The organism is Actinomyces sp. ZJ308, from assembly GCF_011752065.1.
Taxonomy (GTDB): domain Bacteria; phylum Actinomycetota; class Actinomycetes; order Actinomycetales; family Actinomycetaceae; genus Actinomyces.
Genome location: NZ_JAAIJY010000021.1, coordinates 1 through 56,903 on the forward strand (window position 1 = coordinate 1; position 56,903 = coordinate 56,903).

At 68.7% G+C, this 56,903-nt stretch carries 52 protein-coding genes, 3 tRNA genes, 1 rRNA gene and 2 pseudogenes (1 of these 58 running past the window's edge); 39 read left to right on the forward strand and 19 right to left on the reverse strand.

Annotation, left to right across the window (positions count from 1 at the left end; translation table 11 throughout):
• Window positions 1–3 precede the first annotated feature (3 nt).
• The 20 genes from rrf (at window position 4) to HCR68_RS09630 (ending at window position 21,233) form a co-directional block, all read left to right on the forward strand.
• Window positions 4–121, forward strand: a 5S ribosomal RNA gene (gene rrf / locus HCR68_RS09535).
• Window positions 122–886: 765 nt separating this feature from the next.
• Complete coding sequence (locus HCR68_RS09540) at window positions 887–1,780, forward strand: hypothetical protein (protein ID WP_167148924.1); 894 nt, start codon at window positions 887–889, stop codon at window positions 1,778–1,780.
• The gene (locus HCR68_RS09545) at window positions 1,777–2,877 is read left to right on the forward strand and encodes an HAD hydrolase-like protein (protein ID WP_167148926.1); all 1,101 of its coding nucleotides are present in this window, start codon (window positions 1,777–1,779) and stop codon (window positions 2,875–2,877) included. Before HCR68_RS09540 ends, HCR68_RS09545 begins: the two co-directional genes overlap by 4 nt.
• 84 nt (window positions 2,878–2,961) lie before the next feature.
• Window positions 2,962–3,216, forward strand: a complete 255-nt coding sequence (locus HCR68_RS09550) for a hypothetical protein (protein ID WP_167148928.1) — start codon at window positions 2,962–2,964, stop codon at window positions 3,214–3,216.
• 1 nt (window position 3,217) lies between these two features.
• A complete protein-coding gene (locus HCR68_RS09555) occupies window positions 3,218–4,090 on the forward strand; it encodes a TlyA family RNA methyltransferase (protein ID WP_167148930.1) in 873 nt (290 codons plus the stop codon).
• A 110-nt stretch (window positions 4,091–4,200) separates the two neighbouring features.
• Window positions 4,201–5,151: an NAD kinase gene (locus tag HCR68_RS09560; protein WP_243859036.1), complete on the forward strand. Its 951-nt coding sequence runs from the start codon at window positions 4,201–4,203 to the stop codon at window positions 5,149–5,151.
• Window positions 5,148–7,004 (forward strand): DNA repair protein RecN, encoded by a 1,857-nt coding sequence (recN, locus tag HCR68_RS09565; protein WP_167148934.1) that lies wholly within the window; start codon window positions 5,148–5,150, stop codon window positions 7,002–7,004. The genes HCR68_RS09560 and recN overlap by 4 nt, the downstream gene beginning before the upstream one ends.
• Window positions 7,001–8,206, forward strand: coding sequence for a putative cytokinetic ring protein SteA (steA, locus tag HCR68_RS09570; protein WP_167148937.1), 1,206 nt, complete (start codon window positions 7,001–7,003; stop codon window positions 8,204–8,206). The genes recN and steA overlap by 4 nt, the downstream gene beginning before the upstream one ends.
• 57 nt (window positions 8,207–8,263) lie before the next feature.
• Window positions 8,264–9,193 (forward strand): copper transporter, encoded by a 930-nt coding sequence (locus tag HCR68_RS09575; RefSeq protein WP_167148939.1) that lies wholly within the window; start codon window positions 8,264–8,266, stop codon window positions 9,191–9,193.
• A gap of 96 nt (window positions 9,194–9,289) precedes the next feature.
• Entirely contained in the window at window positions 9,290–10,228 is a 939-nt protein-coding gene (locus HCR68_RS09580) for a hypothetical protein (protein ID WP_167148941.1), read from the forward strand.
• Window positions 10,228–11,886, forward strand: coding sequence for a lipid II flippase MurJ (locus HCR68_RS09585; RefSeq protein WP_167148943.1), 1,659 nt, complete (start codon window positions 10,228–10,230; stop codon window positions 11,884–11,886). Before HCR68_RS09580 ends, HCR68_RS09585 begins: the two co-directional genes overlap by 1 nt.
• Window positions 11,883–13,046: a glycosyltransferase family 4 protein gene (locus tag HCR68_RS09590; protein ID WP_167148945.1), complete on the forward strand. Its 1,164-nt coding sequence runs from the start codon at window positions 11,883–11,885 to the stop codon at window positions 13,044–13,046. The genes HCR68_RS09585 and HCR68_RS09590 overlap by 4 nt, the downstream gene beginning before the upstream one ends.
• A gap of 82 nt (window positions 13,047–13,128) precedes the next feature.
• Window positions 13,129–13,842 carry an NUDIX hydrolase gene (locus tag HCR68_RS09595; protein WP_208320570.1) on the forward strand — a complete coding sequence of 238 codons (714 nt, stop codon included), beginning with the start codon at window positions 13,129–13,131 and terminating at the stop codon, window positions 13,840–13,842.
• Window positions 13,843–14,357: 515 nt separating this feature from the next.
• Entirely contained in the window at window positions 14,358–15,092 is a 735-nt protein-coding gene (locus HCR68_RS09600; protein WP_167148947.1) for a helix-turn-helix domain-containing protein, read from the forward strand.
• Window positions 15,089–16,528, forward strand: coding sequence for a Fe-S cluster assembly protein SufB (sufB, locus tag HCR68_RS09605; protein ID WP_126413675.1), 1,440 nt, complete (start codon window positions 15,089–15,091; stop codon window positions 16,526–16,528). Before HCR68_RS09600 ends, sufB begins: the two co-directional genes overlap by 4 nt.
• Window positions 16,529–16,629: 101 nt before the next feature.
• Entirely contained in the window at window positions 16,630–17,901 is a 1,272-nt protein-coding gene (gene sufD / locus HCR68_RS09610) for a Fe-S cluster assembly protein SufD (RefSeq protein ID WP_167148949.1), read from the forward strand.
• A 68-nt stretch (window positions 17,902–17,969) separates the two neighbouring features.
• On the forward strand, window positions 17,970–18,719 hold the full coding sequence (gene sufC, locus HCR68_RS09615) for a Fe-S cluster assembly ATPase SufC (protein ID WP_167148951.1): 750 nt from the start codon (window positions 17,970–17,972) through the stop codon (window positions 18,717–18,719).
• Between the two features lie 161 nt (window positions 18,720–18,880).
• Entirely contained in the window at window positions 18,881–20,233 is a 1,353-nt protein-coding gene (locus tag HCR68_RS09620; protein ID WP_167148953.1) for a SufS family cysteine desulfurase, read from the forward strand.
• 2 nt (window positions 20,234–20,235) lie between these two features.
• Window positions 20,236–20,712: a Fe-S cluster assembly sulfur transfer protein SufU gene (sufU, locus tag HCR68_RS09625; RefSeq protein WP_167148955.1), complete on the forward strand. Its 477-nt coding sequence runs from the start codon at window positions 20,236–20,238 to the stop codon at window positions 20,710–20,712.
• A gap of 128 nt (window positions 20,713–20,840) precedes the next feature.
• Window positions 20,841–21,233 (forward strand): metal-sulfur cluster assembly factor, encoded by a 393-nt coding sequence (locus HCR68_RS09630; RefSeq protein ID WP_167148957.1) that lies wholly within the window; start codon window positions 20,841–20,843, stop codon window positions 21,231–21,233.
• Between the two features lie 146 nt (window positions 21,234–21,379).
• Here HCR68_RS09630 and HCR68_RS09635 read toward each other — a convergent pair whose 3' ends face one another.
• The 3 genes and pseudogenes from HCR68_RS09635 to HCR68_RS14530 form a co-directional block, all read right to left on the reverse strand.
• On the reverse strand, window positions 21,380–21,742 hold the full coding sequence (locus tag HCR68_RS09635) for a DUF4267 domain-containing protein (RefSeq protein WP_167148959.1): 363 nt from the start codon (window positions 21,740–21,742) through the stop codon (window positions 21,380–21,382).
• 71 nt (window positions 21,743–21,813) lie between these two features.
• Complete coding sequence (locus HCR68_RS14265; RefSeq protein WP_243859037.1) at window positions 21,814–22,209, reverse strand: DUF488 family protein; 396 nt, start codon at window positions 22,207–22,209, stop codon at window positions 21,814–21,816.
• A 63-nt stretch (window positions 22,210–22,272) separates the two neighbouring features.
• Window positions 22,273–22,854, reverse strand: a pseudogene (locus tag HCR68_RS14530) (TetR/AcrR family transcriptional regulator); the annotation flags it as partial.
• Between the two features lie 72 nt (window positions 22,855–22,926).
• Between HCR68_RS14530 and HCR68_RS09645 the strand changes: the two are divergent.
• Window positions 22,927–23,361, forward strand: a complete 435-nt coding sequence (locus HCR68_RS09645) for a VOC family protein (RefSeq protein WP_167148961.1) — start codon at window positions 22,927–22,929, stop codon at window positions 23,359–23,361.
• A 205-nt stretch (window positions 23,362–23,566) separates the two neighbouring features.
• On the opposite strand, the gene HCR68_RS09650 is transcribed toward HCR68_RS09645, so the two are convergent.
• Complete coding sequence (locus HCR68_RS09650; RefSeq protein WP_167148963.1) at window positions 23,567–24,340, reverse strand: MerR family transcriptional regulator; 774 nt, start codon at window positions 24,338–24,340, stop codon at window positions 23,567–23,569.
• A 238-nt stretch (window positions 24,341–24,578) separates the two neighbouring features.
• Between HCR68_RS09650 and HCR68_RS09655 the strand changes: the two genes are divergently transcribed.
• The 5 genes from HCR68_RS09655 to HCR68_RS09675 all read left to right on the forward strand — a co-directional run bounded on the left by HCR68_RS09655 (window position 24,579) and on the right by HCR68_RS09675 (window position 28,383).
• Window positions 24,579–25,328, forward strand: a complete 750-nt coding sequence (locus HCR68_RS09655; protein WP_167148965.1) for a hypothetical protein — start codon at window positions 24,579–24,581, stop codon at window positions 25,326–25,328.
• A 129-nt stretch (window positions 25,329–25,457) separates the two neighbouring features.
• On the forward strand, window positions 25,458–25,796 hold the full coding sequence (locus HCR68_RS09660; protein WP_208320572.1) for an S-adenosylmethionine decarboxylase: 339 nt from the start codon (window positions 25,458–25,460) through the stop codon (window positions 25,794–25,796).
• The gene (locus HCR68_RS09665; protein ID WP_167148969.1) at window positions 25,793–26,548 is read left to right on the forward strand and encodes a hypothetical protein; all 756 of its coding nucleotides are present in this window, start codon (window positions 25,793–25,795) and stop codon (window positions 26,546–26,548) included. Before HCR68_RS09660 ends, HCR68_RS09665 begins: the two co-directional genes overlap by 4 nt.
• A 52-nt stretch (window positions 26,549–26,600) precedes the next feature.
• The gene (locus HCR68_RS09670; RefSeq protein WP_167148971.1) at window positions 26,601–26,846 is read left to right on the forward strand and encodes a DUF350 domain-containing protein; all 246 of its coding nucleotides are present in this window, start codon (window positions 26,601–26,603) and stop codon (window positions 26,844–26,846) included.
• Between the two features lie 10 nt (window positions 26,847–26,856).
• Entirely contained in the window at window positions 26,857–28,383 is a 1,527-nt protein-coding gene (locus tag HCR68_RS09675) for a polyamine aminopropyltransferase (RefSeq protein WP_167148973.1), read from the forward strand.
• A 19-nt stretch (window positions 28,384–28,402) separates the two neighbouring features.
• Here the strand turns inward: HCR68_RS09675 and HCR68_RS09680 are convergent, their stop codons facing one another.
• Together HCR68_RS09680 and HCR68_RS09685 are read right to left on the reverse strand one after the other, a co-directional pair.
• A complete protein-coding gene (locus tag HCR68_RS09680; RefSeq protein WP_167148975.1) occupies window positions 28,403–28,912 on the reverse strand; it encodes a flavodoxin family protein in 510 nt (169 codons plus the stop codon).
• Window positions 28,913–29,106: 194 nt separating this feature from the next.
• Window positions 29,107–30,015, reverse strand: a complete 909-nt coding sequence (locus HCR68_RS09685; protein WP_167148977.1) for a neutral zinc metallopeptidase — start codon at window positions 30,013–30,015, stop codon at window positions 29,107–29,109.
• A 171-nt stretch (window positions 30,016–30,186) separates the two neighbouring features.
• Between HCR68_RS09685 and HCR68_RS09690 the strand changes: the two genes are divergently transcribed.
• On the forward strand, window positions 30,187–31,251 hold the full coding sequence (locus tag HCR68_RS09690; RefSeq protein WP_167148979.1) for a quinone-dependent dihydroorotate dehydrogenase: 1,065 nt from the start codon (window positions 30,187–30,189) through the stop codon (window positions 31,249–31,251).
• Window positions 31,252–31,261: 10 nt separating this feature from the next.
• On the opposite strand, the gene HCR68_RS09695 is transcribed toward HCR68_RS09690, so the two are convergent.
• Window positions 31,262–32,278 (reverse strand): aldo/keto reductase family protein, encoded by a 1,017-nt coding sequence (locus HCR68_RS09695; RefSeq protein WP_167148981.1) that lies wholly within the window; start codon window positions 32,276–32,278, stop codon window positions 31,262–31,264.
• A gap of 88 nt (window positions 32,279–32,366) precedes the next feature.
• A complete protein-coding gene (locus HCR68_RS09700; RefSeq protein ID WP_167148983.1) occupies window positions 32,367–32,975 on the reverse strand; it encodes a DUF3043 domain-containing protein in 609 nt (202 codons plus the stop codon).
• Between the two features lie 41 nt (window positions 32,976–33,016).
• On the opposite strand from HCR68_RS09700, the gene HCR68_RS09705 reads away from it, so the two are divergent.
• Together HCR68_RS09705 and HCR68_RS09710 are read left to right on the forward strand one after the other, a co-directional pair.
• Window positions 33,017–34,405: a dipeptidase gene (locus HCR68_RS09705; protein WP_167148985.1), complete on the forward strand. Its 1,389-nt coding sequence runs from the start codon at window positions 33,017–33,019 to the stop codon at window positions 34,403–34,405.
• A 40-nt stretch (window positions 34,406–34,445) separates the two neighbouring features.
• Complete coding sequence (locus HCR68_RS09710) at window positions 34,446–35,696, forward strand: glycerate kinase (RefSeq protein WP_167148987.1); 1,251 nt, start codon at window positions 34,446–34,448, stop codon at window positions 35,694–35,696.
• A 30-nt stretch (window positions 35,697–35,726) separates the two neighbouring features.
• Here the strand turns inward: HCR68_RS09710 and HCR68_RS09715 are convergent, their stop codons facing one another.
• Both HCR68_RS09715 and HCR68_RS09720 read right to left on the reverse strand, forming a co-directional pair.
• On the reverse strand, window positions 35,727–36,740 hold the full coding sequence (locus HCR68_RS09715) for a LacI family DNA-binding transcriptional regulator (protein WP_167148989.1): 1,014 nt from the start codon (window positions 36,738–36,740) through the stop codon (window positions 35,727–35,729).
• Between the two features lie 129 nt (window positions 36,741–36,869).
• The gene (locus tag HCR68_RS09720) at window positions 36,870–38,096 is read right to left on the reverse strand and encodes a glycosidase (protein WP_167148991.1); all 1,227 of its coding nucleotides are present in this window, start codon (window positions 38,094–38,096) and stop codon (window positions 36,870–36,872) included.
• A gap of 221 nt (window positions 38,097–38,317) precedes the next feature.
• On the opposite strand from HCR68_RS09720, the gene HCR68_RS09725 reads away from it, so the two are divergent.
• From HCR68_RS09725 to def, 5 genes are all read left to right on the forward strand, one after another.
• Entirely contained in the window at window positions 38,318–39,607 is a 1,290-nt protein-coding gene (locus HCR68_RS09725; RefSeq protein WP_208320573.1) for a deoxyguanosinetriphosphate triphosphohydrolase, read from the forward strand.
• Between the two features lie 83 nt (window positions 39,608–39,690).
• The gene (gene dnaG, locus HCR68_RS09730) at window positions 39,691–41,706 is read left to right on the forward strand and encodes a DNA primase (RefSeq protein ID WP_167148994.1); all 2,016 of its coding nucleotides are present in this window, start codon (window positions 39,691–39,693) and stop codon (window positions 41,704–41,706) included.
• 49 nt (window positions 41,707–41,755) lie between these two features.
• Window positions 41,756–42,322, forward strand: coding sequence for a hypothetical protein (locus HCR68_RS09735; RefSeq protein ID WP_167148996.1), 567 nt, complete (start codon window positions 41,756–41,758; stop codon window positions 42,320–42,322).
• A 90-nt stretch (window positions 42,323–42,412) separates the two neighbouring features.
• Window positions 42,413–42,484 (forward strand) — tRNA-Asn (locus tag HCR68_RS09740).
• A gap of 269 nt (window positions 42,485–42,753) precedes the next feature.
• Window positions 42,754–43,245, forward strand: coding sequence for a peptide deformylase (gene def, locus HCR68_RS09745; protein WP_167148998.1), 492 nt, complete (start codon window positions 42,754–42,756; stop codon window positions 43,243–43,245).
• 102 nt (window positions 43,246–43,347) lie between these two features.
• Here the strand turns inward: def and HCR68_RS09750 are convergent, their stop codons facing one another.
• The 4 genes from HCR68_RS09750 to HCR68_RS09765 form a co-directional block, all read right to left on the reverse strand.
• Window positions 43,348–43,848, reverse strand: coding sequence for a DUF3145 domain-containing protein (locus HCR68_RS09750; protein WP_167149000.1), 501 nt, complete (start codon window positions 43,846–43,848; stop codon window positions 43,348–43,350).
• A 186-nt stretch (window positions 43,849–44,034) separates the two neighbouring features.
• Window positions 44,035–45,285, reverse strand: coding sequence for a beta-ketoacyl-[acyl-carrier-protein] synthase family protein (locus HCR68_RS09755; RefSeq protein ID WP_167149002.1), 1,251 nt, complete (start codon window positions 45,283–45,285; stop codon window positions 44,035–44,037).
• A gap of 6 nt (window positions 45,286–45,291) precedes the next feature.
• Window positions 45,292–45,543, reverse strand: a complete 252-nt coding sequence (locus HCR68_RS09760; RefSeq protein ID WP_167149004.1) for a phosphopantetheine-binding protein — start codon at window positions 45,541–45,543, stop codon at window positions 45,292–45,294.
• 260 nt (window positions 45,544–45,803) lie between these two features.
• On the reverse strand, window positions 45,804–47,012 hold the full coding sequence (locus HCR68_RS09765; protein ID WP_208320574.1) for a helix-turn-helix domain-containing protein: 1,209 nt from the start codon (window positions 47,010–47,012) through the stop codon (window positions 45,804–45,806).
• Between the two features lie 264 nt (window positions 47,013–47,276).
• On the opposite strand from HCR68_RS09765, the gene aspA reads away from it, so the two are divergent.
• Window positions 47,277–48,755, forward strand: a complete 1,479-nt coding sequence (gene aspA, locus HCR68_RS09770; RefSeq protein WP_167149008.1) for an aspartate ammonia-lyase — start codon at window positions 47,277–47,279, stop codon at window positions 48,753–48,755.
• A gap of 92 nt (window positions 48,756–48,847) precedes the next feature.
• Here aspA and HCR68_RS09775 read toward each other — a convergent pair whose 3' ends face one another.
• Together HCR68_RS09775 and aceE are read right to left on the reverse strand one after the other, a co-directional pair.
• Complete coding sequence (locus tag HCR68_RS09775) at window positions 48,848–49,498, reverse strand: DUF3060 domain-containing protein (RefSeq protein ID WP_167149010.1); 651 nt, start codon at window positions 49,496–49,498, stop codon at window positions 48,848–48,850.
• A gap of 106 nt (window positions 49,499–49,604) precedes the next feature.
• Window positions 49,605–52,358: a pyruvate dehydrogenase (acetyl-transferring), homodimeric type gene (gene aceE, locus HCR68_RS09780; protein WP_167149012.1), complete on the reverse strand. Its 2,754-nt coding sequence runs from the start codon at window positions 52,356–52,358 to the stop codon at window positions 49,605–49,607.
• Between the two features lie 397 nt (window positions 52,359–52,755).
• Between aceE and HCR68_RS09785 the strand changes: the two genes are divergently transcribed.
• The 3 genes from HCR68_RS09785 to HCR68_RS09795 all read left to right on the forward strand — a co-directional run bounded on the left by HCR68_RS09785 (window position 52,756) and on the right by HCR68_RS09795 (window position 53,682).
• A complete protein-coding gene (locus HCR68_RS09785) occupies window positions 52,756–53,160 on the forward strand; it encodes a DUF3052 family protein (RefSeq protein WP_167149014.1) in 405 nt (134 codons plus the stop codon).
• Window positions 53,161–53,345: 185 nt separating this feature from the next.
• A tRNA-Val gene (locus tag HCR68_RS09790) sits at window positions 53,346–53,421 on the forward strand.
• A gap of 60 nt (window positions 53,422–53,481) precedes the next feature.
• Entirely contained in the window at window positions 53,482–53,682 is a 201-nt protein-coding gene (locus tag HCR68_RS09795; protein WP_167149016.1) for a YdeI/OmpD-associated family protein, read from the forward strand.
• Between the two features lie 77 nt (window positions 53,683–53,759).
• Here HCR68_RS09795 and HCR68_RS09800 read toward each other — a convergent pair whose 3' ends face one another.
• Both HCR68_RS09800 and HCR68_RS09805 read right to left on the reverse strand, forming a co-directional pair.
• On the reverse strand, window positions 53,760–54,797 hold the full coding sequence (locus HCR68_RS09800) for a DUF1266 domain-containing protein (RefSeq protein WP_167149018.1): 1,038 nt from the start codon (window positions 54,795–54,797) through the stop codon (window positions 53,760–53,762).
• A 725-nt stretch (window positions 54,798–55,522) separates the two neighbouring features.
• A tRNA-Leu gene (locus tag HCR68_RS09805) sits at window positions 55,523–55,607 on the reverse strand.
• A 117-nt stretch (window positions 55,608–55,724) separates the two neighbouring features.
• On the opposite strand from HCR68_RS09805, the gene HCR68_RS14460 reads away from it, so the two are divergent.
• The gene (locus HCR68_RS14460; protein ID WP_279586988.1) at window positions 55,725–56,249 is read left to right on the forward strand and encodes a helix-turn-helix domain-containing protein; all 525 of its coding nucleotides are present in this window, start codon (window positions 55,725–55,727) and stop codon (window positions 56,247–56,249) included.
• A 273-nt stretch (window positions 56,250–56,522) separates the two neighbouring features.
• Here HCR68_RS14460 and HCR68_RS09815 read toward each other — a convergent pair.
• Window positions 56,523–56,903, reverse strand: a pseudogene (locus HCR68_RS09815) (AAA family ATPase) (its annotated part continues 450 nt past the right edge of the window); the annotation flags it as partial.

The window sequence follows — 56,903 nt, forward strand, 5'->3', positions numbered from 1 at the left end:
CGTCTCGGTGGTCACAGCGACAGGGACACGCCCGGCACCCATCCCGAACCCGGAAGCTAAGCCTGACAGCGCCGATGGTACTGCACCCGCCAGGGTGCGGGAGAGTAGGACACCACCGAGCACACACATAAGACGTCGGGTCGGTTCCCACAACAGATGCGGAAACCGGCCCGACGTCTCTGTTCGTTGACTTTTCTCCAGAATGGGGAAGATATGTCTCTTCGGTGATGCGGATGCCGAAGCAACGTGATGCCGAGCGCCGCGCGCCACACTCACGTTGCCGGGTCTCGGTACGCCACTGGGCTGCAGTCCAGGTAGGCTCCTCCCAGGCAATCACGGACAGCGAGGGAACTGACGGCAGTCCCGGAGCGAAAGAAGGACCATGGCGTATCAGGACCGTCGGCACCACTCGGACCACGGTGACTCAGGTAAACGTCGTCGGGACGATGATCGTCACGGCTTCGGTCGACGTAAGCGCTTCGATGGGAGCGACGACTGCCCTCGCGGCGGCCATGACTCAAGGAGAGACGACGAGTCGCACCACGCGCAAGGGCGTTCTCAGCGCCCGCCCCATGACGAGCACGGTTCTCGCGGCGAGCGTCGTCACCGCGACGACTGGCGCCGCGAACGGCGTCATGACGGGGACTCCACTGAGAGGCGGCCCGGCCGCGGTAGCGGGAGACCAGGCCGATTCAATGACCACTCGGGGCGGAGAGACTCTCGGGACAGGCGGGATGATCGTCGAGGTCGCCCGTCACAGCGCCAACGCATTCCTGAACCCAGTGTTCCCGACGACGTCGAGCCCGGAGACCTCGAGCGGGGCGCCAGGAGCGAGTTAAGGGCCCTGGGACGCAGCAACGCCGAGAACGTCGCCCGTCACTTGGTGATGGCCCAGCGGTTGCTGAACGAAGATCCTCAGGCAGCCTATGAGCACGCTCGTTACGCAGCCTCCCATGCCGGGCGCGTCGCCGTCGTGCGGGAGACCGCAGGTATCTCCGCGTACCTCGCCGGACACTACAACGAGGCGCTTCGAGAGATCCGCGCCGCCAGGCGACTGTCCGGCCTCGATCTGCACCGGGCCATCGAGGTCGACTGCGAGCGTGCTCTGGGCCACGCCGACAAGGCCCTCCAAGCCGCCAAGGCGGCCGACCCTCGCCAACTCGACGAGATCGAGCGTGCCGAGCTGGCCATGGTCGTCTCCGGCATCCGCCATGAGATGGGACAGACCGATCTCGGTCTCATCGTCATTGAGGACGCCATCAGGGCGCGCCCCTCCGACAGCGACACCCTCAGGCGCCTGCACTCGGTACGCGCCGACCGCCTGGACGAGCTCGGGCGCCACCAGGAGGCCGCAGCCATCCGGGACCGTATCGGCCCCGAGCCGACCGAGGAGGACGAGGTCGAGGTCTTCGACATCGAGGACGACTACGACTCCGAGGTCCCCGAGCCGCACGAGCAGGACGCCATGGAGGAGCCCGACGCCGAGGCTGACGACGGGGCGGCGGTGACGGCGTCCCCTGACGCATCGGGTGAGTCCGATGCGGATGGCGCTGCAGACCTCGACCCCGTTGACCAGGACGATGACGCAGACTGGTCGTCGTCCTTCGCCGAGCGCGTTGAGGCCGAGATGGCCGAGCTGCTCCAGGAGGCGGCCGAGGCTCCCGCGATCCCTTCAACGCATGGGGAGGCCGGGTTGTCACCGGCATCTGCCGATGACGCCGCCGACAGCGCAACCACCACGACGACCTCTACCGACGACACCCCCGAGGAGTCCCGATGACCCAGTCCGCGCAGGCTCCCTCCGATGCTCCCGCCACCCTCCTGGGCAGCGATGAGCCCTTGTGCACCGCCTACGACGTCGCACTGCTGGACCTCGACGGCGTCTGCTTCGCCGGCGAGGCGCGGGTGCCCTACGCCGCGGACAACGTCAACGCTGCCCGCGCTGCCGGAATGCACCTGTCCTTCGTCACCAACAACGCCTCGCGTGCGCCTCAGACGGTTGTGGACAAGCTCGCTGCCAACGACATCGCCGCCGATCCCTCCGAGGTCTTCAGCGCCGCCATGGATGCGGCCGCCATGCTCACCGAGTACGTCGAGCCCGGCTCCACGGTTCTCGTCGTCGGCGGCGACGGCGTGCGTCAGGCCCTCCTCGACGAGGGCTTCCAGGTGACCGGCAGCGCGCAGGACGAGCCGGCGGCCGTCGTCCAGGGATGGGACCCGGCAGTCGACTGGGCCCTGCTGTCCGAGGGCGTCTACGCCATCAACGCCGGTGCCCTCCACGTGGCCACCAACCTCGACGCGACCCTGCCGACAGAGCGGGGCTTCGCCCTGGGCAACGGCAGCCTCGTGGCCGCCGTCGTCAACGCCTCCGGCAAGGAGCCCCTGGCCGGGGGCAAGCCCTTCCCCGGGATCTACACACGAGCCCTCAAGCGTGCCGGCGGTACCCGGCCACTGGCCGTCGGGGACCGACTCAACACCGATCACGTCGGGGCCCGGGCCGCCGGGATCCCCGGACTCCACGTTCTCACCGGGGTCTCAGACGCGCGTGATGTCATCACCGCCCCTGCAACCGAGCGCCCCAGCTTCCTTCACACCGACCTGCGCGGCCTGACCGAGGCGCATCCCACGCCCGAGCGAGTCGTGCAGGAGGGCCAGGAGTGGTGGCGGGTCGGCGGCCGGCGCGCCCGCGTCGTCGACTCCGTGCTCGAGCTCCAGGACGGGGAATCCCTGACCTCTCAGGACGGCGTCCCGGTGCGCATCGATCTGGACTCCTACCGCGCTCTGGCCGTGGCCGCCTGGGACTGGGCCGACGCACAGGAGGCTCGGGGCGAGGCCGCTGCGCTGGACCTTCCCGAGATCGAGGTCGTCGCTTCCTGAGACCGACCGAGGTCGGGAATACTCTCCAGAAGGGAAAGAGGACGCAGCAGCCGCACACGCGAACGATGTCGAGGTGAGACAGGAATGAGCCGCAAGGACCCGGAAACGGGTACACAGGAGAAGACGCCGTCGACGGTGGATCCTGAGCGTCAGCCGGCTCCCAGGCCGCCGGTGCCCGCGCCCCCGCGGGCCGACGCGGCCCTGACGGCGGCCGACGGGCTCACCGATCACGCCGACGAGCTCACCGAGATCGAGCGGATGCCCCTGGAGGAGCGGGCCGCTGCACTGTCCACCATTCATGAGGAGCTCGCCTCCGTCCTGCACGAGGCGGAAGGCTGACATGGCCCGACTCATCCGCATCGACTCCGAGCTCGTGCGCCGCGGCCTGGCCCGCTCCCGCACCCACGCCGCCACCCTCATCGCCGACGGCCACGTCACCCTCGACGGCGAGGTGGTCGCCAAGCCCGCCCGTCAGGTCAACCCGGCTCAGGCCATCGAGATCCTCACCCCCGCAGGAGACGACTACGTCTCACGCGGCGCCCACAAGCTCGCCGGTGCGCTGGACGCACTGGGCGAGCGCGGCCTGGCGCCTCGTATCGAGGGCCGCCGCTGCCTGGACGCCGGCGCCTCCACGGGAGGGTTCACCGACGTCCTCCTTCGCCGCGGCGCCGAGCACGTCGTGGCCGTCGACGTCGGCTACGGCCAGCTGGCCTGGTCCCTGCGCTCCGACCCCCGCGTCACCACCCTGGACCGCACCAACATCCGCACGCTGCAGCCCGACGCCGTCGCCCCCGCCCCCGAGTTGGTGGTGGGTGACCTGTCCTTCATCTCCCTGACCCTGGTACTCGAGCCGCTGCTGCGCGCCGCGGCCGACGACGCCGACCTTCTCCTCATGGTCAAGCCCCAGTTCGAGGTGGGCAAGGACCGGATCGGGCACGGGGGAGTGGTACGCGACCCCGAGCTCCACGTGGAGACGGTGATGACCGTGGCCGAGCGGGCCCACGCCCTGGGGGTGGGAGTCGATGCCGTGACCGCCTCCCCGTTGCCCGGACCCGCCGGTAACGTCGAGTACTTCCTGAACATGCACGCCTCCGGCGCCGGGAGCCCCGAGGACCTGCGCGGCGACGATCTGCGCACCCAGGTCGAGGACGCCGTCGCCGCCGGCCCCGCCGCAGGCGGCTTCCGACGAAGCAGAACAAGGACCCGTTCATGAGCAAGCTGACCCCTTCACCCACCACCGCCGAGACAGTCGAATCCGCCTGCTGCCGCTACGAGGCGGATCAGGAGGGAACGGATTCGCCCCACCAGCGGATCTCACGCGTCATGCTGCTGCAGCGTGACCTCAACGACAAGCCGGTCCCCGTTCCCAGGCCCAGCGCCGCCCCCACGGCCAGCGCCGTGGCCAGGGCCTCCGCGGCGCTGCGCGCCCACGGCGTCGAACCCGTCGGACCGGAGTGCACCGACCACGTCGACCTCGTCCTCGTGCTCGGCGGCGACGGTACGATCCTGCGCGCCTTCGAGGCCGCCCGTGAACGCGACATCCCCCTGGTGGGCATCAACACCGGGCACGTCGGCTTCCTGGCCGAGGCCGACCCCGACGGCATCGAGCAGGTCGTCGCCGACCTCGTCGCGGGCCGCTACACCGTCGAGACCCGCACCACCTTGAACGTGGAGGTCGTCTGCCCCGATGGGACGGTCACCCGCGAGTGGGCCCTCAACGAGGCGGCTCTGGAGAAGCGCGACCGCGCCCGCATGCTCGAGGTCGCCATCGGCGTCGACGGCCAGGCCGTCTCCTCGTTCGGCTGCGACGGCCTCATCATGTCCACACCCACCGGCTCGACCGCCTACGCCTTCTCCTGCGGCGGCCCCGTCATCTGGCCGGAGGTCGAGGCGCTCCTCCTGGTGCCGGTGGCCGCGCACGCCCTGTTCACCCGCCCCCTGGTGCTGGGGCCCGACTCGTGCATGGAGGTCGTGGTCCAGCGGGCGGGCTTCGGCGGAGCCGAGATCTGGTGCGACGGCAGGCGCAGCCTGGACGTACCCGTCGGAGCCCGGATTCGTGTCAGCAGGGCGGATCGTCCGGTGCGACTGGCCCGTTTCAACGAGGCCCCCTTCGCCAGCCGACTGGTGCGCAAGTTCGACCTCCCCGTGGAGGGCTGGAGGGCCTCCGCCTCCGCCGATGAGAGCTCCTCGGCCTCGGACGACACCGCGGATGAGCCCACGGGCGATCCGGCCGACGCAGTGGCCCCGCGGGGCTCCTCGGGAGGGGCGGCGTGATCGAGTCCCTGCACATCGAGGACCTCGGTGTCATCGAGGAGGCCGATCTGCCCCTCAGTCGCGGCCTGACCGCCCTGACCGGTGAGACCGGTGCCGGCAAGACGATGGTGCTGACCTCGCTGGGACTGCTGCTGGGCCAACGCGCTGAGACCACCATCGTGCGCACGGGCGCCGAGCGCAGCCTGGTTGAGGGCGCCTTCCTCGTCGACCCCGACTCGCGCGCCGCCTCCCGTGCCATCGAGGCCGGGGCGGATCTCGATGATGACCTCCTCCTGGCCTCGCGCACGGTTCCATCCACCGGCCGGTCCCGCGCCTACCTGGGAGGGCGATCGGTTCCGGCGTCGGTGCTCAGCGAGGTGGGAGGTCGGCTGGTCTCCGTCCACGGCCAGGCCGACCAGCTACGGCTGCGTTCCGCCGCGGCCCAGCGCGCCGCCCTGGACTCACTGGGCGGTCCCGACCACGCCGCCCTGTGCCGCCGCTACTCCCAGGCCTACCAGGCCCGTCGGCAGGCCGCCCAGGAGCTCCAGGACTGGCAGTCCTCGGCTCAGGTCCGGGCCGCCGAGGTGGCGCAGCTGCGCACCTGGCTCGAGGCACTGGAGGAGGTCGATCCCCGAAGCGGTGAGGACCGGGACCTGACGGCGGAGGCCGAACGGCTCGACCACGCCGAGGACCTGCGCAGAGCCGCCACGGGGGCCCGCACCGCCCTGAGCGGGGAGGAGTCCGCCGCCGGCCAGGAGCCCGACGTCGTCTCACTCATTGCCCACGCGCACCGCAGTCTGGCTGCCGAGTCCGACCGAGACCCCGCCCTGGCCGAGCTGGCTGCGCGTACCCAGCGCCTGGGCATCGATGCGGCTGACATCGCCGCAGAGCTGGGCGACTACCTGTCCTCCCTCAGCGCCGACCCGGCCCGTCTCGCCCGGGTCCAGGACCGCCGCGGTGAGCTCGCTCGTGCCTGCCGGGAGATCGGTGGGCCCCAGGAACAGCTCGACGACGTCGATGCCCTCCTGGCCTGGGGTGAGCGCGCCGCCGCGCGCCTGGCCGAGCTCGACGGCCCCCAGGACACTGCTACCGTCCTGGCAGAGCGCCTGACTGCGGCCGATGAGGAGCTGGCCGACGTCGGCAACGAGCTGAGCCGGGCGCGCCACCTGCTCGCCGAGCACCTGGAGCAGGCCGTCACCGCCGAGCTGGAGGGCCTGGAGATGAGGGGGGCGCGACTCGTCGTCGCGCTGGACCGACTCGATGAGCCCGGACCCACCGGCGTTGAGAGCGTTGCCCTCGAGCTCGTCTCCCATCCCGGTGCGCCCGCCCTCCCCCTGGGCAGGGGCGCGTCGGGAGGAGAGCTCTCCCGCATCATGCTGGCCCTGGAGGTGGTGCTCGCCGACGCCGCCGCCTCCGCGCGCCCCTCCACCCACACCCGCACCCTCGTCTTCGACGAGATCGACGCCGGTGTGGGAGGACGCGCCGCCAGGGAGATCGGCCGGCGCCTGGCACGCCTGGCTCGCCACCACCAGGTCATCGTGGTCACTCACCTGGCCCAGGTGGCGGCCTGGGCCGACACCCACCTCGTGGTGCGCAAGGAGACGGTGAGTCTCCCGCTGACCGACCCGGCGACCGGGCTGGAGCCACCGGCCGGCACGCCCGAGCCCGCGCTGCGGGAGTCCTCGGAGGAGCGTCAGGAGAATGTGAGAAAGTTCGGGCCGGGGCGCACCCGCACGCAGGTCTTCGTCGTCGAAGGCCAGGAGAGAGAACGCGAGCTGGCCCGAATGCTCTCAGGCCACGAGGACTCCCAGGCCGCGGTCCGGCACGCCGCTGAGCTTCTCCAGGAAGCAGTCGTGGGACAATCCGAGCCGTGAGGAATCCCTTCCGCAGAAACTCTGCGTCCGTCTCCGAGCAACCCAGCGGGGTCGTACGTGTCGATGCACGTACCAAGAAGCTCACCAAGCGTCTCCAGCCCGGTGAGATCGCCATCATCGACCATACCGACATCGACCGGGTGGCTGCTGAGGCTCTGGTCGAGTGCGGCCCCTCCGCGGTCCTCAACGCCTCTCCATCGGTCTCCGGGCGTTACCCCAACCTCGGTCCGGGAATCCTCCTCGATGCCGGCATCCCGCTCGTGGACGATCTGGGCCCCGACGTCATGCGCCTGCACGACGGTCAGCGCATCGCCGTCGAGGACGGCACCGTGCGCATCGAGGGCAAGGAACAGGTCATCGCCGAGGGCTCGGTCCAGACCAAGCAGACCGTCGCCGACGCCATGGAGGAGGCCCAGAAGGGACTGGCCGTCCAGCTGGAGGCCTTCGCCGCCAACACCATGGAGTACATGCGCGGCGAGTGGGACCTGCTTCTCAACGGCGTCGGCATGCCCACACTGTCCACGCAGATGAGCGGCAAGCACGTCCTGGTCGTCGTGCGCGGCTACTCCTACAAGGAGGACCTGCAGGCGCTCAAGCCCTACATCAGGGAGTACAAGCCCGTCATCATCGGCGTCGACGGAGGAGCCGACGCCGTCCTGGAGGCCGGCTTCAAGCCGGCCATGATCGTGGGTGACATGGACTCCGTGTCCGACAAGGCCCTCACCTGCGGCGCTGAGATCGTTGTCCACGCCTACCGCGACGGCCGGGCCCCGGGCCTGGCGCACGTCGAGGAGCTCGGGGTCGATCATCACGTGTTCGCCGCCACCGGTACCAGCGAGGACATCGCCATGCTCATGGCCGACGAGGCCGGCGCCGAGATCATCGTGGCCCTGGGCACGCACGCCACCCTGCTGGAGTTCCTCGACAAGGGACGTGCCGGTATGTCCTCGACCTTCCTGACCCGGCTCAAGGTCGGCGGCCGCCTCATTGACGCCAAGGGCGTCTCCCAGCTCTACCGCACCCGCATCTCGGGATGGTGGCTGCTGCTCCTCGCCCTGTCGGGCACCTTCGCCCTGACCATCGCCCTCATGGCTACCCCGGGCGGACAGACCTTCCTGGGACTGTCCGGCGCCGTGTGGGACGACATCGTCAACTTCTTCCGCTCACTGGTGGGCCTGGCCCCGAACACACCCACCGTCTAACGACTCCCGCCCATCTGAGAGGCAGCGCCTCTCACGGTCATCTCCAAGGTCTCAACCATGATCGACTTCCGCTATCACCTGGTATCGCTCATCTCCGTGTTCCTGGCCCTCGCCGTCGGCGTTGTGCTGGGCGCCGGCCCGCTGCAGAACTCACTGGGTACCGCGCTCAACGACCAGGTCACCGCCCTGCGCGAGAACCGCAACGCCACCCAGACCAAGCTTGAGCAGACCGAGGCGGCCGTCAACGAGCGCGACTCCTACATCACCCAGGCCGCCAGCAGCCTCCTGCCCGGAACCCTGGACTCCAAGAACGTCGCCCTGGTGCTCCTGCCCGAGGCCACGTCCGAGGACGCCGACGCCGTCACCACCCAGCTCAGGACCGCGGGCGCCACCGTCACCGGCCGAGTCAGCCTGACCACCACCTGGGTGGACCTGTCCCGCGAGAGCTACCGCTCCACCTTCTCCGGCCAGATTCAGGGCAACCTGGGCGGTGCCGGCTCCAAGGACGCCAACGGCATCCTGGGGGAGGGGCTCGCCAAGGCCCTCACCGGCAATGACGACTCCTCCCGAGCCCTCATGGACCTGCTGTCCGTGGATACCTCCGGCACGCCCTTCGTCACCGTGGACTCCACGCCCACCGCTCCGGCCGAGATGATCGTCGTCGTCGGGCCTCGGCCCCAGGCGGCCTCCGCCAAGGGAGCCACGGTCGAGGCCTCACCGGGCCAGGACCCCAAGGCCTGGGCCAAGGCCCTGGCCGGCACGGCCTCACGGGCGACCACGGTCGTGGTCGGGTCCGCCGACGGTGATGACAATGTCGTCGCCGTCATCCGTTCCGAGGACGCGAAGGTCACCACGGTCGACTCCGTCGGTCAGGTCGCCGCGTCCGTCTCCACGCCCCTGGCCCTGGCCTCCACCCAGGCGGGCACCGTCGGCCACTACGGCTTCGACAAGGGCGCGGACGCCGTTATGCCGCCAGTGACCAAGTAGCCCTCGTGGCCCCGTGTCATCGTTGGTCCCGGCCGCCCGGTCCCGTTGTGGGCCGCCATCGCCACGATTCATCCGACCCTGCCTTAGGCTGAGACCATGGCTGGCACGATCACGCGAGTAGGCACCTGCGTCCGACACCTAGCACAGGTGGGGCTCAAGGCAGCGGGCGTCACCCTGTCCTGGTCCACCTCCCTGGCGCCCATCGCCCGGGGACTGGAGCGCACCAACTTCCACGGGTGCACCGTGAGCCTGCGCGGGGGCGTGGGGGCCGCCGCCGGTTCAGCCATGGCCGCGATCGAGGTCGGCCGGCTCATACGGGACGCGCCCGCTTCAGCCTCCTACGCCTCGCGCAGCGGCTCCCGGGTAGGACTTGCCGCCACCGTCGCAACGGTGGCCGGAGGCTGCGCCGGTCTGGTCGATGACCTCGACGCCGGGGCCCACGACGGCGACGCCCCCGCCAAGGGGCTCAAGGGCCACCTGACGGCTCTCGCTCACGGACGCGTCACCACCGGTGCCCTCAAGATCGCCGTCATCGGATCGGGGGCCCTCGTCGGCGGCGTCCTGCTGGCCCGTCATCGCAGCGTGGGCGCCGGCGGGCGCCCGCCGGTGGTGACCGCCGTCGACGCTGCGTCAAGCGCCATTGTCATCGCCTCCTGGGCCAATCTCCTCAACCTCCTCGACCTGCGCCCCGGCCGGGCGCTCAAGACCGCCTCCATCGTGAGCGCCCCGCTTCTGGCCACCCCCGGGCGTGAGGGCGAGCCCGCCCGACTGCTGGCCGCAGGGACGCTGGGCGTCAGCCTCATGGCCCTGCCCGAGGACCTGATGGAGGACACGATGCTCGGCGACACCGGGGCCAACGCCGTCGGCGCCCTGCTGGGAACCGCCCTGGCCTGCCACCCCTGCCGGGCCGTGCGTGCCGGAGCCGCCTTCACCGGCGTGGGCCTCGTCCTGGCCAGCGAGAAGGTCTCCTTCTCCCGGGTCATCGCCGATACCCCGGCCCTGGCCGCGCTCGACGCACTGGGCCGCCGGCCCTGATGGCAGCCCAGCAACGCCGCGGCGGCCTGCTCCCAGCGGCCGGGTCGGTCGCGGGCCTGACCCTCGTCTCCCGTGTCCTGGGATTTCTCCGCTGGCTCGTCCAGGCCGCCACCGTCGGCACCGGTACGGTGGCGGGCGCCTACACGACGGCCAACCAGCTTCCGAACACCCTCTACGAGGTCGTCGTCGGCGGCGTCCTGGCGGCCACCGTCGTCCCGCTGCTGGCCGCACCGATCGCGGCGGGCAGGCGCGAGGAGGTCACCGAAACCGCATCCGGGCTGCTCGGCCTGGTCCTGGTGGTCCTCGTCCCGCTGTCCGTGGCTCTCATCGTCTTCGCCACCCCGATCGCAGCCCTGTTCCCCACCTCTCAGGGCGTCGATGCGGCGCTTCAGCACGAGCTCGTCGCCTCCTTCCTGCGCATGTTCGCCCTCCAGGTGCCCATGTACGGGGTGGCGGTCGTCCTCACCGGCGTCCTCCAGGCCCACAACCGCTTCACCTGGCCCGCCCTGACACCGATGCTCTCCAGCCTTGTGGTCATGGCGACCTACGGCCTCTACGGGACGCTGGCCGACGGCGAGGACACGGCGTCCGGCCTCGCCCTGAATGTCCTGGGCTGGGGAACGACCCTCGGGGTGGCGGCGCTCAGCCTTCCGCTGCTGTGGCCGGTCCACCGGCTGGGGCTGGGGCTGCGCCCCACCCTGAGGCTGGGGGGCTCCCAGGCCCGGCGGGCGCTGCGTCTGGGCGGGGCCGGAGTGTGGACGATCCTGGCCCAGCAGCTGAGCGTGCTGGCGGTCCTGGCGCTGGCCCGCTGGGGCGGGAACACCGGTACGGCGGCCGTCTACCAGTACACGCAGGCCGTCTACGTCCTTCCCTACGCGGTGCTGGCGGTTCCGGTGGCCACGGTCCTCTACCCCCGCCTGACCGCCGCCTTCGAGGCCTCCGGACAGGGCCGGGCCGTTGCCGACAGCCAGGACACCCGTGAGGACGTCAGCGCTCTGGTCGCCACCTCCACGGCCCTGGTCACCGCCGTGGCCGTCGCCGGGACGGCCATGCTCCTGGCCGCCAGTGACGCCGCCGAGCGCTTCTTCTCCTTCAAGCAGGTCGACGGGATGGGACAGGCCCTGGCCGTCCTGGCACCGGGACTGATCGGATACGCACTCATCTACCAGGTCACCCGGGTCCTCTTCGCCGCCGACCGCTCCCGGCCGGCGGCTCACGCCACCGCGGCCGGGTGGCTGACCGTGGCACTCGCCTCCGCCCTCATCGTGCGTCTCATGGCGCCGTCGGGCGGGGACGGCAGAGCCACCCTCGTCGCCCTCGGCCTGGGCACGACCGTGGGGATGACAGTGGCCGGGGTGGGCCTGCTGGCCGTCCTGGCCCGTGTCATGGGTACTCGGGTCCTGCGCCCGGTCCTGACCACGCTTGCCTCGGGTCTCCCCGTGGCCCTTGCCGCCGGCGCAGTCGTGCGGGTGGCAACCACTCACGTGGTCTCATTGACCCTGGCGGTCCTGGCGGCCGTGGTCGGCGCCACCGTGGCCGCCGGCGCCGTCCTGGCGACGATCCACGCGGCCGACCGCAGCCTGCTGAGGACGGTGCGAGGCGCACGAGTGATGGACACGAGTACCGACAAGCACGAGGACGACAAGGAGAGGGCATGAGCTCCAGTGACGGCAGTGGCTCGAACCAGGCCGGTGCCTCGCAGCGGGCCGTGGGGAACGGGCGCCTGCGAATCCTCCAGGTCAGCGGATCGGCCGCCGGAGGGGTGCGCGCCCACCTGGCCGACTGCGCCCGGATGCTGGCGACCGACGGCCACGACGTCATTATCGAGGCTCCCGCCGCGGTCCTGGACGGACTGGAAGTCGCCCCCGCTCGCGCCGAGGCACTTGAGATCGGGCCCCGCCCCAGCCTCAACGACACCCTGGCCGTGGCCAGGCTGCGTCGGCTGGGCCGTCGGGCCCACGCCGTCCACGCCCACGGTCTGCGTGCCGGGGCACTGGCCGCTCTCGCCCTGGGACGGCGCCGCCATGGCCGCACTCGGCTGGTCGTCACCCTTCACAACCTCACCGTCGGTGGCCGTCTGACCACCATGGTGGGGGAGAGGCTCGAGCGGCTCATTGCCTCCCGCGCCGACCTCGTCCTGGCCGTCAGCCCGGACCTGGCCCAGCGGGCCCGAGACCTGGGTGCCCCACGCGTTGAGCTCGCCGTCATCCCCGTCGCGATCCCGCAGCCGCCCTCAGAACCGCCGCTCCCCGCACCGGCGGCACCGGAGGCCTGGCCGCAGGAGGGCGCCCGGGTCCTGACCGTCGCCCGCCTGGCCCCGCAGAAGGGCCTGCCGCTGCTGCTGGACGCCGCCGCGGTCCTCGCCCAGGAGGTTGAGGCCGGCAGCCTGCCGGCCTTCACCTGGGCGGTTGCCGGAGACGGACCCGGCCGGGATCAGGCCGCTGAACGCATCGCCGCCGAGCACCTCCCGGTGACTCTCCTGGGCCGGCGCGCCGACGCACCCGCCCTCATGGAGGCGGCCGACGTCGTCGTCCAGACCAGCCTGTGGGAGGGCCAGCCCCTCACCATCCAGGAGGCCCTGCGCGCGGGGGCTGCGATCGTGGCCACCGACGTCGGCGGTACCGCCGTGACCGCCAGGGGAGGAGCCGTCCTCGTCGCTCCTGAGGCTCAGACCGTCGCCGAGGCCGTCGCTGTGCTCCTGAGCGACTCTGAGGCCCGATCCCGGGCCCGGCAGAGCGCGCGCGATGCAGCCGATCGCCTCCCCGGCCCCGCTGACCTGGCGGCTCAGCTACGACAGGTGGTTCTCGCCCCGCACTGAGCCGACCGGCCCCGGGCGGTAGCATCGTTGGTGCCCAGGCGCCCGACGACAGGGACGCCAGCAGCCAGTGAAGGAGCCAGTCGTGGACCAGCCGGTGACAGGAGCCAGCCAGGGTGACGGACACGCACACCGTGAGATCAGCCTTGCGGACGCGCGCGAGCCGGGCCGGGAGCTGGTCTCCAGCGAGCGGGTCTGGAGCGGGCCGATCTTCGCCGTCGACGCCGACCACGTGCGCCTGAGCCCCGGCCAGGAACCGGTGGCCCGCCAGGTCGTCGTCCACCACGACGCCGTCGCCGTCGTGGCCCTGCGCGAGGGAGGGGAGTCCTCTCAGGACGACGGCGCTCCGGAGATCCTCATGGTCCGCCAGTACCGGCACCCCGTGCGGGCCTCTCTGTGGGAGATTCCAGCCGGCCTGCTCGACGTCCCCGGCGAGGCCCCGGCCGTCGCCGCCGCCCGTGAGCTCGCTGAGGAGACCGACTACACCGCAGCAACCTGGAACACGCTGGCCGAGTTCTACGCCTCACCCGGCTTCACCACCGAGGGGGCCCGGATCTTCCTCGCCCAGGACCTGAGCCTGTTGCCCGAGGACCAGCGGATGCCCCGTGAGGCCGAGGAGGCCGAGTTCGTGCCCACCTGGGTGCGCCTCGACGAGGTGCTGGATGCCGTGATGGACGGCCGCCTGCACAATCCCTCCACCGTGCTGGGGGTCCTGGCCACGGCCCGGGCGCGCGCCCGCGGCTGGGCCGAACTGCGCCCGGCCGACGCCCCCTGGCTCAGAAGCCCGGAGAGTCTCTAGGACGAGTCCGGGGGCGCGGCGGACCGGGTGAGGCTGCGCCGGGCTTGATCGAGGACGTACTTTCCCCGTGAGGACTGCGCTTTGGCGCAGATGACTGGGGGCTGACCTCAGTCGTCTGCGAGAAGAGTACGTCCCGGACAGAGAACGCAGTTCCCGATCCATGGTCGGCCGCCCTGCGCCTTGCCGTCGCAGACCCGGCGGGCGGCGACCGGGAGTAGGCCAGGCCTCCCGCCCTGACGACCGACTAGTTAGGTGTTCCTAGGTAAGGGTTGCCTTTGATTAGATGACGTGTTCAATCCCACCTCGCGACGCCCCGTCATGAACTTGCCAGCGTTGAATTCGGCAAGCATGATCTTGGTTAAACTCGTGGCACGACGACCAGTGACGCCCCGCAGCCGATCCTGGACCAGCTCCCAGGCTGGTTCGCGGGCACCATCGGCCAACAAGGACGTGGTCGAACCGGCCGCAACATGGTCAGGCCGTGAGGCGTCGCAGCGACTAGGGGAGGAGCAGTCATGACACAGAACGACGAAGACTCTACCCGGGCGCGCGTGCTTGACCTCATCGCTGAGAAGGGCCCGGTGTCGGCGGCCCAGCTCGCCAAGGTCCTGAGCCTGACGCCGGCGGCGGTGCGCAGGCACATCACCGCGCTCGAGGACGCTGAGCAGATCGAGGTCCACACCCCGGCCCTTACCGGGAAGCGGGGCCGCGGGCGTCCCGCCCGGCACTACGTCCTGACGCCCAAGGCCCGCACCTCCTTCGCGGAGGGTTACTCCGACCTGGCCAACCGCGCCCTGCGTTACCTGTCCCAGGTCGCCGGCGACAAGGCGGTCGACTCCTTCGCCGCGGCCCGGGGCCGCGACCTGGAACGCCGCTACGCCGCCGTCGTCGAGTCCGCAGGCAAGGATCCCTCGGAACGGGCCCGCGCCCTGGCCGATGCCCTGACCCTCGACGGGTACGCGGCCTCGGTTCGAGACGTCGGCGACGGGTCCTTCGCCGTCCAGCTGTGCCAGGGCAACTGCCCGGTCCGCGACGTCGCCGGAGAGTTCCACGAGCTGTGCGATGCCGAGACGCAGGCGATCTCCCGTCTCGTCGGCGTCCCCGTCCAGCGTCTGGCCACCCTGGCCGGAGGCGAGCACGTCTGTACCACCCACATTCCGATCGCCATGCCCGCGCTGCGCAAGCGCGCGGTCCGGGCGGCGGCTAAGACGCGAGGCCTTGAGACCAAGCGAATGGAAGGAACCCGATGACACTGCCAACAACCGAGACTGTGCGTAGCACCGACGACGAGATCATCGACTCGATCTCAACGAGCTACGACTTCGGCTGGCACGACTCCGACGAAGCCGGCGAGAAGGCCAAGCGAGGCCTTGATGAGCAGGTGGTCCGTGAGATCTCCGCCATCAAGGGCGAGCCCGAGTGGATGCTCGCCAAGCGTCTCAAGGCCTACTCCACCTTCGAGCGCAAGCCCATGCCCACCTGGGGCGTGGACCTCTCCCAGCTCGACATGGACGCCGTCAAGTACTACGTGCGCTCCACGGACCGCCCGGCCAACTCCTGGGACGACCTGCCCGAGGACATCAAGAACACCTACGACCGCATCGGCATCCCCGAGGCCGAGCGCGAGCGCCTGGTGGCGGGCGTGGCCGCCCAGTACGAGTCGGAGGTCGTCTACCACCAGATCCGCGGCGACCTGGAGGAGCAGGGGGTCATCTTCGTCGACACCGACACCGCCGTGCGCGAGTACCCCGAGCTCGTCAAGGAGTACTTCGGGACCGTCATCCCCGCCGGTGACAACAAGTTCGCCGCCCTCAACACGGCCGTGTGGTCCGGAGGCTCCTTCATCTACGTCCCCAAGGGCGTTCACGTCGAGATCCCGCTCCAGGCCTACTTCCGCATCAACACCGAGAACATGGGCCAGTTCGAGCGCACGCTCATCATCGCCGACGAGGACTCCTACGTCCACTACGTCGAGGGATGCACCGCCCCCATCTACTCCACCGACTCCCTGCACTCGGCGATCGTGGAGATCGTGGTCAAGAAGAACGCCCGCGTGCGCTACACGACCATCCAGAACTGGTCCAACAACGTCTACAACCTGGTGACCCAGCGCGCTACCTGCGAGGAGGGCGCCACCATGGAGTGGGTCGACGGCAACATCGGTTCCAAGCGGAACATGAAGTACCCGGCCGTCTTCCTCATGGGCCCCCACGCTCGTGGCGAGGCGCTGTCCATCGCCTTCGCCGGCGCGGACCAGCACCAGGACACCGGCGCCAAGATGGTCCACATGGCGCCCTACACCTCCAGCCACATCGTCTCCAAGTCGATCGCCCGCCACGGTGGACGCAGCGCCTACCGCGGTCTGGTGCAGATCATGAAGAACGCCCGCCACTCCAAGTCCAATGTGCTGTGCGACGCGCTCCTGGTCGATGAGATCTCCCGGTCGGACACCTACCCCTACGTCGACGTGCGCACCGACGACGTCGAGATGGGCCACGAGGCCACCGTCTCCAAGGTGAGTGCCGACCAGCTCTTCTACCTCATGCAGCGCGGCCTGACCGAGACCGAGGCCATGGCCACGATCGTGCGCGGCTTCGTCGAGCCCATCGCCCGCGAGCTGCCCATGGAGTACGCCCTCGAGCTCAACCGGCTCATCGAGCTGCAGATGGAGAACTCGGTCGGCTGAGGCCGCCGTACCGGACCGTCTCGGTCAGCCCGCCCAGCCCATTCAGCCTTCGACCCACACCTGATCACACCGGCCGGATGCCGGCCAAGGAGCACCTCCACATGCCTGAACTCTCCACCGACCACTCGAGCGCCACGCTCGAGGGCGCCCACTCCCACGGCGGGCCGCGCTACGTCTCCTCGCGCGCCGACCGCCCCACCTCCTTCGACCCCGCCGACATCCCGGTGCCGCGAGGACGCGAGGAGGAGTGGCGCTTCACGCCCATGAAGCGCTTCGCCCCGCTGTTCGACCTCGACGCCGTTCGCGCGGCCACGGCCGCCGGCGAGGCCGACGCCGGTGCCAGCGCCGTCCGCCTGGAGGCCGACCTTCCCGCCGGCGCCCGCCTCGAGACCGTCCCTCGCAGCGACGCGCGCATCGGGACCGTGGGCGCCCCGGTCGACCGCACCGGGGTCACCGCCTGGAACGGCAGCGAGACCGCCACCGTGCTGACCCTTGAGGCCGGTTCCCAGCCGGAGCGGGCCGCCCGGCTGACCGTCGTCGGCCAGGACCAGGGGCTCACCCGACCCACCGCCCAGCACATCCTTGTCGCAGCCGAGTCCGGTGCGAGGGGAACCGTCGTGCTCGACCACACCGGCACCGCGGCCCTGACGCAGGGCGTCGAGGTGACGGTCGCCGACGGCGCCGAGCTCACCCTGGTAACCGTCCAGGGCTGGGAGGACGACGCCGTCCACGCCTCCAACCACCGGGTGAGGGTCACCGGCCGGGGCGTCCTCAAGCACGTCGTCGTCAGCCTCGGCGGGGACGTGCGCATCTGCCCCGACCTGGGCTTCTCCGGAGAGGGCGGGCACATCGACGCCTACGGCGTCTACTTCACCGACGCCGGCCAGCACCAGGAGCACCGGCCCTACGTGGCCCACACCGAGCCCCACTGCTACTCGCGCGTGACCTACAAGGGCGCCCTGCAGGGCGAGGGCGCGCACGCCGTGTGGGTGGGGGACTGCCTCATCGGCCAGGCCGCCCGCGGCACCGACACCTACGAGCTCAACCGCAACCTCGTCCTGACCGAGGGCGCCAAGGCCGACTCCGTGCCGAACCTGGAGATCGAGAACGGCAACATCGAGGGGGCGGGCCACGCCAGCGCCACCGGCCGCTTCGACGACTTGCAGCTGTTCTACCTGCGCGCCCGCGGCATCCCCGAGGCCGAGGCCCGTCGCCTGGTGGTCCTGGGCTTCTTCAACGAGATCGTCGCCGAGATCGGCGTCGGTGAGGTCGAGGAGCGGCTCATGGCCGCCATCGAGAAGGAGCTCGAGCTCACCGGTCTCATCGAGGCCCGCAAGGACCAGGCCCCTGACATCGCGCCGGCAGCCCAGTGACAGGCCGGACCCGCAAGGCGGTCCGCCCATCCTCAACCAGACCAGAATCCAGCTGAAAGAAACGTCGCATGAGCACACTGCAGATCAAGAACCTCCACGTCCAGGTGGCCACCAATGACGGCCCCAAGCCCATCCTCAAGGGCGTCGACCTGACCATCGACTCCAATGAGGTCCACGCCATCATGGGCCCCAACGGCTCGGGCAAGTCCACCCTGGCCTACTCCATCGCCGGCCACCCCGACTACGAGGTCACCGACGGCGAGGTCCTCCTCGACGGCGTCGACCTGCTTGAGATGAGCGTGGACGAGCGGGCCCGGGCCGGCCTCTTCCTGGCCATGCAGTACCCCGTCGAGGTCCCCGGCGTCACCGTTGCCAACTTCCTGCGCACCGCCAAGACCGCGATCGACGGCGAGGCCCCCAAGGTGCGCCAGTGGGTCGGAGAGGTCAACCAGGCCATGAAGAACCTGCGCATGGATCCCGCCTTCTCCCAGCGCGACGTCAACGCCGGCTTCTCCGGCGGCGAGAAGAAGCGCTTCGAGATCCTCCAGATGGAGCTGCTGCGCCCCCGCTTCGCCGTCCTGGACGAGACCGACTCCGGCCTGGACGTCGACGCCCTGCGCATCGTCTCCGAGGGCGTCAACCGCCTCCACAACGAGTCCGACGCCGGCTTCCTGCTCATCACCCACTACACGCGCATCCTGCGCTACATCAAGCCCGACTACGTCCACGTCTTCGTCGACGGGCGCGTGGCCGAGGCCGGTGGCCCCGACCTGGCCGATCGCCTGGAGGAAGAGGGCTACGACCGCTTCCTCGCCTGACCGGAGGACCCCAGCGCAGGAGCCGACGACGACGCGCCGCACATGAGGCGGCCTCGTCGTCGGCCCCGGTGCACAGGGGTACTAAGGTTCCTCGTGATCTCCTGCCCCGGCCGTCGGCGAGAACCTCGAGCACCGTCCGCATCGAATCGGAAAGGCACCACATGACCCAGTCCACGGCGCCGTCCTCCGGGACGCCATCGGCCACCGCCCTCAGTGCCGAGGAGGTCGCCACGATCCGTGCCGACTTCCCCTACCTCGAGCGGCCCTCCCGCAACGGTGAGCCGCTGGCCTACCTGGACTGGGCGGCCACGAGCCAGAAGCCGGCCGGCGTCATCGCCACCGAGGCGGACTTCTACCGCACCTCCAACGGTGCGGCGGGGCGCTCGACCTACCAGCTCGCCGACGAGGCCACGGCCACCTTCGAGGACGCCCGCGACGCCGTGGCCGCCTTCGTCGGTGCGCGTGGCAGCGAGCTGGTCTTCACCAAGAATGCCACCGAGGCCATCAACCTCGTCGCCCTGTCCATCGGGCACGCGAGCCTGGGACGGCCGGCGGCCCATGGTGGCGGGCCCGCCGCGGCCGATGACCCGTCGCGGCGTCTCGTCATCGGGGAGGGTGACGAGGTCGTCGTCACGCGCGCAGAGCACCACGCCAACCTCGTGCCCTGGCAGGAGCTGTGCGCCCGCACCGGTGCGAGACTGCGCTGGCTGGACCTGACCGAGGACGGCCGCATCAACACCGCGACGCTGGATGTCATCACCGAGCGCACCCGCGTGCTCGCCCTGACTCACGCCTCCAACGTCACCGGCGCGATCAGCCCGCTCGACCTCATCCTGCCGCGCGCTCAGCAGGTCGGCGCCCTCGTCGTTCTGGACACCTGCCAGTCGGCCGCCCACCTCCCGCTGGACTTCCGCGCGCTCAAGGTCGCGGGCGTGGACGCCATGCTGCTCTCCAGCCACAAGATGCTCGGCCCCACCGGCATCGGTGCGCTGGTGGCCACCGAGGAGCTGCTCGCGGCGATGCCGCCGGTGCTGACCGGAGGCTCCATGATCGAGGTCGTCACCATGGAGTCGTCGACCTTCATGAGCGGTCCGCCCCGCTTCGAGGCGGGCAGCCAGCCGCTGGCGCAGGCCGCGGGGTGGCGCACGGCCGTGGAGTACCTGGCCGGTATCGGCCTGGACCGGCTCCACGCCACCGAGCAGGTCCTGACCCGGCATGTGCTCGACGGCCTCATCCAGACGCCCGGGCTGCGTCTGATCGGTCCGACCGGCACCAACGACCGCGTGGGCGTAGTCGCCTTCTCCATGGAGGGAGTCCATCCCCACGACGTCGGTCAGGTGCTCGACGCCGCCGGCGTCGCCGTGCGCACCGGGCACCACTGCGCCCAGCCCATCCACAAGCACTTCGGCATCCACGCCTCCTCGCGCCTGTCCTTCGGGGTCTGCTCGACGCCTGAGGAGGTGGACCGCTTCCTGTCCGCCATCGCCGACGTCCGCCGCTACTTCCAGAGGTGAGTATGAACGAACTCGACCAGCTCTACCAGCAGGTCATCCTCGACCACTCCCGTGAGCGTCACGGCTCCGGGGCGCTTGACGCCCCGGACGCCACCAGCCACCAGGTGAACCCGACCTGCGGTGATGAGGTGACGCTGGGGGTGCGCGTCAAGGACGGCAGGATCGAGGCCGTCGGCTGGGAAGGGGACGGCTGCTCCATCTCCCAGGCCTCCATCTCGGTCATGCACGATCTCGTCGACGGTGTGGACCTGGCCACCGTGGCCCGCCTCGAGGCGGACTTCAACACCCTCATGCACTCACGTGGCAAGGGTGTTGACGACGCCGTCCTGGACGACCTCGAGGACGGAGCCGCCTTCGAGGGAGTCTCGAAGTACCCCAACCGGGTCAAGTGCGCCCTGCTGGGGTGGATGGCCCTCAAGGATGCCCTGGCCAAGTCCGGCGTCGCCCTGCCCGCCGCCGAGCCGGCAGGCGCCGAATAGCTCGATACGCCTCGGCACGTCGGCCTCTCGAAGCCGACTCACCGAGTCCCCGTCATCCCAGTTTCCCCTGTCCCCGCCATATCCCCACGATCCTGAAGACTGAACTGCCGTAGAAGTAAGGAGAAGCCATGAGTGAGAACCCCACCGGGGTGCCGGCCGCCGACAACCCCATGGCCGCCCAGCACGCACCGGCCGCCGTCGCCAGCACCGAGGGCGTCGACGTGGCCGCCATCGAGGAGGCCCTGCGCGACGTCATCGACCCCGAGCTCGGCATCAACGTCGTCGACCTCGGCCTGCTCTACGGGGTATCGATCGAGCCCGACGGGACGGTCGTGCTCGACATGACCCTGACGACGGCCGCCTGCCCGCTCACCGACGTCATCGAAGAGCAGGCCCAGCAGGCCCTGTCCCTGCTTGCCGACAAGGTCCGCATCCAGTGGGTCTGGCTGCCGCCGTGGGGGCCGGACAAGATCACCCCCGAGGGCCGCGAGCAGCTGCGTGCCCTGGGCTTCAACGTCTGAGCACCCGTCAGCGGAACACCTACCTCCTGTTCCTGAAGCGGCGCTCGCACCGGCGACTCTTCCGGTGCGCGCGCCGCTTCAGCAGGTGCGTGGCAGGGCGTCGGCCGCCGTCAGGACAGGTCCTCCTCGACGCCGAGGATCTACCTTCAGGTAGTCATGAGCCATACTGCCGAGCCGATATGGATGAGCACGGCGAGTAGCGGCGGCGCCACATCACGAGGGCTGCGACTCATAACGACCATCGCATCGAACAGCTCAATGATCCCGGCGACCAGGAGCCAGGCGGCAGCCTGTCCCGGTAGCAGGAGAGCCACGGCTGCCGTTCCGATCCCGAAGGGCAGCGCCCTGGCGGCGTACATGCGTGCGAAGTACGTCGTTGCCTGACTGGGTCCCTCATCCTGCGAATGGGGTCCGATGTCCAGTGGCCTACCGGGCATTGCCTGCGGTCTCAGGAGGGCGACGCCGCCGAAGAACGCGGATCCCAGGGCAACGACTGCGTTAAGCACCATTAACCAGGTCAAGGGGAGAACCTCCTCATCGTGGGGAACAGGGGGGACGAGACGCGGATATGCGGATGCACTCAGGAAAGATCATCCTCGACGCCGAGGACCGCCTCGCGCAGGACGCGCGCGTGGCAGTGGACGTGATCGTGGCCGGCGAACAGGAGCGTTACCCGCCCTTCCAGCGCCTCGGAGCACAGGTGCTCGACGGCGGCAACGGTTTCGGGCCGCTCGGCCAGCTCGGCCCGGTAGGCGTCGACGAACTGGGGCCAGGGCAGCTCCCCGCTGTGGAATGCCCGGCGCAGCTCGGTCGTGGGGGTGGCCTCCTTGGCCCACTCGTCCAGAGCGGCGCGCTCCTTGGACACGCCCCGGGGCCAGAGGCGGTCCACCAGGACCCGCATTCCGTCCTCGGGGCTGGGCTCCTCGCGGATGCCCTTGAGGATCACGTTGTCAGGACAGGGAAGCCGCTCGCTCATACCGTCGACCGTACTCTCGTCACTGGCCGGTACGGCCGCATCAGCTCGTAGCGAGCCGAGCAGGCACAGGAGAGCGTCCATGGTGTCCTTCAGCGCTGTGGAGGAGTCGGTTTCGGCAAGCCATAGCGCGGCCTCGTTCATCGCTCCGGACAGGAGGTGAGCCACGGGCTCCACCGGCCTGGGAGCGAGGGTGCCGTCGCCCACGAGCTCGGCCAGGACCTCAGTCAAAAGTCTCTCCGAGCAGGCCCCATCCATCTCCTTCCACTCGCGCCATCCCAGCACCCTCGGCGCATCAATGAGCATGATCTGCCGGGTCGCGGGATTGCTGTAGGAGGCGAGAAACGCCTCGCATCCTGCGATGAGCCCCTCCCAAGGAGTCGCGCGGGGCCGGGCCGCGGCCGCGACTCGGTCAGCGACCTCCTGCTGCACCTGCCGGACAACAGCCCGGAAGAGGTCCTTCTTACCGGCGAACTGGTGGTACAGCGCACCCTTGGTCATCCCCAGGGCCTCCACGACGTCGGACAGCCGCACCGAGGCATAGCCCTCAGCGGCGAAGCGCCGCCGCGCCTCGGAGATGAGCGCCGTCTGCGTCGCTGCGCGTTGGGCCTGACGATGTCCGGGCATGCTTCCTCCGACGATTGACATACTGAGAGTATGTGAAACACTCTGACATACCCATGGTATGTGAATTGTTCTCCGAGACCCAGGAGGCCGGCTATGCGCCTGCGAGACCGTTACCCGATCATCGTCACCGCCCAGAAGCAGGAGTCACGAGACTTCTGGGAGCGCTACCTCGGTTTTCGCACCGTTTTCGACAGCATCTGGTTCACCCTCATGACGGACACGGGCAGCGGCGCGTCAATTGCCTTCATGGCACCGGACCACCCTTCCGCTCCGCCTGGACCGGATACCTTCACAGGACGCGGCATGTGCTTCGAGCTGGAGGTCGACGACGCGGCGAGCACCCACGCCGAGCTGACCAGAAGGGGACTGCCGGTGACGTACCCGCTTACCGACGAGCCCTTCGGACAGCGTCGGTTCGGGTTCGCCGACCCCAGCGGGCTGTGGGTTGACGTCGTCGAGCAGATCGAGCCGGAGGCGGGCTACTGGAGCAGGTATATGCAGCGCGAGGACGGCAGCGATCCAGCCTGATGACACCCAGCCCGCTTGAGCCGCGCCCATACGCTGGATGACTGTGCTGAGAGGCGGGCGGGGCGGTGCTCATGATGCGCCGCCGGTACTGCACGAGGTCTGGGTGCTACTGGCCGGGAGGTGGGTGTACTCCACGAGGGGCGGGGTCCCGTGCAGTGCGGTCAGTCCCTGGCCAGTAGACCCCGAATCTCGTGGAGTAGGCCTCCTAGTCACCCGTGCGCCACCGATCGATCGTGGCGAGGAACTCCCGTTCCAGGGCCTGGGCCAGGCGAGGATCGAGGTACTCGAGGCGGGCGATGAGATGGAAGAGCGACCGTACCGCCTCGGTGTCGACACTGCTCGCCAGGTCCTTAAGACGCGTAGGGGACAGCTGCGCCTCCAGGTGCGACACCGTGGCCCGTGCGCGCTGCTCTATCTGCGCATCCGACAGCTCGGCGGGATCCTGAGAGTAGAGGGCCAGTGACTCGGCGTCGTGGCGGGGATCGGGATCGGTGAAGAGGAACTCGGCCTCCGGCGGCATCTGACCGCGGTAGCAGGCCAGGTCGGTCAGGTCCCGCTCCCTGCGCACGGCGGTGCGGGTGGACTCGTCCGGGGCTGCCTGCTCCATCCGGTCGAAGAAGGCCGCCATGCGCGGGGGCATCGGCGAGACCGCCGCGCCGTTCCTGGCTCGCTCCAGCAGGCCGGCGAGCATGTCTCTCTGCCTGGTGACCTCGACCAGGTGCTCCTCGACAGCACTCAACGCCCCGGCCAGGTCCTCGACGACGATCGCCTCGGACTCATCGAGAATACGTTTGATGGTCTCCAGGGACACACCGGCCTGCACCAGCCAGCGTATCCGGGACAGCCGGGCCACGTGCCCCAGGTCGTAGTCGCGCCACCCTCCGCGCTCGGCGGGGACCGGAAGCAGCTCGAGTGAGTGGTAGTAGCGCACTGTGCGCACCGTGGTCCCGGTCAGCTCGGCGATCTCTGCAACGCGCATGGAGCCAGTCTCACACGGTCTCAGCGCATCGAGTCTCTTCCTGCCTGCTGTGGACGTCGTCGGCTGCTGCTCGGTCCGCCCGGGACTCCTTGGCGGGACGGGGCGATGGGGAGAACGATCCGTTTGCCGGGACCTGACCACGTTGCTACTGTGCCCGCGTGATGACGGGCGGATCTGGCTTCAGCTGCGACAGTGTCGCGCAGCCCTCGCGTTGTCTCTCGCCGATGGGAGCGTTCTGGTGAGCGGCACACGGGCCAACCTTCAGGTCGGCGAGATGCTTCAGGGAGGTGCCGGCAACCTGTCGGTCAGAGGCTGCCTGCTCTTCAAGGAGTGGGATGCCCAGGACCGCTGCTTCTACTACTGGGAGGAGTGGCAGCTCATCGGCGCCAGCAGCGCCGACACCTGGGTCGAGCTCGATCACGACCCCGGCGAGGTCCTGTTCTACGAGCCTGTTCATCTCCAGGAGACGATTGAGCCGTGGGCCCTGGCCGTCGGCCAGCAGCTGCAGCTGACCATCAACGGCACTGTGCACCATGCCCTCGTCGAGGAGGTCACCACCGGCACGCTTGAGGAAGTCATCGGCTCGCCGGTGTGTCCGCTCAACATCGGCGAGACGATGACCTACGTCGAGCTGCGAGTGACCGACCCGGCCGGGGTGACCAGCAGGCTGACCATCGACAGCCACCGGTTCCGTGACCTGCTGGCCTACCGGAAGACCACCTTGTCCACCGCCCAGCAGAGGCAGCTCTTCGGACGGGTCATCTACAGCAGGAGTCCCGTTGGTAGCGGGGCGGGCCGGAATATCGGGTGCGCCCTCATCGGCGCGATCGTGAGTGTCGTGCTCGTCGTCGGACTGTTCTCCTCGTGCTCCAGCAGCGCCCGCTCCGGCGGTAGCGCCGACTCCACCAGCACCTCGGACACAGGCTCCTCACGGACCTACCGTCACCGCCCCGTCTACGGAGGCGGAGGTGGCGGCGTCGGCAAGTAGGCTCGGGCCTCAGCTGCAGGCAGGCGGGGGTCCTAGAGGTCCTTTCTCGGCCGCTCGGTGAGCTCGGATGGGGACATCGCCCCGTTTGGTGGGGACCGGCCACGTTGCTACCGTGCTGGCGTGAGTGCGGTGAGCCTGTGTTCCGTCAGCTACAAGATCAGCGGCGCAGAGCCGCATGCCCTCAACGACCTCCCCACTGTGGAGTCGGTGCTTCTCGACGCCGCCGGGAAGGCCGGGCTGACAGCCATCTCCACCGCTCACCACCGGTTCGAGCCCCAGGGCCTGAGCGCCGTCGTCATCCTCGCCGAGTCGCATATTGCCGCCCACACCTGGCCCGAGTCCGGTACCGGCTACGTGACCCTGACCAGCTGCCGCACACTGACTCCCACGCAGATCGAGACCGTGGGGGAGATGGTACGGCGGCGCCTGCGAGCCCGGCGAGTCACCAGCTCTGAGGTGACACTGTGAGCATCAGAGGTGATCTGCGAATTGGTGAGACCCTCCGGGGCACCTTGAGGGAGAAGAGCCACTCCTACACCGTCGTGGGTCGGATCCTCCTGAAACGACATCGAGGAGGCCGGCGATGCGCCCGATGCGAGCAGTGGCGCCTGATCGATGAGAACAGGAAGGAGATCTGGCTCGAGATCGATCATGATGCCGGCACGGTGATACTTCACGAGCCGGTTCCCATCAGGCCGGGGATCGATCCGTTATCGCTTCAGGTCGGCCAGACCTGGCGGCTGAGAGTCCGGGGCCGGCCGTGCACCGTCGTGGTCGAGGACGTGTACTGCGCCGAGATCGACAACGAGACCGGAATGATCATGCACCCGGTGGGGGCTGTCGCAACGACGACATGCGCCGAGCTTCAGGTCATGGAGACAAACGGTCCACTTTCCAGGATGGTGATCGACGCGCATCGCCTCCAGGATCGCAAGGCCTACAGCAGAACGGTCCTGTCCTCCTCGGAGCAGTCCAAGATCCTCGGCAGACCTGTGTATCGGCCGTGGTGGGTTCCCAGGTTTGTGCGAGGATTCGGCAGGTGGTTGTCCGCGGCGATCTTCGGGGCTGTCGGAAGCTGGTTCTTCTGGCTCGTTCTGCTACTCATTGTCATGGTGTTTCTCGAGTGGATTGATGATGACGGTCTCATTCCATCGGGAGGCGGCTCGTTCTTCCGGAACCGCTCGGTCTACGGGGGTGGAGGTGGCGGCGTCGGAAAATAGTGCAGAACTCTGATTCCCATCCTCTCATCGGTCCCCACACACAGGAGAAGACATGTCACTCATGGACATCCCCCACCACTCGTCGGTCGACCTCAACTGGCAGTCCCTGCTCAGCACCATCGTCTACGCGGTGCTCGGAGTCGTCCTGCTCATGGTGTTCGCACTGCTCGTCAACCGCATCTTCCGTCTTGATCTCAGGCGTGAGCTCATCGAGGACCAGAACATCGGCCTGGGAGTCGCCTTCGCCGGTACGGCGCTGGCCATCGCCATCATCATTGCAGCGACCATCCTGAGCTGAGCGGCCCGTCATGACCCATGGCCGGATCGGACGACGGGAGAACGTCGCCCTGTTCACCGCGGCACTGCTGGCCGCGATCGGTGGGCTCATCTACGAGCTCATCCTGGGCACGGCGGCCTCCTACCTCCTGGGCGACTCCGTCCTCAGCTTCAGCCTCGCCACCGGCATCACCCTGTTCGGCATGGGTATCGGCTCGCTGCTGGTCAACCGCTTCCGCTCCGCTCCTGCGGTCGTCTTCGGCGTCAGCGAGGTCCTCCTGGGTCTCATCGGCGGCAACTCCGTCCTCCTGCTGTACCTGGCCTTCGGGCGCACCCGCCTGCACTGGGTGGTCTTCGGCAGCATCAGCCTGACCATCGGCATCCTCATCGGCCTGGAGATCCCGCTGCTGGTGCGGACCTTCGCCGCCTTCGGGCGCCGCTCAACCAGCGAGCTGCTCGGCAAGGTCATGGCCATCGACTACTTCGGCTCCCTGGTCGCCTCCCTGGTCTTCCCCCTGATCCTCCTGCCGCAGCTCGGCCTCATGCGCGGCGCCTACCTGGTGGGGGCCCTCAACGTCCTGGTCGCCGTCCTCGTTCTGGTCCAGGTGCGCACCCCGCGCAAGATCCTGTGGGCGGCCACTGCCGCCGTCGTGGCGCTGGTCGGCATGTTCGCTGCCGCCAACCGCATCGAGCGCAGCGTGGAGGCACTGGCCTACAACGACCCGGTCGTCTACTACCAGCAGACCGCCTACCAGAAGGTGGTTCTCACCGACTACCAGAACGACCTGCGCATGTACCTCAACGGCCAGCTCCAGTTCTCCAGCCTGGACGAGGCCAGGTACCACGAGACCCTGTCCGCCAGTGCCATGACCTCGGTGAAGGACCCCGCCCACGTCCTCGTGCTCGGAGGCGGGGACGGTCTGCTGGCGCGGGAGATCCTGCGCTACCCCAGCATCAAGGACGTCACCATCGTGGATATCGATCCCGACGTCACCGAGCTGGCACGAAGCAACCGCCTGCTCAAGGACCTCAACAACGCCTCCCTGTCCGACCCCAGGGTGAACGTCGTCAACGACGACGCCTTCACCCACGTCCGGGACTCCAGCACCACCTACGACGTCGTCCTCGTCGACCTGGTCGATCCCTCCAACGAGAAGCTCGCCAAGCTCTACTCCACCGAGTTCTACCGGAACGTTGAGGCGCGGCTGGCGCCCGAAGGCGTCATGGTCACCCAGGCCACCTCCACCTTCTTCTCGCCCCATGCCTTCTCCACGGTGGCCAGCACCGTCGCCGCCGCCCAACCGGATCGGCGGATCCTGCCCTTCTCCACCAACATCCCCTCCTTCGGGGAGTGGGGCTTCGTGCTGTCCACCAGGACGCCGCAGAACCTCATCAGTCAGCCGCTGCCCGAGGGGCTGACCTACCAGGACCGGGAGACCCTGGAGTTCATCATGCGAACCAAACCGGCCCGCACCGAGACCATGGAACCCTCCACGCTCCTGCATCCGCGGATCGTCGAGGTCTACAACCGCGACATGCGCCAGTGGCGCTACTACTGAACCATGCTGGTGGTGGGCGCTACCGGCTGTTCGCCGCGGCCGCCAGCTCGCGCCCCCAGGCGCGGGCACCGGCCTCCTCGCCACCGGCCAGCGGACCCTTGTTCGCCGTGACCACGAAGCTCCTGACCGACGGCGTTTCCCGGCCCTGGCGGCGCCGCAGCGCCTTGGTGATCGCCTTGGCCGCCGACCCGCTGAGCCAGCCCCTGGAGACGACCGTGTCGAAGGCCGCGACGACGGTGGGGTCCGGGATCGCCGTGGTCTCCAGCCATTCGCCGATCCCACGGGATGACTCGCTCGTCCCCGCCTGCTCGCGCGCCTTGGCCCGTGTGGCCGCAGTCGGCAGGCCCCGGTTGTGGGTGGGGGCTCCCAGCACGAGCAGATCCAGGTCTGCGGGCAGAGCGCTCGGAGCCTGGTCAAGGCCGATGACCTGAGCGTCGAGGCCGCCCTCGCTCAACCCGCCGGCGACGGCCTCGGCGATGAGCCGGGTATTGCCGAAGTAGGACTCAACAACGATGAGTGCCGTGGTCATGGTCTCCTCCTAAGGGCCGGTACCGGTGATGACGCCGGTGCAGTACGCGTCATGTCCACAGCGTCGGGTGTGACGTCACGTCGCACGCAAACGGGGCCCGCCGCTCAGAAAAGGCGACGGGCCCCGTAGGACCGCGGAGATCGGTGGGGAGGGCAGACGCGTGAGAGGCGATGAACGACGTCGCCGCAGCCGTCTCAGAGCTGGGAGGCGTCGACGCCGAAGGTGTTGCAGGCCTGCACCGAGCCGGTGTTCATCCCGGTGGTGAACCAGCGCACGCGCTGCTCGGAGGAGCCGTGGGTCCAGGTGTCGGAGTCGACGTGCCCCTTGGCCCGCTCCTGGATGTGGTCGTCGCCCACGGCCTCGGCCGCTCCCAGCGCACCGCTGATCTCCTCGCTGCTGGGCCGGTTGAGGAAGGGCCGACCGGTCTCCGGGTCGGCGGTGGAGGAGGCGTGGTTCACCCAGATCCCCGCGTAGCAGTCCGCCTGGAGCTCCAGGCGCACCGAGTCCGACGTCGCACCACTGCCCGAGCGGTCGGCCGCAGCCATCTGCCCGGTCAGGTGCTGGATGTGGTGCCCGAACTCGTGGGCCACGATGTACTCCTCGGCCAGAGGCGTGTCGGTGGCGCCCAGGGACCTCTCCATCTCGGAGAAGAAGCTCATGTCCAGATAGACCGTCTGGTCTCCTGAGCAGTAGAAGGGGCCCACGGCCGAGGAGGCGTTCCCGCAGGCCGAGGAGATCTGGGTACCGTCCCACAGGACGAACTCGGGCTTGGCGTAGGTGATCCCGGCCTGCGCGGGCAGCTGGTCGGTCCACACCGCGTCGAGGGACTCGGCGGTGGCCACCATGCGGCACTGGGCGTACTTGTTGGCGCTGTCCCCACTGGTGCACACGGAGGTGTCGATGGACGAGGACGTTGACGTCGTCGTACCGGCCTGCTGCTGCGCCCCCAGCATGGAGGACAGGTCCACTCCGGTGAGCTGGGAGATGAGGACGACGGCGATGACGGTGAGGATCGAGCCACCGCCGATCATCGCGCCCCGGCCGCCGCCGGAACGGGTCTGGACCCGGTTGGGATCGATCTGGATATCACGGTTGAAGGACACGGACCACCTCTGAGAACACGCCTGATACCAGGCTGGGACTGTCACCACGCTACCGTGAGACCGCCGGCAGCGCGAAGCAGGAGCGCCCGGGAGCGCCACGTCCCGGATCGCGTGCGCCCGCGGCGAGGACCGTGTCAACCGTGATGAACCCTGCCGGGGTAGCCTGAGACCGTGCTCTACGACCTGCTGTACAAGACCGTCCTGACCCGCATTGACCCCGAGCTGATCCACGACGTGTGCCTGGACGCGATCGAGGTGACCGGCAAGGTCCCCTTCGTCAGGGACGTGGTGCGCCAGATGTGGGGACGGCGTCCGGCCTTCCCGGTCCCCTCGGCCAACCAGGGCGGTCCCTTCGCCCGGCCGGTCCCCGGCGTGATGGGGCTGGCGGCCGGGATGGACAAGGAGGGGCAGGCCGTCGAGGGGCTGGACATGCTCGGCTTCGGCTTCATCGAGGTCGGTACCTTCACCGCTCACGCCCAGGACGGCAACGACAGGCCCCGCATGTGGCGCTACCCGCAGATGCGGGCCGTGCGCAACCGCATGGGCTTCAACAACTCCGGCGCCGACGAGGCCGCCAGGCGACTGCGCGCCCTGCGCCGCACACGGCGGGGGCGCTCCATCGTCGTGGGCGCGAATATCGGCAAGACCAAGGTGACGCCCCTCCAGGACGCGGTTGACGACTACCGCTACTCGGCCGCGGCGGTGGCCCGCTGGGTCGACTACCTCGTCGTCAACGTCTCCAGCCCCAACACGCCCGGGCTGCGCAGCCTGCAGAGCGTTGAGGCCCTGCGCCCGATCCTCGAGGCGGTGCGCGAGGCCGCGGACCACGCCGCAAGGCGCCATGTCCCGCTGCTGGTCAAGATCGCCCCGGACCTGGCGGACGAGGACCTCGACGCCGTCGCCGACCTGGTCCTGGACATGGGCCTGGACGGGGTCGTGGCCACCAACACCACGATTGACCACGACCTGGGGGAGGGCGGCCTGTCCGGGGCGCCGCTCCTGCCCCGCGCCCTGGAAGTCGTGCGCCGTCTGCGCGGCAGGCTGGGGGAGGAGCCCACCATCATCGGCGTCGGCGGCATCTCCTCCATCATGGACGCCGAGCTCATGCTCGACGCCGGAGCGGACCTGCTCCAGGCCTACTCGGCCTTCATCTACAACGGCCCCGCCTGGCCGGGGCGGATCAACCGGGCCCTGGCCACCGCATCGGCCGCTTCTGCGGCCCGCCTGTCGCGCTGAGTCCCTCCCGTCAGGCGGGGCGCTTCTCCGGGGAGGTGGTCAGCGACGGGTCGCGCTCGACGACGTCGCCCAGGGCGATGTCGACCGCGGCCATGACGTCGTCATCGAGGTGGACCCCCGAGGCCCTGACCGTGTCCGCCAGCTGCTCGGGGCGCGAGGCGCCCACGATCGCCGAGGAGACGGCCGGGTTGCGCAGCACCCAGGCGATCGCCAGCTGGGGCATCGTCAGCCCGAGGTCCTGGGCGATGGGGCGCAGGGCCTGGACCGCGGTGAGCACGTCGTCACGCATCCACCGCGAGATCATCTGGCGGCCGCCCTTGTCATCGGTGGCGCGTGAGCCTGCGGGCGGCTCCTGGCCGGGCAGGTACTTGCCGGACAGGATGCCCTGAGCCATGGGGGACCACACGATCTGCCCCAGGCCCAGCTCCTGGCTGGCGGGAACCACCTTGTCCTCGATGACCCGCCACAGGGCCGAGTACTGGGGCTGGTTGGACACCAGACGGAACCCCATCTGCGTGGCCAGCTCCTGGCCGGCGCGGATCTGCTCGGCCGTCCACTCTGAGACCCCGATGTAGAGGGCCTTACCGGCCCGCACGACGTCGGCGAAGGCCTGCATGGTCTCCTCCAACGGGGTCTCATGGTCGTAGCGGTGCGCCTGGTAGAGGTCCACGTAGTCCATGCCCAGCCGCGCCAGGGAGCCGTTGATGCCCTCCATGATGTGCTTGCGCGACAGGCCCACGTCATTGGGACCCTTGGGGCCGATCGGCCAGTAGACCTTGGTGAACACCTCCAGGGACTCGCGGCGCGTGCCGGACAGCGCCCGCCCCAGAACCTCCTCGGCGGCGGTGTTGGCGTAGACGTCGGCGGTGTCGAAGCTGGTGATCCCCAGGTCCAGGGCCGTGTGAACGCACTCGACGGCGGTGTCGGCCTCCACCTGCGAGCCGTGCGTGAGCCAGTTGCCGTAGGTGATCTCGGTGACCTTCAGCCCGGATACGCCCAGATTCCTGTATCCAACGGTGTGTTCCATGACACCACCCTACGGCACGGTCCCATGACGCGGAACCGTTGCGGAGCCGTCATGGGACCGGCTGGAGGCGTGCAGGACCGGCTTGGGATCAGGCGGGGTACTGCCCCCGGCTCGCAAGTGCGGCGGGACGGCGGAAGCGCCGCAGCATGAAGCAGCGCGACATGATGTAGAAGAAGATCGTTCCCTCGTCCTTGACCCGCTCCTCGCCGAACTTCTTGTACAGACGGCGTCGCAACCGGTTCCAGGCCCACACGGAGTCGGCGATCGCCAGCAGCAGGTAGCCGTTCATCGCCAGCACGGTGTAGAAGCTGACCTGCGGGTACTGGGGCAGGATGCGGCTGAATCCGAAGGAGAGAATGAGTAGGACGAAGATGAGGGGCATGAAGAACTCACCCAGGCTGAAGCGCGCGTCGACGTAGTCGCGGATGTAGCGCTTGACCGGTCCCTTCTCCCGGGAGGGAAGATACTTCTCCTCACCGGTGACCATGGCCTCGCTCTGCCGTCTCCAGGCCTCGTCACGGGCCGCTCGCGCCTCCCTCTTGGCGGCCTGACGATCCTTGGGAACCACGGGGTGCAGGTTCTTGGCCTGCTGGTCCTTGCGCCTGGGGGTGGGGCGCCCCTTGCCGACGGGCTTGGGGGCGGGCTCGGCCACGGGCTCCGGCTCAGGGGTCTGGCTGCGCTTCTTGAACAGGCTCACGGTGCACAGACTAGCGGCAGCGACGCGATACCCTGAAAACCATGATCACCGTTGATGCCGTGCGCACCGCTGTGCACACCTCCATGCCCGCCATCATCTCCGACCTGACCGACCTGGTGGCGATCCCCTCGGTCTCCGCCTCCAGCCACGACCAGTCCCAGGTCCGGCGCTCCGCCGAGGCGGTGGCCGCGCTGCTGCGCGACAGCGGCCTGGATGCGGAGATCCTCTCCGTGCCCGCCCCCGACGGCACCCCGGGCAGGCCCGCCGTCCTGGCCCACAAGGAGGGACCCCAGGGCAGCCCGCACGTTCTGCTCTACTCCCACCACGACGTCCAGCCCGTCGGCGACCCGGCCGGCTGGGACCAGGCCGACCCCTTCACCGCCGAGCGCCGCGGCGAGCGGCTCTTCGGACGCGGCACCTCCGACGACAAGGCCGGCGTCATCACCCACACCCACGCCCTGCGCACCCTGGCCTCCCTGGCCGACGGCGAGCTGCCCTGCTCGGTGACGGTCTTCATCGAGGGCGAGGAGGAGGTCGGCAGCCCCTCCTTCGAGAGCTTCCTGACCGCCTACCGCGACCGGCTGGCCTCCGACGTCATCGTCGTGGCCGACTCCTCCAACTGGAAGGTCGGCACCCCTTCCCTGACCACCCTGCTGCGCGGTGTCGTCCAGGTCGACGTCCGCCTCGACATGCTCGACCACGCACTCCACTCCGGCCAGTACGGCGGCCCCGTCCTGGATGCCGCCACCGCCATGTGCCGCCTGATCGCCTCCTGCCACGACGACGCCGGTGACGTCGCCGTCGCCGGACTCGTCTCCAGACCTCAGGCCGACGCCGACTTCCCGGACTACCCTGAGGCCGACTTCCGCGCCGACGCAGGGGTCCTCGACGGTGTCGAGCTCGTCGGCACCGGTGACCTCACCGCCCGGCTGTGGACCAAGCCGTCCCTGACCCTCATCGGCATGGATGTCACGCCCCTGGACCTGGCCGGCAACGTCCTGACCCCCTCGTGCACGGCCCGGCTCTCGCTGCGCATCGCTCCCGGCCAGGACCCCGCCGAGGCCCAGGAGGCGCTGGTCGCCCACCTGGAGAAGCACGTGCCCTTCGGCGGACGCCTGACCGTCAGCGGCCGCGAGGCGGGACCGGCCTTCGACGGCTCCGAGACCACCCCCGCATCCGAGGCCGCCCACTGGGCGCTGTCCACGGCCTGGGACACCGAGGCCGTCAACATCGGCCAGGGCGGTTCCATCCCCTTCATCGCCACCCTCAAGGAGACCTTCCCCGACGCCCAGGTGCTCGTCACCGGGATCGAGGACCCCGACACCCGCGCCCACAGCGAGAACGAGTCCATGCACCTGGGCGAGCTCGAGCACATCGTGGTCGCCGAGGCCCTCCTCCTGGCCCGTCTCGGTGACGCCATCGCCTCATGACGGGTCCCGCTCGTCGGCACTGTTCTCCGAGGCCCGCAGGATGAAGGTCCTCCTCGCCCCCGGTGGGCTGTGGCCCGAGCCGGCCGGAGTGCCTCTGTCCGGCCCGGGCCGAGGCCTACCCGCCGGCCGCGTCGCCGCCTGCCTGGAGCGCGGCTGGCACACGGTGCGCCCCGCCGACTGCCTGACCCTGAGTCCCATGGCCGACGGCGGCCCGGGCTCGGCACAGGCCATCGCCCCGGAGCGCATCGCCTCCCGCGAGGCCATCCAGGGACAGGGACCGATCGGACAGGTTCGTGAGGTCGACCTGGTACGGCTGACTCCCGGCCCGGCACGATCCGCGGCGCAGCGCCCCGGCGAGGGCCGGACGTGGTTCCTCGACGCCGCTCGTCTCCTGGCCCCTCCCTCCGATCCCGGCGAGAGCGCCCAGGAGGCCCGCCAGGGCAGCACCTACGGCCTGGGGCAGGTCATCGGTACGGCCCTGAGCCGCACGGCTCCCTGCGACACGCTCCTCGTCGGACTGTCGCGCTCCGCCGTCCATGACGGCGGAGCCGGGACGCTGGACGCCCTCGGCGGCGCCCCAGCGGCCATGGACCTGTTCGCCGGCCGCAGCCTCGGACTGGTCCTGGCCGACGACATCAGCCTGGGAGGCATGAACGGGGCGGGCGCAGCTCTGGTGGGGCTCACCTCCTTGAAGCCCGAGCAGGCCCTGGATCTGGATCGTCGAGCCTGTGCCGCTGCCACCGAGGCCGTGAGCGCAGCCGACGCCGCATCGCGTGCAGCCTCTGGTGGACAGAGGCTGCTTCCCGTCATCTCCGCGCTCGACAATTCGCAGACGCCCTCGCCCTCAGGTGCAGCGGACTCATGGGGGACCGGCCGCCTGAGCACCACCACCTGGGGCACCGGGGCGGCCGGGGGCAGCGCCATGGTGCTGCGAGCCCTGGGGGCGTGGGCCCGGCCCGGAGCCCGCGTCATGGCGGAGATCCTCGGACTGCCTGATGCGGTCCTCGGCCAGGACCTGGTGGTCACCGCCTCGGGCGAGCTCTACGACGTCCTGGCCGACGGCGTCGTGGGCGTCGTCGGCCGGCTCGCCGCCTCACAGGCACTGCCGGCCGTCCTGGTGTGCGGGCGATGCGCCACCACCCGTGGCGAGCTCGCCGGCGCCGGGGTCTCCAACGTCTACAGCCTGCAGGAGCCCCACGCCATCGAGCCCTGGGACGCCGGCGGCCCCGATGCGTTGGAGGAGCGCCTGACCGACATGGGTGCCCGGCTGGCCCGAACCTGGTCGCGCTAGATCAAGCAGCGGGCGCCGCTGCGTCGCGGCTCAGCCGATGGGAGCCGCGGCGGTCGAGTCGCGCACGATGAGGTCGGGGGCGAAGAGCATCTCGGTGTCGGTCGGCCTCTCCCCGTCGAGCTGCGCGAGCAGTGTCGACACCGCGGCCCGGCAGATGGCGTCCACGGGCTGGCGCACCGTGGTCAGTGGCGGATCGGTCATGGGGATGAGCGGCGAGTCGTCGTAGCCGATGACGGAGACGTCGTGCGGCACGGACCTGCCGGTCTGACGCACCCCGTGGACGACACCGAGGGCCATGACGTCCGAGGAGCACACGATGCCGGTGCAGCCCTGCTCAAGCAGGTGCAGTGCGGCGCTCACGCCCCCCTCATAGGTGTAGAGCGTCTCCACGATCCGTAGCGGCTCACCGGGCAGTCCCTCGCTCATGGCGTCCTCGTAGCCGGAGCGCTTGCGCTGAGCCGGGACCATGCGCTTGGGCCCCATGGCGAGCCCGACACGTTGATGCCCCAGGGCGATGAGGTGGTCCACCGCCATGCGAGTCGCCCGGCGGTCATCGGTGGCGAAGCCCGGGGCCTTGATGGTCGGTGCGTTGCCGTTGACCGTCACCAGCGGCACGCCGCGCTCACGCAGACGCTGGTAGCGGGTGACGTCACCGGTGGTGTCGGCGTGGCGACCGGAGACGAAGATGATTCCCGCGACACCGCGGTCCACCAGCATCTCGATGTACTCGTCCTCGCTGATACCACCGGGTGTCTGGGTGCACAGCAGCGGGGTGTGCCCGGAGGGCGCCAGGAGCTGCTCGATCTGCTGGGCGAACAGGGGGAAGATCGGATTGCTCAGCTCCGGCACGATCAGCCCCATGAGGCCCCTGGAGGCCTGGTGCACGGACTCGGGCCTCTCGTAGCCCAGGATGTCGAGCGCCGCGAGCACCTGCCGCCGGGTCGAGTCGGCCATGTTGGACTTTCCGTTGAGCACACGCGAGACGGTGGCGGTCGAGACACCCGCCTGGTCGGCGATGTCGGTGAGGGTGAGTCTCTGCGGCATGAGTGAATCCTACGAGGATCAGTGAAGGTACAAGGGCCTCTTCGCGTGAACCGACGGTGGCTCGTCGCCCGGCCCTCCATCCACCATCATCGCAGATCACGTGCCGTTCGCGTGAATCAGGAACCGCCGTTACGCCACAGTCGTGGCTTCCAGCCAGGTCGTCGTCGTCGGGGGGATGAACAGCCGGCCCTCGTCCTGCCTGAGGGGCTGAGACGACACCAGCACCTTGGCCTCAGCAGGCAGGATGACCGGGGAGTCGGAGGTGTTGACGACGACCAGCACGCCGCGCACCAGGAAGGCCAGAGCCTCAGGCGGGCACCACTCCAGTCCGGTGACGAAGGCCAGAGGGGCGCAGGCCAGGTTGTACTCATTGCGCACGTGGGCGGCGTGCCGCACGGTCGCCGCCGGGGACCCGAACTGCGAGGACTGCCCCTGAGTGTGCTCGGCCACCATGTCCGCCAACTCCAGGGGAGCGGTGGGCTTGTCTGCGTCGGACAGCGCGATCTCATCGCCCTGCCGCAGGTAGAGCGAACCGGGAAGCGCCAGCATCATGGCCTGCAGCGCCAGCCCTCGAAGCAGGCGCAGGTCGTGATCGACGGAGTACCAGCGCTGGCCGTCCCCCGGGTCCAGGTGCTCGGACAGGATGTGAGGAGGCAGGAAGCGCCAGGTGGGCGGTGCGCCGAAGCGATCGTGCTCATCCAGGGAACGAGTCAGGTGGGCAGTGAGGGACTCCGCGTTCCAGCGGGTCAGGGTCAGGCAGTCGTCCCGCAGGTGGTGGACCCAGTCGTCCTGGAGATGGTGGCGCAGCGAGTCCGGGTAGTCGGCTGTCACGTCGGCACCGATGATGCCCTCATCCACGTACTCGGCGAGCTGACCGTGCAGCATCGCGAAGTAGGCACTGAGGCGGTCCAGCCGGGTCTCGCTGGTGACCTGGGGAGGAACGATCGTCCCCAGGTCGATCCCGACCGCACCGGCCTGGAGGTAGGCCTCCGAACGGCGCAGCAGGTCGTCACCCGACCCCTCGAGTCCGGTGATGAAGCCGGTGGTCCGTTTGGCGTAGGGGCCCGTGATCGGACCGAGCGCACCGGAGATGCGCACGATGGTGCGCAGACCCTGCTCGCCCGCCTTGTCGATGAAACGACGGATCGAGTCCACCTCGGAACTGACGTCGAGCAGGCTGGGACGAAGCAGGACCGCATCCATCCCCAGGTAGAGGGCGTGCTCGATGATGGGGGCGGTGCGGTCCAGGTCGGCGGCCCCCAGGGCCGGCGAGGGGATCTCGTAGACCAACGCGTGGCGCCACCACTCCTCCGGACCGTCGTAGGGCCGGTGAACAAGGGTAGTGGTTGTGGTCACGGTAGGTGTCTCCCTTCCGCCGGACTGGTGCCCAGGAGCGTCACTGCCAAGAGTGCTTTATCGGTGGTGTCTCGTAGGGTGCTGGTGACCACATACTGACGATTTCGGATGCCCTTGCTCCCTTGGAACGGTGTCGGAGGTGTCGGAACGGTGACGACCATCGTAACCCGCTTCTGCGCTACCTTGTGTCTATGTCGGTGCAGAAATCTGGATCCACGCCTGTGCGTGTCGATGGAAGCGACAGTCTTGCCCTGGCTGGATACCGACCGCAAGATGCTGAGCGCTTTGTTCACGAGCAGGCGAAGAATCCTCAGCGCACGCCTTTCGAACGCGACCGTGCCCGAGTCCTGCACTCCTCGGCGCTGCGACGCCTGGGGGCCAAGACGCAGGTGCTGGGGCCGTCCGCCGACGACTTCGTGCGCACCCGGCTCACCCACTCCCTCGAGGTGGCGCAGGTGGGGCGGGCCCTGGGCCAGGCGCTGGGATGCGATCCCGACGTCGTCGACGCCGCCTGCCTGTCCCACGACCTGGGCCATCCGCCGTACGGGCACAACGGCGAGAAGGCGCTCGACGTCGTCGCCCGCCGGATCGGAGGCTTCGAGGGCAATGCCCAGACCTTTAGAATCCTCACCCGCCTGGAGCCCAAGACACTTGACGAGTCCGGTCGACCGGTCGGCGTCAACCTGACCCGGGCCAGCCTCGACGCCGTTGCCAAGTACCCCTGGCTCAAGGGGCGGGGGCCGGGGGGCCCGAGCGGACGCAGCTCGCGCAAGTACTCCGCCTATGACGACGACGCCGAGATCTTCACCTGGATGCGTCAGGGGGCGCCGGAGGGCAGACGCTGCATCGAGGCCCAGATCATGGACCTGTCCGACGACGTCGGCTACTCCGTCCACGACGTCGAGGACGCCATCGCCCTGGGGCGCATGGACCCGGCCTGCCTGACCGACCCGCATGAGGTCGATGAGCTCCTCGAGGCCACCAGGGCCTGGTACGGCACCGACCTCAGTGCCGACGCCCTGGGGGCGGCCTTCGAGCGGCTCTCCGGCCAGCCCTGCTGGATCCGCTCCTACAACGGCTCGGCGCCCGACGCCGCGCACCTGAAGAACCTCACCAGCGAGATCATCGGCCGCTTCGTCTCAGCGGTCGCCGCCGCCACCCGCCAGACCTACGGCGCCGGCCCACTGACCCGCTACGAGGCCGAGCTCGTCATCCCCGAGGAGACGGCCGCGGAGATCCTCCTGCTCAAGGGCATCGCCGTGCGTTACGTCATGGAGCCCCGCGAGCACGAACCGGTCTACCTGCGCCAGCGCACCCTCATCTTCGACCTGGCCGACGTCCTCATGACAGGCGACGGGAAGGGCATCGACCCCGTCCTGGCAGACGCCTGGCACCGGGCCGAGAACGATGAGGCGCGCCTGCGGGTGGTCGTCGACCAGATCGCCTCCCTGACGGACACCTCCGCGCGCGCCTGGCACGCCCGGCTGTGCGGCATGTTCTCCGAGGTCTAGCAGGCCGGGCGCAGCGGGGGAGCGGTAGGCGCCTGCGCAGGATGCCTGCGCAGGATGTCGGTGGCCTCGCCTACGATGGGCCTGTGACGGGACTGATCAGGCGCGAGGACATCGAGGCGGTGCGCGAGCGCGCCCGGATCGAGGACGTCGTCGGCGAGCACGTGACCCTCAAGAGCGCCGGAGTCGGCTCGCTCAAGGGACTGTGCCCCTTTCATGACGAGCGCACCCCCTCCTTCCACGTCCGCCCCCAGCTCGGCTACTGGCACTGCTTCGGCTGCGGTGAGGGCGGCGACGTCATCACCTTCATCGAGAAGATCAACCACCTCGGTTTCGCCGAGGCCGTCGAGTACCTCGCCGACCGCACCGGGGTCCAGCTGCGCTACGAGGAGGGCGGAGCGGTCCGGCGCGGGGTGGAGCCGGGCACCCGCCAGCGACTCATGGACGCCAACCGGCTGGCCGAGGCCTGGTTCCGCGAGCAGCTCGCCACCCCGGAGGCCCAGGTGGGGCGCGACTTCCTCACCGCCCGGGGCTTCGACCGCCACGCCGCCGCGCACTTCGGCGTCGGCTACGCCCCCGCCGGCTGGGACAACCTCGCCCGCTACCTGCGCAGCGCCGGCTACACCGAGGCCGAACTGGTCGACTCCGGGCTGTGCAGCCGGGGCGGACAGGACGGGCGCCGCGTCTACGACCGCTTCCGGGGCCGCCTGACCTGGCCCATCCGCGACGTCACCGGAGCCACCGTCGGCTTCGGGGCGCGCAAGCTCACGGAGGAGGACCAGGGCCCCAAGTACCTCAACACCCCTGAGACCCCCGTGTTCCACAAGAGCCAGGTCCTCTACGGGCTGGACCTGGCCAAGCGGGAGGTCGCCCGCTCCCACCGGATCGTCGTCGTCGAGGGCTACACCGACGTCATGGCCGCCCACCTGTCCGGGGTGACCACGGCCGTGGCCACGTGCGGCACCGCCTTCGGCGCCGACCACGTGCGGGTCGTCCGCCGCCTCCTGGGCGACATCGACGACCCGGCGGCGGGGGTCGTCACCGGACAGGGACGCGAGGCCCGCGGAGGCGAGGTCATCTTCACCTTCGACGGCGACGCCGCCGGCCAGAAGGCCGCCCTGCGCGCCTACGCCGAGGACCAGCGCTTCGCCACCCAGACCTTCGTGGCCGTCGACCCCAGCGGCCTGGACCCCTGCGACCTGCGTATGAAGGAGGGGGACCAGGGCATCCCCCGCCTGCTGTCCAGGCGCGTGCCGCTGTTCGAGTTCGTCATCCGCACCTCCCTGTCCCACCTGGACCTGGACACCTCCGAGGGACGGGTGCGGGGACTGCGCTCAGCGGCGCCAGTCGTCGCAGGCATCCGGGACCGGGCGCTCAAGCGCGAGTACACCCGTCGGCTCGCCGGATGGCTGGGACTGCCCGACGCCGAGGTCCACAGCGCCGTCCAGGCCGCCGGGAGACGAGGTCAACAGCCCCCCGCACCCCGCGGCGGCCAGTGGCCCGCGGACGAGACCGCCGGGCCCGACGCCGCCGCTCCGGTGCGCGGCCTGCCACCGGTGACCGACCCCGTGGAACAGCTCGAGCGCGAGGCCCTGGCAGTCATCATCCAGTTCCCGCTGGCCGCGCACCGGGCCGGCGCCGACGAGCTGGGAGCAGACTCCTTCGGCCAGCTCACCCACCGGGCCGTCTACGAAGCGGTCGCTGCCGCAGGCGGAACCGGAGAGGTGCCGGGGCTGGTGCAGCAGGCAGTGGCCGCAGGCATGGGGGAGCAGGAGGCGCAGCGACGGGCCACGTTGCGCTGGCTCCAGCAGGTGCGTGACGGGGCCATCGGCCTGGTCGAGGCCGCCATCACCGAGCTGGCCGTGGCCCCTCTGCCACTGCCGACCATCCGGGGACGCGGCACGGAGGTGGACGCCTCCGGGCTCGACCGCTACGCCAAGGGCGTGCTCAGCTCCCTGGCCGTGATGGGCATCAACCGCCGGCTCGTCGAGATGCGCTCGCGGCACCGCCGGATGTCGCCACAGGATGAGGGCTATCGGGAGCTGTTCTCCCAGATCGCCGCGCTCGAGCAGCGCCGCATGCGGATCAGGCAGGGAGCCTGACGGTCGCGGGTGGGGCCACCGGGCAGGTGGTGCGGGTAGCCTGGCGGGCATGCTGAACCTGCGACGTCGTCAAGGCTCATCCGCCCGCTCCACCACTGTGCTCCCGCTTGAGATGCGTGAGCAGCTGCATCAGCCCGTCCTGGGAGCGGTTCCTCTGGACGAGGACGGCTCGGCATGGGCAGCGGCCACCGCCGACGCGCTCGTCGTCTTCAGCGGGCGCAGCAGGCCCGAGCATCACGCCTGGGACGAGGTGGAGCAGGGGTCCTGGGACGCGGAGGAGAGGGCCTTCACCCTGAGATGGACGGACCTGGAGCGTGATGACCTCGTCCTGGAGGTCCCAGCAGGAGTTCGTGACGGCAGCACCTACGCACCCACGGACGTCGCTCCTTTCGCCAAGGCCCTGCGCCAGCGGGTGGAGGCCGCCATCATCCACAGCGCGGTGGCGACGCTTCCCAGTGGTGTCACGGCCACAGCCAGCGTGCGTCGCGCTGCAGACGGGGACCTGTACTCCGTGACCCGTCCGACGATCTCCCAGATTGCGGATGAGGAGGACGAGGAGGCGCTGCACGTGCTGGAAAACCGCGTCAGGGAGGGTGTGGGGCTGCCCACACGGTAAGATATCCCAGGGATTGCAGCGTTTTCGATGATTTGCCGGATTCGACGTTACTGCGGGATGTTGCTAAAGTTCACTGCGCGTCAAACGCATTCCTGCGTAGCTCAATGGCAGAGCATCCGACTGTTAATCGGACGGTTGCTGGTTCGAGTCCAGCCGCAGGAGCTCATCACTCGGAGCCCCGGCCTCACCGGCCGGGGCTCCGTCGTCTTCCGGCGCGATGCTGGTGGAGATCTTCTGAACGGGCCCCTCATACCTTCAAGATCGTGACGCATAAGTTCTCCGCGGTTGCCAGGCTGCTGCGGTGACGACGGCGCGCAGGGAGTCATCGGGCAGCCGGACGTGGCGTTGCGTGGTCTCGGGGCGGCGTGGCCGAGGACGGCGCCGACGGGCCGAACATGACCTCTCCGCCTCAGTCATGGGAGGATGCCGCCATGGCATACCGCGACATCCGCATTATCGGCGACCCGGTCCTGCGCACAGAGTGCGACTGGATCACTGACATCGACGACTCGGTCAAGGCCCTGGTCGAGGACCTGCTCGAGACGGTCGACGAGGACGGCCGGGCGGGCTTGGCGGCCAACCAGATCGGAGTCGGTCTGCGCGCCTTCTCCTGGAACATCGACGGCGAGATCGGCTATATCCTCAACCCCAGGATCGTCGAGCTCTCCAAGGACGAGTACCAGGACGGGGACGAGGGCTGCCTGTCGGTCCCCGGCCTGTGGTTCCCCACGGAGCGCGCCTGGTACGCCCGTGCAGAGGGCACGGACCTTGACGGCAGGAAGGTCGTCGTCGAGGGGGAGGAGCTCATGGCCCGCTGCATCCAGCACGAGTGCGACCACCTGGAGGGGCACCTCTACCTCGATCGCCTCGACCGGACGAACCGGGCCAAGGCGATGAAGGAGCTGCGCAGCCAGGGGCTGTGACGGCGCTCAGGACACACGACGGGTGGGGGCAGCAGACTCAGGGTCTGCTGCCCCCACCCGTCGTTACCTGAAGGCGATGATGAAGCCTGGCTCTACGTGCCCCTAGCCCACGCGGTGCAGCCAGCGCACGGGGGCGCCGGCTCCTGCGTAGCGGAAGGGCTCGAGCTCGTCATCCCAGGCCTGACCCAGCGCCAGGTCGAGCTCACGGCGCATCCTCTCGGGGTCTGCCGCGTGGACGAGCGCGGCACGGATCCGGTCCTCGGGGATGACGACGTTGCCGTGAACATCCGTCTGGGCGTGGAAGATCCCCAGGTCGGGGGTGTGCGACCAACGGCCGCCGTCGGTCCCCACGCTCGCCTCCTCGGTTACCTCGTAGCGCAGGTTCGCCCAGCCGCGCAGGGCGGAGGCGAGGCTGGCGCCGGTTCCGGCAGGCCCCACCCAGCTGGTCTCGGCCCGCATCATGCCCCGAGCCGCAGGTTGCTCGGTCCAGTCCAGGTGGACACGCGAACCGAGCACCTCGGCCGCCGCCCACTCGATGTGGGGGCAGAGCGCCCGAGGTGCTGAATGCACGAAAAGTACACCGCGGGTGTAGGCACCGATCATGAGTATCGCCTCCTGGTTGGTTTCGAGATTCGCCTTCCCCAACGGTCTCGATCCTCAACCGGGCTCATGTCATGACGTACGCGGCATGCACGGCTATTGTGCACGACGGGGCGGGCCGGGTCCAGCCCGGTGGGTCACAGCCCGGGACTCACACCCGGGCTCACGGCGCCGTCGCTCTGCCTCCGGCTACGCCTGGGTGAAGACGAGTGCGACGTTGTGCCCTCCGAAACCGAAGGAGGTGCTCGCCGCCGCCTCCAGCGCAGGCAGGCTGCGCCCCTGCGGCCCGACGACGTCCAGACCGAGCTCGGTCAGTTCCGGATCCACGCCGGCGGGCAGCAGCGTCGGCGGGGCCCACCGCTCCCGTAGCGCCATAACGGTCAGAACCGCCTCCAGCCCGCCGGCTCCGCCCAGGAGGTGGCCGGTGGCGGACTTCGTGGCGCTGACGGCCGCCTCCGGAACGCTCCGGGCCAGGACCCCGGCCTCGACGACGTCGCCGGCCGGGGTCGATGTGGCATGGGCGTTGACGTGCCCGAGCGCGCCGGCACCGAGACCCGCTCGCTCCATCGCCTGCAGCAGGGCCCGCTCCTGCTCCGCGCCCGATGGCTCGGGGCGCGCCACGTCGTAGGCGTCGGCGGTGACTGCTGAGCCCGCGAGCACGGCCAGGATCCGTGCACCCCGGGCCGTGGCGTGCTCGTGGCGCTCCAGGACCAGGATCCCGGCGCCCTCGCCGAGGACGAAGCCGTCCCGGTCCGGAGCGAAGGGGCGTGAGGCGGTCGCCGGGTCCTCATTGCGCGTCGACAGCGCCCTCATGGCCCCGAAGGCGGCCACCGTCATCGGGTGGAGGGCCGCGTCCGTCCCTCCGGCCACGACGACGTCGGCCCGTCCCAGCGCGATGAGATCCGCGCCGTAGGCGATGGCCTCTGCTCCCGAGGCGCAGGCGGAGACCGGGGAGTGGATCCCGGCGCGCGCTCCCAGCTCGATCCCGACGGCAGCGGCCGGAGCGTTGGGCATGAGCGCGGGAACCGCCGTCGGAAGAACTCGCCTGGGGCCCCTCTCCCTCAGGGTGTCCCAGGCCTCCATGACCGACAGGACCGGTCCCATACCGGGGGACACGGACACCGCGAGACGCTGCGGAGCGACCTGCGGGGACCCCGCCTGCTCCCATGCCTGGCGGGCGGCCAGCAGCGCGCACTGGCTGGCACGGTCGAGGCGGCGCATCTGGCGGGCTGGGAGCAGGTCGGACGGGTCGACCGCCAGAGGAGCGCCGATCCGCACGGGTAGCCCGTAGTCCTCCACCCAGTCGTGCTCGAGGGGGCGGACCGCGCAGGTGCCTGCGCGCAGGGCGTTCCAGGTCGAGTCAACGTCTGCGCCCAGCGGGTTGACGGTACCCAGGCCGGTGACGACGACCTCGCCGGGACGGGCGGCTGCTGGGAGCATCTGGTGTCAGGCCTTCTTGGAGGTCACAAGATCCACCAGGGCTCCGACGGTGGGCAGGGTCGGGATGAGGGAGTCATCGAGAGCCACCCCGAAGCGCTCCTCGACCTGGGTGGCAATGGTCAGCAGACCCAGGGAGTCGACGTCGAGGTCCTGAGCGAAGGTGGTGGAGCGGGTGATGTCCTTGGCGTCGACGCCGGACTCCTCGCTGACGATCTGCGTGATGACGGTCAGGACGTCGTCGTTGCTCTGCTCGGCCATGATGGTGGCTCCTTCTTGCCGCTGCGACGGAGACGGGCTGTGATCCATCGCGGCGCTGGGTCTGGACGGTTGGTGCGGTGCGCCGGCGGCGCGGTCAAGACCATTGTCCCAGAAGGGAACGAGCTTTCCGGAATCGGTACGCCACCGAGACACTCGAGACACTGAGGCCGGTCCGCTCCGAACGGAGTGGACCGGCCTCAGGAGGAGTGAGTGGTGGGGACGGGGCTCTGCGCGTCCTCTGCGGGGATGGCGTCGGCGGGTCAGACCTCCCGTTCGACCGCCAGCCGTCCCACGATGATCGCCATGTGCAGCATGAGGCCGTCGCGGGCGTTCGTCGCGTCCCAGCCGACCTGCTCGCTGACCCGGCCCAGCCGGTAGCGCACGGTATTGGCGTGCACGAACAGGTTGCGGGCCGTCGCCTCCAGGCTTCCCCCCAGGGCCAGGTAGGTGGCCACGGTGCTCTCGAAGGGATCGCCCATCTCGTGGAGGGGAGCGTGCACGAGGCTGAGAATCTGCTCGCCGGCGAGCTCGTCACCCGCCAGAAGACGCTCGGGGAGAAGATCGTCCGCGTGGACGGGGTTGGGAGCCTCGGCCCATCCGGGCAGGGCGCGCAGACCGGCCAGGGCCGAGCGCAGTGAACGGCCCGCGTGCGAGATCCCCGAGACCACGGGGCCGACGACGGCCGAGCCGCCCAGCCCGCCGGCCACCTGCATCGCCGCCTGGTCCACCAGCTGCTCGGCGCTACCTGCTCGGGGGCTCTGGGAGGAGTGCTTGGATGATGGGCCGTGGGTCTCCGGGCTGCCTCCCAGGACGATGAGGACGGAGTCGCCGCGCACCGATACCAGGCAGTCGCTGGCGAGGTTACGGCACTCGTGGCGCAGCCGGGAGACTCCGAGCGCGTCCAGAGTCGTCCTGGCGGCGATCGCCACCACTGGTCCGGTGCCATTCCAGCCGGCCGTCCCGGCACGGGTGGCGGCGTCCTCGGGGTCGTCGTGAAGCATCGCGTCGACCGCCACGGATTCCAGCCTGGCGTCCCAGGCGCCTCGGGCCTCAGCCGCCCGGGCGTACACCTCGGCGGCGGCGAAGCCGACGTCGCGCCCGAAGGTCAGGACCAGGATACGGACCGTGTCGTGATCCTCCTTGGGGACGGCACGAGGGGCCTCGTCGACGACGACGTCGAGGACCGTTCGCACCAGGGCCAGGGTCTGCTCCAGCGTGATGACCCCGGTCAGGGCGGCGGGGGCCACGGAGAAGATCTGGGAGGGGACCAGGGGGGTCGAGGGGTTCTCCGCGGAGTCGACGAACATCGTCACGCCCAGGCGGGCCACCGCCGCGATCTGGTCGCGAGATCCTTCCGGCAGGGTTCGGTAGAAATCGTGGGCCGAACTGATGCGGTCCAGTGAGTGTTCAATAATTGTGTCCTGCGCCTGTCGCAGTGCAGACACTCCCGGAGCGCTCAACTCATCCATGCTGTGGATGTTACCGACTGGAATATCGTGATGACAGTAGGTTCTCGATTGGCGCGGCGTGTGATCCGACACGAGTTTGTGTTGAAAATACGGGGATAACTGAGAGTGGCGCGTCGTGAGGACGGACCGGATTACACAGGTTACAATAGCGTAACCATTGTGGAACTCTCGGTAAGTGAATCTGCAATGACTCGTGCGTGTGCGCCGTGTGTCAGCATGGAGGTGTGCATGCATGCACTCAACTAGACAACTCGGAGGCTCAAGATGATGCAGGCGACCCGTACAGAGGAAGATCTTCTTGGTGCGCGGGAAGTACCATTGGAAGCCTATTGGGGAATCCATACGCTGCGGGCGATGGAGAACTTCCAGATCTCAGGATCGGTGGTTGGTGATGAAGAGGCTTTTGTTCGCGGCATGGTGCAGGTGAAGAAGGCCTCGGCGTTAGCAAACAGTGACCTGGGGGCACTTGACCCGGAGGTTGCGGGTGCGATTGTGTGGGCCTGCGATCAGGTGCTGGTTGCCGAACGATGCCTGGATCAGTTTCCGGTGGATCAGTTTCAGGGAGGAGCCGGGACCAGCGTTAACATGAACACCAATGAGGTGATCGCCAATCTCGCGCTGGAGTACCTGGGTTACGCCAAAGGCCGTTACGACGTCGTCAATCCCAATGATCACGTCAACAAGTCCCAGTCGACGAATGATGCCTATCCGACTGGTTTTCGTTTAGGGCTGTTCACGCTCGTCGACTCCCTCATCGATGAGCTCGAGCGTCTCATTGCCGCCATGCGTGCCAAGGGGGCGGAGCTCGTCAATGTCCTGAAGATGGGGCGCACTCAGCTCCAGGACGCCGTCCCCATGAGCCTGGGACAGGAGTTCGAGGCCTTCGCCGTCCTGCTTGAGGAGGAGATCAGCAGACTCCGCAACAACGCCGCCCTGCTTCTGGAGGTGAACCTGGGCGCCACCGCCATCGGCACGGGGCTCAACACCCCGCCCGACTACCAGCGCACCGTCGTCGGACGCCTGCGCGAGGTCACCGGTCTGGACATCCGGGGAGCGCACGACCTGCTGGAGGCCACGAGTGACACCGGCGCCTACGTCTCCATGCACGCCGCGATCAAGCGCCTGGCGGTCAAGCTCTCCAAGATCTGCAATGACCTGCGGCTGCTGTCCTCCGGTCCTCGGGCGGGACTGGGGGAGATCCGGCTGCCCGAGCGACAGGCCGGTTCCTCCATCATGCCCGCCAAGGTCAATCCGGTGATCCCGGAGGTGGTCAACCAGGTCTGCTTCAAGGTCATCGGCAACGACGTCGCCCTGACCTTCGCCGCCGAGGCGGGCCAGCTCCAGCTCAATGTCATGGAGCCGGTGATCGCCCAGGCCATCTTCGAGTCGATCAATCTCCTCACTCGCGGGATGTCGACCCTGCGAGAGCTGTGCATTGTGGGGATTGAGGCCAATGAGGAGGTTTGCCGCCGTAATGTCCTGGATTCGATCGGAATCGTCACCTACCTCAATCCGGTGATCGGTCATCACAACGGTGACCTGGTGGGACGCGAGTGCGCCCGTTCCGGACGCAGTGTGCGAGAGGTGGTTCTGGAGATGGGCCTGCTCGAGGAATCCGTCCTTGATGAGATTCTCAGCCCGGAGAACCTCCTGCGTCCCCATTTCCGTGACCTGAAGGTGTACTCCGGATCCGATCCGTCGACTCCGCCCGTGGTGCCGACGGCTCCCGATCCGGCGAGCTGAACGGGGTCGGTCTCGGCAAATCGGCACGCAGTCACTGAGCTGCCCTGCCGTTTGCCGATATCGGAGGTAGTCCTTGTCCCTTTCAGCGAGTGTTACGAGAAGATGCTGCAGGAGCGGATGACCGGGGCATGGACGTCCTTGCCGATGACATTGGCGCCTTGGGGGTCCACCTTCGACCGCGGCGGTTCGGAGTGCCAGAAGACGTGATTGAGATTGTCGTCGTCGCTTGACCCAAATGTGACTTTATGAGCGGCGTCGACCCAGATCGTGTTGTTGAAGCCATGAACAGTGAGTGACTCGATCTCACCCTCGATGATGACTACGAGGTTTGTTGCGGTAATTGTTACGTCTCGGGCTCCTGCCGAGACCTTGACCACCTGATCGGTGGAGGTCGCGTCGCCGGAGACATCGACTTGATCGGAGGCGGGAATGACCTTGGTGACCTGGGCCTCCGCCTGGGCGCGGCTGTCCTCCTCGTCGTTGTTAGTCAGCTCGTCGTCGTAGTCGCGCACCTCGGAGGACGTGCAGTTCCCGTACTCCAGCGGGTCAACAGGCCTGGCATCGTCCGGCGCGTCCGTGGGCTCCTCATCGCTCTCCTCGGGAGCAGCGGTCTCACGGGCACGGCTCGCGGAGGACGACGATGACGCCCCCGCGACAACCGCCTGGACGGCTGAGCACCCCGACAGAGCCAGCAGGCACGCGGTCATGAGGGAGGCGGAGCGCAGGAGCGGGGAGCAGGACACCGGAGGACCTCTTTCGGTAGACGTGGCGGTGCCGGTGGCACGAGGAGGGGCTCGTTCCACCGGCACCGCAGCTGGTCGGCGTCCAACTATAGCCGCGCGGCGCGGGTCAGGACTCCCCGCCCTGGGACCCGGAGGCGCCTGCGTTGACGTTGGTCAGCTCGTAGCGGGCAATGGCCTCGGCCAGGACGGAGCGGTCCAGGCGGCCCTGCTCCACCAGCGCCTGGAGGGCGCGAACCACCACCGACTGGGCGTCAATAAGGTAGTGGCGCCTGGCGGCGGCGCGGGTGTCGGAGAAGCCGAAGCCGTCGGCCCCCAGGGTGTAGTAGTCGCCGGGCACCCAGGCGCGGATCTGGTCGGGGACCAGGTGGTCGTAGTCGCTGGTGGCGATGAAGGGGCCGCCCGCCCCGGAGAGCTTCTGCGTCAGGTAGGGAACCTGTCGCTCGGCGTCGGGAGCCAGGAAGTTGGCCTTGTCAACCTCCAGGGCCTCACGGCGCAGCTCGTTCCAGCTGGTGACGGACCAGGTGGTGGCACGCACGCCCCAGTCCTCGGCCAGGATGCGGCGAGCATCCTCGATCCAGGGCATTCCGACACCGGAGGCCAGCAGCTGGACCTCGGGGCCCTCGCCGTCGGGGGCAGGGCTGATGCGGTGGATACCGCGCAGGATGCCCTCGACGTCGACGTCGTCGGGCTCGGCGGGCTGGTGGATGGGCTCGTTGTAGACGGTCAGGTAGTACATGACGTCCCGGTTGCGGCCCGAGTCCGGCCCGTACCAGCGCTCGAGGGCGTCACGCACGATGTGCCGGATCTCGTAGGCGTAGGCGGGGTCGTAACTGACGACGGCGTCGTTGGTGGCCGCGATCATGGGGGAGTGGCCGTCCATGTGCTGGGTGCCCTCACCGGTCAGGGTGGTGCGCCCGGCGGTGGCCCCGATGATGAAGCCGCGCGCCAGCTGGTCCCCGGCGGCCCAGAACTGGTCGCCGGTGCGCTGGAAGCCGAACATCGAGTAGAAGATGTAGACCGGGATCATGGGCTCGCCGTGGGTGGCGTAGCTCGTTCCGGCGACCTGGAACAGGGCGACCGAGCCGGCCTCATTGATACCGGTGTGCATGAGCTGGCCGGAGGTGGACTCCCGGTAGGACAGCATCATGTCGGCATCGACCGGCGTGTAGTTCTGGCCCTGGGTGTTGAAGATCTTCTTGGTGGGGAAGAGAGACTCCAGGCCGAAGGTGCGCGACTCGTCGGGAATGATCGGCACGATGCGCCGGCCGATCCCCTTGTCCTTGATGAGCTCCTTGAGCAGGCGCACGAAGGCCATCGTGGAGGCGACCTCCTGCTTGCCCGAGCCGCTCTTGAGGATGTCGTAGGTCTTGTCTCCGGGAAGCTCGAGCTCGACGCCGCCGTCACGGCGCTCGGGAACGAACCCGCCGAGCTGGCGGCGCCGGTCCAGCATGTAGAGCAGGGAGGGGTCATCCTCGGCCGGCCGGTAGTAGGGCGGCATCTTGGGGTTGGCCTCGAGCTGCTCGTCGGTGATCGGGATGTGGAGCCGGTCGCGCAGGGCCTTGAGGTCCTCCAGCGTCAGCTTCTTCATCTGGTGGGTGGCGTTGCGGCCGGCGAAGTGCCCGCCCAGCAGGTAGCCCTTGACCGTGTGCGCCAGGATGACGGTGGGCTGTCCCTTGTGCTCCATGGCGGCCTTGTAGGCGGCGTACATCTTGCGGTAGTCGTTGCCGCCGCGCTGAAGGGCCCAAATCTCGTCGTCGGTCCAGTCCTTGACGAGCTCGGCGGTGCGCGGGTCACGGCCGAAGAAGTGCTCGCGGATGTAGGCGCCGTCATTGGCCTTGAAGGTCTGGTAGTCGCCGTCGAGCGTCTCCATCATGAGGTGCTCCAGGGCGTGGTCCCTGTCAGCGGCGAGGAGCTGGTCCCAGCCACGGCCCCAGATCACCTTGATGACGTTCCAGCCGGCGCCCTTGAAGAAGGCCTCGAGCTCCTGGATGATCTTGCCGTTTCCGCGCACCGGGCCGTCGAGACGCTGCAGGTTGCAGTTGACGACGAAGGTGAGGTTGTCCAGCTGCTGGCTGGCTGCCAGCTGCAGCATGCCGCGCGACTCGGGCTCGTCCATCTCGCCGTCGCCCAGGAAGGCCCAGGTGTGCTGCTGGGAGGTGTCCTTGACCCCGGCGCCCTGGAGGTACTTGTCGAACCAGGCCTGGTAGATGGCCTCGGCGGGCCCCAGACCCATGGAGACGGTGGGGTACTCCCAGAAGTCCTCCATACGGCGGGGGTGAGGGTAGGAGGGCAGGCCGCGGCCGCCGGCCGGACGGGACTCCTCCTGGCGGAAGCCGTCGAGGTCGGCCTCGTTCAAGCGCCCCTCGAGGAAGGCACGGGCGTAGTTGCCGGGGGAGGCGTGCCCCTGGAAGAAGACGTGGTCGCCGCCGCCGGGGTGGTCCTTGCCGCGGAAGAAGTGGTTGAAGCCCACCTCGTAGAGGGTGGCGGTCGAGGCGTAGGAGGAGATGTGGCCGCCGACCCCGACGCCGGGGCGCTGCGCCCGGGTCACCATGACGGCGGCGTTCCAGCGCAACCAGCGCCGGTAGGTGCGCTCGGCGCTCTCGTCACCAGGGAAGTAGGGCTCGTTGGTGACGTCGATGGTGTTGATGTACGGCGTCGTCATCTGGGTGGGCACCGTGACGTTCTTCTGACGGGCCTGGGCCAGCATGCTCAGCAGGATGTAGCGCGCCCGCTTGGCACCCTTGTCCGCGATGAGGGCATCGAGGGACTCGTGCCACTCCTTGGTCTCCTCTGGGTCGTTGTCGGTCACCTTCGTCAGGAGGCCGTCAATGAGCGGCGTGGAGTCACTGGTGGGGCTCACGGAATCCTCTTTCCTCGCGTCTGTGCGGTGGGCCCGAGCCCTGCGAGCGCACCATGGCGCCGAAGACGGCGTCTGCGCACGCCTGAAGTCAGGCCGCTGTGGATGATGGCCCTAATCTACGACCTGAGGCGGTGCGAACGCTGCACCCAGCGGGAGGAAAGTCCTACCTCACGTATGGTGTGGGCCACATGCTGGAGGGTAGGTTTCCGCATGTCGAGCGGAGTGATGAGCCCTGGAGTCCCCGGCGGCGTCCGGAACGGCGTTCAAAGCAAAGTTCAAGGTAATCTGAAGTGCGTGTTCACTTGCGCGGCTGGCACCGGGTGAGGTGGGCTAGTACCCATCGCCCAGCAGCGGGCGAGCGAGAGACGGGCGCAGCCCAGAAGGACGGTGTAAGGAAGTGGCGAGTACAGCGGGTGGGGCTTTCGGCTTCGCCTCCGGTCTCATCATCCAGGAGTTCGGCTACGACGACGACGTCGACGAGGCCTTGCGGCAGGCGGCTGAGGCCGAGACCGGAACCACTCTGGTGGACGAGGACTATGAGGACGTGGCCGACTCGGCCATCGTGTGGTGGCGTGACGACGACGGCGACGTCGACGACCTCACTGACCTTCTGGTGGACGCCCAGGCCAACCTTGATGGTGCGGGGCTCATCTGGGTGCTGACACCCAAGGCGCGCACCACCGGCGCCGTCCAGGCCGCAGAGGTGGAGGAGGCGGCCGCCACCGCCGGCATGCACGCGACCTCCGCGGCGTCCATGGGCCAGCATTGGAGCGGAATCAGGGTCTCCAGCCGGGGGCGTTGATGAGGCTCACGGCCGGGCTGTGTCCTGCGCCGGCCTACTACGGTGCGAGTCGGCGCGATTCGTGGCTTGCGCCGCAGAAGCGGTAGAGTCACGGGTCAGGGCGACTCGCGCCGTCAGCCGCCTGTGCAGGGGCCTGGAGCGCCGTGGTTTCGATCGCGGCTGCGGCTTGAGAAGCGCCTGCGCCTGGACCTGTAGCTCAGTTGGTAGAGCAACGCGTTTACACCGCGTCGGTCGTCGGTTCGAGTCCGGCCGGGTCCACCACAAGCTCCGTATACGAACCCTTGGACCGTGCGGCAGCCTGGCGATCAGTTGGAGAAGACTATGAGTAACGATCAGGCCGGAATCCCGGTGGAGCTGACCGAGGCGCTGTCGGAGAACGAGACGGCGGAGAAGATATTCGCGACTCTGCCTCCCTCGCACCAGAATGAGTACCTGCGCTGGATCTGTGAGGCGAAGCGCGCGGAGACCCGCCGACGTAGAGCCGTCAAGGCTGTGGAGATGATGGTCGACAAGCACGGGTAGGGTGCTGCTCCTTGCCTGCTCGAAGCGACGGCGATGGTGAGGCGGATCGACAAGCGACATCGCTGTCGTGGTGCGTATCAAAGGTTCTTCGTGAACCGGTGGTGCCGTTCGGGATAAGGACCGGGCTGCTGTGAGCGTCGCCCGCGGGCGGTGACCTGGTCGTCGACCCAGCGCTCCCACTGCGTGGCGTGCAACCGCTCGCCCACGCTCAGGGGTGCGGTCACGCCTGCGTCAATGAGATCGTCCAGGATCATGAGAGACGACTCGGGAACCGGGGTCTCCCAGGGGACGAGCTTCCACGGTCCGTCCGGGCCCAGAAGGAGGAGTGAGCGGTTGAGATCGTGCAGGTCGTTGAAGCGCTCGTTCTCGCCGCCCTCGGAGTACCAGTACCAGCGTGTCAGCCGGAACGACTCCCACACCTGGGTCCAGCTCTGATAGCGCTCCCGTAGCGCACGATCCAGCAGTGCCAGCGTGTCCCACGCCTCCGCCTGCGTCAGCCAGCCCAGTGCGGTGCCGTACCGGGTCAGCATGGCTGCGCGGACCATGTCCCAGGCCGCGAAGTCCACGTCCCGGATGCCCCGGTCGTTGTTGCGCATCCGCTCCAGGCGCCACAGCGTCTCGGCCGCGTCCTGAGAGGACTCGGCTGCACCTCGAAGCTCGTAGCGCTCTGCCTCCGCCAGAGAGGTGTTGGTCCACCGGGCGCGTTCTTCGTCGAAGTCGCTGCGGTGGCCGAACATGATCAGCTGGAAGATCTGGGTGAGAAGACCGATGCGGGAGTGCACTCCCCAGTCTCGGGCGAGCATCTCCCGTTCAGATTCGGGGTCCGAGGAATCGAGACGGTCCCACGGATCCTGGTGGCACAGGGCGTACGGCGCCGAGATCGCCGCGAGTCGTTCGTACGGGCCGGGGGAGAACGAGGCGGGATCGGAGCTCATGATCGGCTGGTGCTGCTTGGTGAGCTCATCCCAGGTGGACTCCTCGCCTTCATACGGCGACGATGCGGCTTCCTCCTGACGCCGCCGAAATTTTTGACGAATCACTCTGTATAATTCGGCGACACAAATTATTCCGAAGAATGCCAGAGCAATAATGAGCGGTGGGACCTGGGAGGACATGAAGAGTATTGTGCAGCACGCTTGAGGCATAGTGCTAAACGCGGCGGCACGACTTGATAACACTTGGCAGTCGTGGGAAGTGCCATGTCTTAGGGATGAGACAGAAGGGGCCACTGAGATCGAGAGTGTTTTCTACCTCACCGGGTCCAGTACGCGTCCTGTGGATGGGTGCGACTGAACCGTAAATTGGCTGCCACCTCCTTGAAAGGGTCTTTCGACGTCGTCGATGGTTCCGTTGAGATCGCTCAGTGCAAGGAGCCGGCCGTCTTAGCCGGCTCCTGGGCTGATCCGCACATTGCCAGTGCATGTCTCTGCCATGGCCATGCCTGCAGGCTCGGCCGGTGCATAGGCGTACGACTGCTGTCGCATCATCAACATCCTCACCAGGACTCTCACAGTAAGGTACACCGGATCACAGTAACTGTGATTCCTGGGGAGGGCATCGTCTTCTATGCCAAGGGAACGATGATGGGCAGCGTATTTCCGGGATGGGATGAGCCGGGCCCGGATGGAAACGAGTCGCCCTGGTGTCTGGACGTCTTTCTGAGCGGTCTGGGAGAACGAGTCACTTCTCCGCGGCACGAATTCACTCTGAGAGCGACTCTCGATGATGGGATCTGCATACAGCCAGGCAGGAACGGAGTCAACGGCAGGGGAGTTGCCGGCCTCGGCCGAGGTGAGCGCGGAAGCGGCTTCTCAGGGTGAGGGTTTGTATAGCGATGCTGTGGTGCCCCCGGCGGGACTCGAACCCGCACGCCCGTAGGCAGCGACTTTTAAGGTCGCGGTGTCTACCGATTCCACCACGGAGGCGATGTGTCCCGATGTTCGAGTATCGGGCACGAGGTACAACTCCGCACCATCGACCCTAACAACCTGGCGGTCCTGCTGGACTTCCGGCGGAAGCTGGCCGCCGGTGATGGTGGGCAGGTGTGTACCGGCCCCAATGTAGCGCATCCAGCGGGCACCGAGGGGTCGGATGACTCAGGAGCCGATGCCGACGAGCCTGGGCCGTCTCGCGCGCCAGGTGCTGCCGAGCCACAAGGCGAGAACCTGCAACGCCGCGCTACTACTCTGGGCGACGACGCGGGGGAGCGGCAGCACGATGAGAGTGGTACACCCGACACCGCACCTCACGCGCCTCGTGTCGTCAGTCGCATCACGCAGACGAGGTTCCGGCCCCTCACGCCTGAGCAGCGCCAGCAGGTGATCGACCTGTACCACGCTGGCGTTCCCGTCAAGGAGATCGTCCAGCAGACAGGTGTCAATCGCTCGACGGTCTATCGGCTGCGTGGGCAGGCCGGGCTGGAGCGCAACCACCGCTTCACCGACGACGACCGTGCCCAGGCAGCTCTCCTTTGCCAGCAGGGCCTGACTGTCGCCGAGATCGCCAAGCAGCTGGGCTTCAGCCGCATGACCATCGGGCGCTACCTGTCGGCTACTCGCCAGGGGTGACGGCAGCGGCGATGAGAACGGCACCTCCTCGTCGAAGCGCTTCACTGCCGTCTGGAGCGCCGACAGCCCTTGACACCGGCTGGCTTTGTCGATCCCTACGTCAAGCACACCGCCCAAGGCTCCAGCACGCACGGACGTGAGCTGGTGCAAGCCAACTAGGCACGCCACTGGCGGAACGTGTCAGCATTCCTTTACACGTTCCGCCAGTACCTTAAGCAACTAGTCGACAGGCTTCAGACAGGCAACATGGCGTTGGAGCGCGGGGGCTGAGCCTTACAGTTTGCATGCCGACGTGTCTTGCAGCGCCTTCAGTACCGTGATGAGGTTCTTGGTCGACTCTGCCAGCTCGTCGTCCGTATATGGATCGTTGAGTCTGTTTTCTGGATGGTGGATAGAGTTCCGAATGTAGTATGGAAGTGTTGCGTCCTCTGGATCATCATTTGGCTTATCGTCGCGATCCCATTTTTTAGCATATGACAGTCTGTGTGTATCATGTAGATAGGTGTTAAGTTTCCACTCGCTTTTACGTCTGGAGATCACCTGTATTTCACCCCACAACTCATCATGGAACTCCACAGTCGGAATTCCAAAAGCAAAGTAGGTGATCTCGCCCAGAGAAGGCTCTTGGTTGGCGAGGATCCCAAGCTCGTCCGA

Coding starts and splice junctions, on each gene's coding strand:
- HCR68_RS09650 (WP_167148963.1), bottom strand. CDS start 24,340: ATGCGCGTTGCAGAGATCGCCGAGCTGACCGGGACCACGGTGCGCACA.
- sufU (WP_167148955.1), top strand. CDS start 20,236: ATGAACGAACTCGACCAGCTCTACCAGCAGGTCATCCTCGACCACTCC.
- HCR68_RS09555 (WP_167148930.1), top strand. CDS start 3,218: ATGGCCCGACTCATCCGCATCGACTCCGAGCTCGTGCGCCGCGGCCTG.
- HCR68_RS09550 (WP_167148928.1), top strand. CDS start 2,962: ATGAGCCGCAAGGACCCGGAAACGGGTACACAGGAGAAGACGCCGTCG.
- HCR68_RS09645 (WP_167148961.1), top strand. CDS start 22,927: ATGCGCCTGCGAGACCGTTACCCGATCATCGTCACCGCCCAGAAGCAG.
- HCR68_RS09585 (WP_167148943.1), top strand. CDS start 10,228: ATGGCAGCCCAGCAACGCCGCGGCGGCCTGCTCCCAGCGGCCGGGTCG.
- HCR68_RS09575 (WP_167148939.1), top strand. CDS start 8,264: ATGATCGACTTCCGCTATCACCTGGTATCGCTCATCTCCGTGTTCCTG.
- HCR68_RS09590 (WP_167148945.1), top strand. CDS start 11,883: ATGAGCTCCAGTGACGGCAGTGGCTCGAACCAGGCCGGTGCCTCGCAG.
- HCR68_RS09705 (WP_167148985.1), top strand. CDS start 33,017: ATGATCACCGTTGATGCCGTGCGCACCGCTGTGCACACCTCCATGCCC.
- HCR68_RS09710 (WP_167148987.1), top strand. CDS start 34,446: ATGAAGGTCCTCCTCGCCCCCGGTGGGCTGTGGCCCGAGCCGGCCGGA.
- HCR68_RS09635 (WP_167148959.1), bottom strand. CDS start 21,742: ATGGTGCTTAACGCAGTCGTTGCCCTGGGATCCGCGTTCTTCGGCGGC.
- HCR68_RS09735 (WP_167148996.1), top strand. CDS start 41,756: ATGCTGAACCTGCGACGTCGTCAAGGCTCATCCGCCCGCTCCACCACT.
- HCR68_RS09545 (WP_167148926.1), top strand. CDS start 1,777: ATGACCCAGTCCGCGCAGGCTCCCTCCGATGCTCCCGCCACCCTCCTG.
- HCR68_RS09750 (WP_167149000.1), bottom strand. CDS start 43,848: ATGATCGGTGCCTACACCCGCGGTGTACTTTTCGTGCATTCAGCACCT.
- HCR68_RS09760 (WP_167149004.1), bottom strand. CDS start 45,543: ATGGCCGAGCAGAGCAACGACGACGTCCTGACCGTCATCACGCAGATC.
- HCR68_RS09540 (WP_167148924.1), top strand. CDS start 887: ATGGCCCAGCGGTTGCTGAACGAAGATCCTCAGGCAGCCTATGAGCAC.
- HCR68_RS09560 (WP_243859036.1), top strand. CDS start 4,201: ATGCTGCTGCAGCGTGACCTCAACGACAAGCCGGTCCCCGTTCCCAGG.
- HCR68_RS14265 (WP_243859037.1), bottom strand. CDS start 22,209: ATGAGCGAGCGGCTTCCCTGTCCTGACAACGTGATCCTCAAGGGCATC.
- HCR68_RS09670 (WP_167148971.1), top strand. CDS start 26,601: ATGTCACTCATGGACATCCCCCACCACTCGTCGGTCGACCTCAACTGG.
- sufD (WP_167148949.1), top strand. CDS start 16,630: ATGCCTGAACTCTCCACCGACCACTCGAGCGCCACGCTCGAGGGCGCC.
- sufB (WP_126413675.1), top strand. CDS start 15,089: ATGACACTGCCAACAACCGAGACTGTGCGTAGCACCGACGACGAGATC.
- HCR68_RS09620 (WP_167148953.1), top strand. CDS start 18,881: ATGACCCAGTCCACGGCGCCGTCCTCCGGGACGCCATCGGCCACCGCC.
- HCR68_RS09600 (WP_167148947.1), top strand. CDS start 14,358: ATGACACAGAACGACGAAGACTCTACCCGGGCGCGCGTGCTTGACCTC.
- HCR68_RS09795 (WP_167149016.1), top strand. CDS start 53,482: ATGAGTAACGATCAGGCCGGAATCCCGGTGGAGCTGACCGAGGCGCTG.
- HCR68_RS09765 (WP_208320574.1), bottom strand. CDS start 47,012: ATGGATGAGTTGAGCGCTCCGGGAGTGTCTGCACTGCGACAGGCGCAG.
- HCR68_RS09800 (WP_167149018.1), bottom strand. CDS start 54,797: ATGTCCTCCCAGGTCCCACCGCTCATTATTGCTCTGGCATTCTTCGGA.
- sufC (WP_167148951.1), top strand. CDS start 17,970: ATGAGCACACTGCAGATCAAGAACCTCCACGTCCAGGTGGCCACCAAT.
- aspA (WP_167149008.1), top strand. CDS start 47,277: ATGATGCAGGCGACCCGTACAGAGGAAGATCTTCTTGGTGCGCGGGAA.
- HCR68_RS09630 (WP_167148957.1), top strand. CDS start 20,841: ATGAGTGAGAACCCCACCGGGGTGCCGGCCGCCGACAACCCCATGGCC.
- HCR68_RS09680 (WP_167148975.1), bottom strand. CDS start 28,912: ATGACCACGGCACTCATCGTTGTTGAGTCCTACTTCGGCAATACCCGG.
- HCR68_RS09580 (WP_167148941.1), top strand. CDS start 9,290: ATGGCTGGCACGATCACGCGAGTAGGCACCTGCGTCCGACACCTAGCA.
- def (WP_167148998.1), top strand. CDS start 42,754: ATGGCATACCGCGACATCCGCATTATCGGCGACCCGGTCCTGCGCACA.
- HCR68_RS09675 (WP_167148973.1), top strand. CDS start 26,857: ATGACCCATGGCCGGATCGGACGACGGGAGAACGTCGCCCTGTTCACC.
- HCR68_RS09715 (WP_167148989.1), bottom strand. CDS start 36,740: ATGCCGCAGAGACTCACCCTCACCGACATCGCCGACCAGGCGGGTGTC.
- HCR68_RS09755 (WP_167149002.1), bottom strand. CDS start 45,285: ATGCTCCCAGCAGCCGCCCGTCCCGGCGAGGTCGTCGTCACCGGCCTG.
- HCR68_RS09695 (WP_167148981.1), bottom strand. CDS start 32,278: ATGGAACACACCGTTGGATACAGGAATCTGGGCGTATCCGGGCTGAAG.